This window comes from Pedobacter psychroterrae, assembly GCF_004331695.1.
Taxonomy (GTDB): Bacteria; Bacteroidota; Bacteroidia; order Sphingobacteriales; family Sphingobacteriaceae; genus Pedobacter; species Pedobacter psychroterrae.
The window spans coordinates 1,324,834-1,382,504 of the sequence record NZ_SJSL01000001.1 but is presented as its reverse complement, the minus strand read 5'-3'; the positions used below and the strand labels follow the sequence as shown (position 1 = coordinate 1,382,504).

51 protein-coding genes (2 of these 51 only partly in view) are annotated in these 57,671 nt (G+C 43.2%); 27 read left to right on the top strand and 24 right to left on the bottom strand.

Annotation, left to right across the window (positions count from 1 at the left end; all coding sequences use genetic code 11):
- Positions 1-231, top strand: the end of a protein-coding gene (gene uvrC / locus EZ437_RS06050) for an excinuclease ABC subunit UvrC (protein ID WP_131594233.1). 1,572 nt of this gene lie to the left of the window's left edge; the window shows 231 of its 1,803 coding nt (coding positions 1,573-1,803); the start codon falls outside the window, past its left edge; its stop codon occupies positions 229-231.
- Positions 232-307: 76 nt separating this feature from the next.
- Here the strand turns inward: uvrC and porN are convergent, their stop codons facing one another.
- The 6 genes from porN to EZ437_RS06020 form a co-directional block, all read right to left on the bottom strand.
- On the bottom strand, positions 308-1,189 hold the full coding sequence (porN, locus tag EZ437_RS06045; RefSeq protein WP_131594231.1) for a type IX secretion system ring subunit PorN/GldN: 882 nt from the start codon (positions 1,187-1,189) through the stop codon (positions 308-310).
- Positions 1,190-1,195: 6 nt separating this feature from the next.
- Complete coding sequence (gene porM / locus EZ437_RS06040) at positions 1,196-2,734, bottom strand: type IX secretion system motor protein PorM/GldM (protein ID WP_131594229.1); 1,539 nt, start codon at positions 2,732-2,734, stop codon at positions 1,196-1,198.
- 12 nt (positions 2,735-2,746) lie between these two features.
- Positions 2,747-3,556: a type IX secretion system motor protein PorL/GldL gene (porL, locus tag EZ437_RS06035; protein WP_131594227.1), complete on the bottom strand. Its 810-nt coding sequence runs from the start codon at positions 3,554-3,556 to the stop codon at positions 2,747-2,749.
- A 34-nt stretch (positions 3,557-3,590) separates the two neighbouring features.
- On the bottom strand, positions 3,591-4,958 hold the full coding sequence (porK, locus tag EZ437_RS06030; RefSeq protein WP_131594225.1) for a T9SS ring complex lipoprotein PorK/GldK: 1,368 nt from the start codon (positions 4,956-4,958) through the stop codon (positions 3,591-3,593).
- A gap of 103 nt (positions 4,959-5,061) precedes the next feature.
- Complete coding sequence (locus EZ437_RS06025) at positions 5,062-5,832, bottom strand: uroporphyrinogen-III synthase (protein ID WP_131594223.1); 771 nt, start codon at positions 5,830-5,832, stop codon at positions 5,062-5,064.
- A 26-nt stretch (positions 5,833-5,858) separates the two neighbouring features.
- Positions 5,859-6,842 (bottom strand): DUF4271 domain-containing protein, encoded by a 984-nt coding sequence (locus EZ437_RS06020; RefSeq protein ID WP_131594220.1) that lies wholly within the window; start codon positions 6,840-6,842, stop codon positions 5,859-5,861.
- A gap of 129 nt (positions 6,843-6,971) precedes the next feature.
- Here EZ437_RS06020 and efp point away from each other — a divergent pair, with 129 nt between their 5' ends.
- Positions 6,972-7,532: an elongation factor P gene (efp, locus tag EZ437_RS06015; RefSeq protein WP_131594218.1), complete on the top strand. Its 561-nt coding sequence runs from the start codon at positions 6,972-6,974 to the stop codon at positions 7,530-7,532.
- Positions 7,533-7,547: 15 nt separating this feature from the next.
- On the opposite strand, the gene EZ437_RS06010 is transcribed toward efp, so the two are convergent.
- Complete coding sequence (locus EZ437_RS06010) at positions 7,548-8,774, bottom strand: hypothetical protein (protein WP_205942652.1); 1,227 nt, start codon at positions 8,772-8,774, stop codon at positions 7,548-7,550.
- Between the two features lie 194 nt (positions 8,775-8,968).
- Here EZ437_RS06010 and EZ437_RS06005 point away from each other — a divergent pair, with 194 nt between their 5' ends.
- The 10 genes from EZ437_RS06005 (at position 8,969) to EZ437_RS05960 (ending at position 22,291) form a co-directional block, all read left to right on the top strand.
- The gene (locus tag EZ437_RS06005) at positions 8,969-9,328 is read left to right on the top strand and encodes a DUF1801 domain-containing protein (protein WP_131594216.1); all 360 of its coding nucleotides are present in this window, start codon (positions 8,969-8,971) and stop codon (positions 9,326-9,328) included.
- Between the two features lie 123 nt (positions 9,329-9,451).
- Complete coding sequence (locus EZ437_RS06000) at positions 9,452-10,738, top strand: glycoside hydrolase family 2 TIM barrel-domain containing protein (RefSeq protein ID WP_131594214.1); 1,287 nt, start codon at positions 9,452-9,454, stop codon at positions 10,736-10,738.
- Between the two features lie 93 nt (positions 10,739-10,831).
- Positions 10,832-11,416: an RNA polymerase sigma factor gene (locus EZ437_RS05995; RefSeq protein ID WP_225869508.1), complete on the top strand. Its 585-nt coding sequence runs from the start codon at positions 10,832-10,834 to the stop codon at positions 11,414-11,416.
- Positions 11,417-11,493: 77 nt separating this feature from the next.
- Positions 11,494-12,636 (top strand): FecR family protein, encoded by a 1,143-nt coding sequence (locus EZ437_RS05990; protein ID WP_131594211.1) that lies wholly within the window; start codon positions 11,494-11,496, stop codon positions 12,634-12,636.
- Between the two features lie 154 nt (positions 12,637-12,790).
- The gene (locus tag EZ437_RS05985) at positions 12,791-16,159 is read left to right on the top strand and encodes a SusC/RagA family TonB-linked outer membrane protein (protein WP_131594209.1); all 3,369 of its coding nucleotides are present in this window, start codon (positions 12,791-12,793) and stop codon (positions 16,157-16,159) included.
- An 11-nt stretch (positions 16,160-16,170) separates the two neighbouring features.
- Entirely contained in the window at positions 16,171-17,592 is a 1,422-nt protein-coding gene (locus EZ437_RS05980; RefSeq protein ID WP_131594207.1) for a RagB/SusD family nutrient uptake outer membrane protein, read from the top strand.
- Positions 17,593-17,605: 13 nt separating this feature from the next.
- Positions 17,606-18,379, top strand: coding sequence for a DUF4843 domain-containing protein (locus tag EZ437_RS05975; protein WP_131594205.1), 774 nt, complete (start codon positions 17,606-17,608; stop codon positions 18,377-18,379).
- Between the two features lie 16 nt (positions 18,380-18,395).
- Positions 18,396-19,913: a PKD-like family lipoprotein gene (locus tag EZ437_RS05970; protein WP_131594203.1), complete on the top strand. Its 1,518-nt coding sequence runs from the start codon at positions 18,396-18,398 to the stop codon at positions 19,911-19,913.
- A gap of 26 nt (positions 19,914-19,939) precedes the next feature.
- On the top strand, positions 19,940-21,331 hold the full coding sequence (locus EZ437_RS05965; protein WP_131594201.1) for a TlpA family protein disulfide reductase: 1,392 nt from the start codon (positions 19,940-19,942) through the stop codon (positions 21,329-21,331).
- A gap of 63 nt (positions 21,332-21,394) precedes the next feature.
- On the top strand, positions 21,395-22,291 hold the full coding sequence (locus EZ437_RS05960) for a retropepsin-like aspartic protease (RefSeq protein ID WP_225869507.1): 897 nt from the start codon (positions 21,395-21,397) through the stop codon (positions 22,289-22,291).
- A gap of 5 nt (positions 22,292-22,296) precedes the next feature.
- Here the strand turns inward: EZ437_RS05960 and EZ437_RS05955 are convergent, their stop codons facing one another.
- Entirely contained in the window at positions 22,297-23,244 is a 948-nt protein-coding gene (locus EZ437_RS05955) for an SPFH domain-containing protein (RefSeq protein WP_131594197.1), read from the bottom strand.
- Position 23,245: 1 nt separating this feature from the next.
- Positions 23,246-23,692, bottom strand: coding sequence for an NfeD family protein (locus EZ437_RS05950; protein ID WP_131594195.1), 447 nt, complete (start codon positions 23,690-23,692; stop codon positions 23,246-23,248).
- Between the two features lie 141 nt (positions 23,693-23,833).
- On the opposite strand from EZ437_RS05950, the gene EZ437_RS05945 reads away from it, so the two are divergent.
- The 3 genes from EZ437_RS05945 to EZ437_RS05935 are packed head-to-tail and all read left to right on the top strand — an operon-like array spanning position 23,834 to position 29,811.
- Positions 23,834-26,254, top strand: coding sequence for a DUF1549 domain-containing protein (locus tag EZ437_RS05945; RefSeq protein WP_131594193.1), 2,421 nt, complete (start codon positions 23,834-23,836; stop codon positions 26,252-26,254).
- Positions 26,255-26,290: 36 nt separating this feature from the next.
- A complete protein-coding gene (locus EZ437_RS05940; protein ID WP_131594191.1) occupies positions 26,291-27,709 on the top strand; it encodes a DUF1501 domain-containing protein in 1,419 nt (472 codons plus the stop codon).
- Between the two features lie 17 nt (positions 27,710-27,726).
- Positions 27,727-29,811: a GDSL-type esterase/lipase family protein gene (locus EZ437_RS05935; RefSeq protein ID WP_131594189.1), complete on the top strand. Its 2,085-nt coding sequence runs from the start codon at positions 27,727-27,729 to the stop codon at positions 29,809-29,811.
- Here the strand turns inward: EZ437_RS05935 and EZ437_RS05930 are convergent.
- The gene (locus tag EZ437_RS05930) at positions 29,788-30,222 is read right to left on the bottom strand and encodes a DUF6526 family protein (protein WP_131594187.1); all 435 of its coding nucleotides are present in this window, start codon (positions 30,220-30,222) and stop codon (positions 29,788-29,790) included. The two genes, EZ437_RS05935 and EZ437_RS05930, sit on opposite strands and share 24 nt — an antisense overlap.
- A 75-nt stretch (positions 30,223-30,297) precedes the next feature.
- Between EZ437_RS05930 and EZ437_RS05925 the strand changes: the two genes are divergently transcribed.
- A complete protein-coding gene (locus EZ437_RS05925; protein WP_131594185.1) occupies positions 30,298-31,251 on the top strand; it encodes a hypothetical protein in 954 nt (317 codons plus the stop codon).
- Between the two features lie 11 nt (positions 31,252-31,262).
- Here EZ437_RS05925 and EZ437_RS05920 read toward each other — a convergent pair whose 3' ends face one another.
- A complete protein-coding gene (locus EZ437_RS05920; RefSeq protein ID WP_205942651.1) occupies positions 31,263-32,621 on the bottom strand; it encodes a glycoside hydrolase family 140 protein in 1,359 nt (452 codons plus the stop codon).
- An 18-nt stretch (positions 32,622-32,639) separates the two neighbouring features.
- Positions 32,640-33,134 (bottom strand): DinB family protein, encoded by a 495-nt coding sequence (locus EZ437_RS05915; RefSeq protein ID WP_131594183.1) that lies wholly within the window; start codon positions 33,132-33,134, stop codon positions 32,640-32,642.
- 175 nt (positions 33,135-33,309) lie between these two features.
- Here EZ437_RS05915 and EZ437_RS05910 point away from each other — a divergent pair, with 175 nt between their 5' ends.
- Positions 33,310-34,185 carry a redoxin domain-containing protein gene (locus tag EZ437_RS05910; RefSeq protein ID WP_131594181.1) on the top strand — a complete coding sequence of 292 codons (876 nt, stop codon included), beginning with the start codon at positions 33,310-33,312 and terminating at the stop codon, positions 34,183-34,185.
- On the opposite strand, the gene EZ437_RS05905 is transcribed toward EZ437_RS05910, so the two are convergent.
- Positions 34,165-34,716: a DNA-3-methyladenine glycosylase I gene (locus EZ437_RS05905; RefSeq protein ID WP_131594179.1), complete on the bottom strand. Its 552-nt coding sequence runs from the start codon at positions 34,714-34,716 to the stop codon at positions 34,165-34,167. The two genes, EZ437_RS05910 and EZ437_RS05905, sit on opposite strands and share 21 nt — an antisense overlap.
- 165 nt (positions 34,717-34,881) lie before the next feature.
- Here EZ437_RS05905 and EZ437_RS21525 point away from each other — a divergent pair, with 165 nt between their 5' ends.
- The gene (locus EZ437_RS21525; RefSeq protein WP_165500351.1) at positions 34,882-35,040 is read left to right on the top strand and encodes a hypothetical protein; all 159 of its coding nucleotides are present in this window, start codon (positions 34,882-34,884) and stop codon (positions 35,038-35,040) included.
- Between the two features lie 368 nt (positions 35,041-35,408).
- On the opposite strand, the gene EZ437_RS05900 is transcribed toward EZ437_RS21525, so the two are convergent.
- Positions 35,409-36,689, bottom strand: a complete 1,281-nt coding sequence (locus EZ437_RS05900; RefSeq protein ID WP_131594177.1) for a type II toxin-antitoxin system HipA family toxin — start codon at positions 36,687-36,689, stop codon at positions 35,409-35,411.
- Positions 36,683-37,027 (bottom strand): helix-turn-helix domain-containing protein, encoded by a 345-nt coding sequence (locus tag EZ437_RS05895; RefSeq protein ID WP_131594175.1) that lies wholly within the window; start codon positions 37,025-37,027, stop codon positions 36,683-36,685. The genes EZ437_RS05900 and EZ437_RS05895 overlap by 7 nt, the downstream gene beginning before the upstream one ends.
- 287 nt (positions 37,028-37,314) lie before the next feature.
- Between EZ437_RS05895 and EZ437_RS05890 the strand changes: the two genes are divergently transcribed.
- Both EZ437_RS05890 and EZ437_RS05885 read left to right on the top strand, forming a co-directional pair.
- Positions 37,315-37,593, top strand: a complete 279-nt coding sequence (locus EZ437_RS05890; RefSeq protein WP_131594173.1) for a putative periplasmic lipoprotein — start codon at positions 37,315-37,317, stop codon at positions 37,591-37,593.
- Between the two features lie 95 nt (positions 37,594-37,688).
- On the top strand, positions 37,689-38,306 hold the full coding sequence (locus tag EZ437_RS05885) for a hypothetical protein (protein WP_225869506.1): 618 nt from the start codon (positions 37,689-37,691) through the stop codon (positions 38,304-38,306).
- A gap of 305 nt (positions 38,307-38,611) precedes the next feature.
- Here EZ437_RS05885 and EZ437_RS05880 read toward each other — a convergent pair whose 3' ends face one another.
- Positions 38,612-39,145 carry a DUF1963 domain-containing protein gene (locus EZ437_RS05880; protein ID WP_131594169.1) on the bottom strand — a complete coding sequence of 178 codons (534 nt, stop codon included), beginning with the start codon at positions 39,143-39,145 and terminating at the stop codon, positions 38,612-38,614.
- A gap of 336 nt (positions 39,146-39,481) precedes the next feature.
- Between EZ437_RS05880 and EZ437_RS05875 the strand changes: the two genes are divergently transcribed.
- A complete protein-coding gene (locus EZ437_RS05875) occupies positions 39,482-39,772 on the top strand; it encodes a DUF6266 family protein (protein ID WP_131594167.1) in 291 nt (96 codons plus the stop codon).
- Positions 39,773-40,570: 798 nt separating this feature from the next.
- On the opposite strand, the gene EZ437_RS05870 is transcribed toward EZ437_RS05875, so the two are convergent.
- Complete coding sequence (locus EZ437_RS05870; protein ID WP_205942650.1) at positions 40,571-44,050, bottom strand: PVC-type heme-binding CxxCH protein; 3,480 nt, start codon at positions 44,048-44,050, stop codon at positions 40,571-40,573.
- 1 nt (position 44,051) lies between these two features.
- Positions 44,052-45,278: a GDSL-type esterase/lipase family protein gene (locus EZ437_RS05865; RefSeq protein ID WP_205942649.1), complete on the bottom strand. Its 1,227-nt coding sequence runs from the start codon at positions 45,276-45,278 to the stop codon at positions 44,052-44,054.
- A gap of 594 nt (positions 45,279-45,872) precedes the next feature.
- Between EZ437_RS05865 and EZ437_RS05860 the strand changes: the two genes are divergently transcribed.
- Positions 45,873-46,598, top strand: a complete 726-nt coding sequence (locus EZ437_RS05860) for a virulence RhuM family protein (protein ID WP_205942648.1) — start codon at positions 45,873-45,875, stop codon at positions 46,596-46,598.
- Complete coding sequence (locus EZ437_RS21705) at positions 46,534-46,866, top strand: type II toxin-antitoxin system death-on-curing family toxin (protein WP_205942647.1); 333 nt, start codon at positions 46,534-46,536, stop codon at positions 46,864-46,866. Before EZ437_RS05860 ends, EZ437_RS21705 begins: the two co-directional genes overlap by 65 nt.
- Positions 46,867-47,232: 366 nt before the next feature.
- Here EZ437_RS21705 and EZ437_RS05855 read toward each other — a convergent pair whose 3' ends face one another.
- The 4 genes from EZ437_RS05855 to EZ437_RS05840 form a co-directional block, all read right to left on the bottom strand.
- On the bottom strand, positions 47,233-47,709 hold the full coding sequence (locus tag EZ437_RS05855; protein WP_131594165.1) for a DUF4625 domain-containing protein: 477 nt from the start codon (positions 47,707-47,709) through the stop codon (positions 47,233-47,235).
- A gap of 23 nt (positions 47,710-47,732) precedes the next feature.
- The gene (locus tag EZ437_RS05850) at positions 47,733-48,143 is read right to left on the bottom strand and encodes a DUF4625 domain-containing protein (RefSeq protein ID WP_165500350.1); all 411 of its coding nucleotides are present in this window, start codon (positions 48,141-48,143) and stop codon (positions 47,733-47,735) included.
- A gap of 94 nt (positions 48,144-48,237) precedes the next feature.
- Positions 48,238-50,457: a TonB-dependent receptor gene (locus EZ437_RS05845; RefSeq protein ID WP_131594162.1), complete on the bottom strand. Its 2,220-nt coding sequence runs from the start codon at positions 50,455-50,457 to the stop codon at positions 48,238-48,240.
- Between the two features lie 94 nt (positions 50,458-50,551).
- Positions 50,552-50,863 (bottom strand): hypothetical protein, encoded by a 312-nt coding sequence (locus EZ437_RS05840; protein WP_165500349.1) that lies wholly within the window; start codon positions 50,861-50,863, stop codon positions 50,552-50,554.
- A 147-nt stretch (positions 50,864-51,010) separates the two neighbouring features.
- On the opposite strand from EZ437_RS05840, the gene EZ437_RS05835 reads away from it, so the two are divergent.
- Positions 51,011-51,424 (top strand): Fur family transcriptional regulator, encoded by a 414-nt coding sequence (locus tag EZ437_RS05835; protein ID WP_131594158.1) that lies wholly within the window; start codon positions 51,011-51,013, stop codon positions 51,422-51,424.
- Here the strand turns inward: EZ437_RS05835 and EZ437_RS05830 are convergent.
- Positions 51,421-51,783 carry a winged helix-turn-helix transcriptional regulator gene (locus EZ437_RS05830; protein WP_131594157.1) on the bottom strand — a complete coding sequence of 121 codons (363 nt, stop codon included), beginning with the start codon at positions 51,781-51,783 and terminating at the stop codon, positions 51,421-51,423. The two genes, EZ437_RS05835 and EZ437_RS05830, sit on opposite strands and share 4 nt — an antisense overlap.
- 86 nt (positions 51,784-51,869) lie before the next feature.
- On the opposite strand from EZ437_RS05830, the gene EZ437_RS05825 reads away from it, so the two are divergent.
- Positions 51,870-52,748: an NAD(P)H-binding protein gene (locus EZ437_RS05825; protein WP_131594156.1), complete on the top strand. Its 879-nt coding sequence runs from the start codon at positions 51,870-51,872 to the stop codon at positions 52,746-52,748.
- Between the two features lie 12 nt (positions 52,749-52,760).
- On the opposite strand, the gene EZ437_RS05820 is transcribed toward EZ437_RS05825, so the two are convergent.
- Positions 52,761-55,520: a substrate-binding domain-containing protein gene (locus EZ437_RS05820; protein ID WP_225869505.1), complete on the bottom strand. Its 2,760-nt coding sequence runs from the start codon at positions 55,518-55,520 to the stop codon at positions 52,761-52,763.
- Between the two features lie 281 nt (positions 55,521-55,801).
- On the opposite strand from EZ437_RS05820, the gene EZ437_RS05815 reads away from it, so the two are divergent.
- Positions 55,802-57,133, top strand: coding sequence for a sugar porter family MFS transporter (locus EZ437_RS05815; protein ID WP_131594154.1), 1,332 nt, complete (start codon positions 55,802-55,804; stop codon positions 57,131-57,133).
- Between the two features lie 12 nt (positions 57,134-57,145).
- Positions 57,146-57,671, top strand: the 5' portion of a protein-coding gene (locus tag EZ437_RS05810) for a carbohydrate kinase family protein (protein WP_131594152.1). It continues 371 nt past the right edge of the window; 526 of the gene's 897 nt are visible here — the first part of the coding sequence; it begins with the start codon at positions 57,146-57,148; the stop codon falls past the right edge of the window.

The following is a 57,671-nucleotide window of genomic DNA, read 5'->3' as shown; positions in this document are numbered from 1 at the left end:
GATGAAGCCCACCGGTTCGGCATTACGTTTCATAGAAAAAAGAGAGACCAGGGAACATTGAAAACCGAACTGGCCCAAATTCCGGGAATTGGCAGGACTACGTCAGACAAACTGCTGGTACACTTTAAATCTGTTAAGAAGATCAAAGAAGCAACGGAAGCTGAACTGGCTGCTGTATTGAATAAAAAACAATTGCAAACGCTGATCAGTTACTTCAACAATCAGGTGTAAAGATTATTATGGGCTTCGTCATCCTAAAATAAATTCAGAATTACGACGCTTTAAATGCTCACTGTTGTATTGAAAACTAATACTCCCAAAGGCTTTGCTCAAAGTCAGAAATTGATTTCTTTATTCTCTCAGATTCATATAGCTTTTTTGGGTCTTTAGCATCCGTCAGACCGAGTATGTCATTAATATTCTGATTAGACGGATTGGTTTCCTTCACTATATAGCTTGAAAATAACCTTCTTACAAAAAAATCATCAAAAGTTATGGTAGAGGCATCATTTGCAGGATTTATCAGTTTTTTCTTACTTAATAGTTCTCTTGCATCTTCAAAATACACCCAAAATACAGGTTGCCAGTTTCCTTCTACCTGTTTCATCGGCGCTATGCCAACTATCCTGGGTTCAAAAACCGATCTTTTTGAATCCAGAATCCAATCCTCTTTAATCCTATATTTCACAAACTCGTCAGACCTCAGTCTTCGCAAGGTTGGATCAGCGATCTTACCTGTTGCCGAATCTGCGACACCTTCACTTATCCCCTGTGCACTTGATAACGCTTCCTGAGCTGTCAATGCTATCCTAAATGAATCATTATCATCCAGCAGCTTTCCGGCCGTGGTATCCTTATTAGAATATACAGTAAGCTCCTCATTTCTAACAGCTTCAAGTAATACATCTATCAGTTTTGAACCCTCAGCTTTCAGCACTGAGTTAATCGTATCCCTAAGGTCTATCTCCCGCCAGATTCTCTTTGCATAAAACACATCCTCTTCGCGCACATCAGGATAAGGGACCATGATATTGCTATCAATATCTGCCCTTACAGCAAACCCATCTTTAGGTGGAGTCTTTATTCTTGCTTTTTTAAGAGAGTCCGCACGCCCCCTATTCACTTGATTTTGTGCAAAAGAACCTGTTCCTAATAATAACAATACTACAATAACCAAGATATTTTTCATAATAGTCTATTTTGCTATAAACGTAATTCCATCCAAAACCTTTTGTCTGCCATCCGGCCCCTCACATACGATATCCTTAAATATCACAGTTGCACCCGGCTTTAATGAGTTTAGTGCTCCTTTTACTTGTCCGTTAAACCCTGCACCATTACAAGTAATGGTTACTGCATCTGCCTTTGGATTAATAAAAGTAACTGCAAAACGAATCACTGTAAATTTAACATCAAATACGAAATCTTCAAGCTGGGTTTCAATTGCGCCAGAGCTTTCAATCCATTCCAAAGGAACATTTCCTCCAGACTTACCCTTTACATATGCCCGCGGTGTAGGCAAAGCCTTAACCCTGAATGATTGCGACCCTAAATTTAAGGTCTTACCTTCATTGGCCGCAGACACATTGATGCTTAGTGTCTTACCAACCTGATTACCCCCAACATTCACGGTATATTTACCATTACTGCCAGAAATCGAACCACCCTCCATTGATGCATTAACACTTTCCAGCGGAAAGCCTGCAGCTGAAACAGAAAAGGGATTCGGTATACCAGCATAGATCACATTCATTTTATCTGGAGATACGGTTGCAGAAGGTTTAGCTACCTGGTACATCTGTTCAGGGGTCCTGTACTCCTTCACCTGCCCATCAGTCTGTTTAACCCTTATCGTTCCTATCCACTTAAACACCCCGACATTTCCTGTCCCTCCGGTATAAACGCCTTTGCCCTCTTTCATAGACAGACGACTGCCACCTACCGAGATCTCAGGGCTCGATTTAGAATCACTTGCCGTCAGAAAAACCTGTGCAGTATAAGGCTGGCCCTGTATTACATACGAAGTTGGTGCCACCGCTACCGCAGCAAACTGATCTAGGTTCACCAAAGATTTGTCCATATTTCCAAACAGCTTCTTCACTACTTCAGCTTCTGCATTTTTTACGTCAGACTGGATTTTACTCAAAATAGTGTTGGCCGCCGTAAGCGGTGTTCCCTCACCAAAATTGATATCTTCCCATTTTTTGTTCCCGTTAATAGACTTTACAGCATCCTTAGCCTCCATGGTAAAAGTTACACCTGCACGATCCTGGGCATCCAATAGATTAATCAGTTTCTCACGGGTTTCATTGATCTTTACCTTCAGCTTCTGGCCTTCTTTCTGGTTGATCATGATCCCCTGGGCAATGTCAAGGTTAGCCCTTTCTACCAGGTCACCAGTCTCCTCATCAATACCATTCCCTGCTTTGTTAAACCTGTCTTTAAGCTGTTGTACATAGCTACTCAGTTCATCAGCATATGCTCTGGCCTTATTTGCTTTCTCCCAAATTGGTTGGGCCCTCTCAGGTTCATCTTTTAATTTTGTATTCTGAAATGATGTAAAAAGCTGTTCTATACTGGTATTAACATTGGTTTTTGAACTTACCAAACTATCATTAATATTTTTAAACGCATTCAATATTGTATCCGATACATTTAAGGCGAGCATAGCAAGCAATACCAAATACATGATATTGATCATCTTCTGCCTTGTTGTCTCTCTTCCTCCTGCCATAATAAATTAAGTCTAAACTCTTGGTTGGTTCATAGCAGACAACATATTACCATAAATGGCATTCAACGACGATAAGTTTTTAGCAAGTTTTCCTACCTCATCTTTAAACTGCTTAGAATCTTCCATAGACTCGTTAAAGTTATTCATTGTCAGAGATAAGTTTTGATAAAATTTATTCATCGACTTAAGATGTGCACTTGAATCCTGCAATTCCAGTTCATATACCGCATTCAAAGCAGAAAGATTTTTAGCCAGTGCATTCACCTGATCATGATAAGCTGCAGCAGCAATATTGCTTTCACCCAATTCAGATAATTGGGCAGTAGCCTTGGAAAATGCATTATTTAACCCGTCAAAACTTGCAGAAGCATTTTTTAACTTACCTGTAAATTCAGTGGTAGCGGCAGAAGCATCAGCAACATTAGCAATGGAAGAAACCTTGTCACCAAAAGTACGCAGCCCCGCTCCCAGGCTTTCAATTAGCTCCGGACCAATTTTGGCATCAACCAGCATCTTATCCAGGGCTGCAGTAGAAGAAAAGCCCGAAGCATTTCCGGTCGGCCTGGCAGTACTCTTAGGCAGCTCACCAGCAAATTCAGGACTCAGTTCAGGGTAAACGTTCTCCCATGGTAATTCTTGTTCCGGTTGTCTGAGTCCGGTCAAAAAGAAAAGAATGGCTTCCACACCCAGTCCTATACCAATGGCATAGTTACCGAATACTCCGCCAATATGTAAAATTTTAAATAATGCTCCTAAAATTACGATGCTGGCCCCCCACGATATTGCCACGTGTAACCAATCAAATTTTCTTTTTGCCGCCATTTTTTCTTAAGGTAAAGGTTCTAGGTATATGTTATTAATTTCTATATGTGATGTCAGTACCCGGATATGCTGAAACGCATCTGAAACCAATGTATGATCTTGGTTGATCCTGATACTCATAAGTGCCTACTGAATTCTGAAGGAAAAACCCGATATCTTTCCATGATCCGCCCCTTACCACCTTACGCTTTTTATACTTGCTGTCCTGAGTTTTGGCTTCGTAAGTATAATTAGGGTTAAAGTCAAGAAGCATAGGTGCAGCAGACTGATTATATGAGGTTATCGTCCATTCGGCCACATTTCCAGCCATGTTATAAAGTCCGTAATCGTTCGGGAAATAAGACTTAACATTTACAGTATACAATCCGCCGTCATCTGAATAATTCCCCCGTCCCACTTTAAAATTCGCCTGCATACAACCCTTGGTATTCCTGATATAAGGCCCACCCCATGGATATTTAGTTTTTACATTTCCTCCTCTTGCAGCATATTCAAACTGTGCATCACTCGGCAACTGATATTCAGGTCTGGCATTTAATGGTTGTTTTCTGGCTACTGCTACAGACTCATAAAATCTGGTTCGCCATACACAAAATGCAGCAGCTTGTTCCCATGTCACACCTACTACAGGATAGTTATCATACGAAGGATGGTTAAAATATGTTTTTACCATCGGATCATTCTGCGAATAAGTATAATCTACTTTCCATACCAATGTATCCGGATAAACCGGTATAGATGGATGATGATTTGGATTAGTTGGGTCAGGCAGGTCGGTATAGGTAACAATAAAGTCCTGGCGCTTTTTTGAAGGATCTTTCCTTCCTTCCACCGCAAGGTCAGAATTTACATAGCTATAGGCATACCTTAATTTCCGGATATCAATTTCATTTCTTCCCGGAATGGCATCTGCACCGCTGTAATACATATCTGTCAGCTTAGCCCCCATCCCATTCGTCTTGTTGCTCCACAAAAGTGACCCATTTCCTACTTTCTTCCAGTCTATATTCTGCGTCCCTGCTATAGGGGCAGCACCTGCAGCACCCTGAGGCAAGGGTTTAAAGAAGTTTGGAGCACCGCTGGGTCCTAAAAGTGTCACAGCTATTGAATCCCTTACCCAATTTACAAACTGCCTGTATTCAGCATTTGAAATCTCAGTCTGGTCCATAAAAAATGCACTAAATGAAGTCATGCTGCTAGGGGAACTTTGAGAATTGTTTATATCCTCATCAGAAATACCAATCAGGGTTCGCCCTGGTGGTATATATACCATCCCCAATGGAACCCTGTTGTTCTTGAATTTCCTGTTATATACCCCTACAAGCTCACCCTGACCACCTTTCCCGCAACTTGAAAGTAGTATTGTAACAATAAGAAATACAAATATGTAAGCGTTTTTCATAGTATCGTCAAGCAATTTTATAACAATTTTATCGAAAATGATTGAGATATACAATTAATAAAACCAAAAATATGCCAGTACACCAGAAAAAACAAGAGAGAAGCTATTTATTAGACTTCTTAATATAGTTCTCTATCGCCATAATCATAGAAGGGGCTTCAGGTGAAGGTGCCGCAATATCTACTATCAGCCCGACATCTTCCACCGCCTTAAAGGTGTTTACTCCAAATGTTGCAATCCTAGTATTATTTTGTTTAAAATCAGGGAAATTTATGTAAAGAGACTGTATGCTGGAAGGACTAAAGAATCCTAAAACATCATAAAACACCTCCGCAAGATCTGAAAGATCACTCACCACTGTCTTAAACAAGACAGCCGGCGTTACATTGTATCCATTCTTCTGCAAAAAGTTCATGGTAGCTTCCGTCGCCACATCAGAACAAGGGTACAAGAATTTCTCTTCAGAATGCTTTTTCATTACTTCGGCAAGGTCGGCAGCAGTTTGCTTTCCAAAAAAGATCTTACGTTTCCTGTACTGGATATACTTTTGAAGATATAGCGCTGTAGATTCAGAAATGCAAAAATATTTTAGATCGGCGGGTACATCATGCCTCATCTCCTCGCTGATCCTGAAAAAATGATCCACGGCATTCCTACTGGTGAAGACCACTGCTGTAAAATCCGCCAGGTTTACCTTCTCCTTCCGGAAATCACGTGCAGGCACGCCGTCCACATGAATAAACGACCTAAAATCAATTTTAAGGTTGTATTTCTTAGCCAAATCAAAATAAGGAGACTTCTCTGTTTCAGGCTTTGGCAAAGTGATCAGTATACTTTTCACTTTACGCAGCCTATCTTCTGTCTTTTCTTGCATTTTTTCTTATTACCACTTGTTTATCCTTACAATCCTATTGCCTTGATTAATATCAAAATAGGGCAAATTTCGAGGGCACAAAAGTACAAAAACAAATACACTTTTGGAAATCGATTATGAGATAAAATATTCAGCCCTGCCCTGATGAATTGAAACACAAATATCACGCCCAATAAAATAAAAGAGATCACAATATAATAAATGGCGTATTTCAGCGGTGACAATGCAAAAGCTACCACCAACGGAATAAACAATAAAGACAAGTTAAAATAACTTAAATATAATATTACAACGTATTCGTTAACCGGTTTTTGTATGTTAAAAAGATGTCCAAGCAATCTTAGGAGCAGTATCTTAAAAATATACAAAACAAGAATGATCACAGAAATCCCCAGATAAAACTGAAATCCGCTACCGGGAAATGAGATGTGATAATACTGCGAAACCAGGTAGAAAAACATCCCTACCGTAAACCCAAACTGTACGAACAACAATAAAAATGGCCAGGAGGAGAATAGATTGTCCTCCTTATTTAAATTATTCAGCACCCTGTTGCTAAAAAAAGATTGAACAATTGTTTGCAGCTGCTTGGCAAACGAGATCTTCAAAACTGCAAAAAGCAGTACCAGTAGCCCAACTACAACCGGCACCCAGATATTCCCTTTTGGAACAGGTTCTCCTGTCCTGTATTTACCTTTCTTTATATGACTGTAGTCTTTATACCTGTTGATCAGGTTAGAACGTCCGTAAACATTTGCCTTGATGATACTATCCATGATCATGTGCTTATTGATCATCGAGTCTGGAAAAAGCCAGGTATGCGAAATGATAGAATCTGTTACAAATTTTTGCCTGGCCCTATATGCAGAATCCCTTACTATTCTGGTATTTCTGTACGTTTTTTGGTTTGCGGCCGTATCAGGCAATTGCGCCGCAACCTGGGCCATTCCCGTATCCCCGCCCAGAATAAAAATCAAGATTGTGATAAGAAAAACATTCCTCCATTTCATTGCTGCAAACTTAGGTAAAATATGCTATTTACTGATCAGCATTTATGCGACTGAAACTATATTAGTCTGATTACGCCAGGTAAATGCGAAAAGCATATATATTTGCGCTCAAATTTTACAATTATATATATGGCAAAGACATCTGAAGCTAAAGTAGGGAATATTTTACGGTACAATGGTGAACTGGTGACAGTTACAGAACTCATACACCGTACACCAGGTAAAGGCGGGGCTTTCTATCTGGGTAAATTTCGTAATATTAAAACCGGAAGAATCGTAGAGGCCCGCTTAGGGACAGACGAGCAGATTGAGATTTGCCGTGTGGAAACCAATGATTTCCAATACTTATATGAAGAGGGTGATTATTTCGTGGTCATGGACAATGTCACTTTTGATCAGTTCAATATTCCTAAATCACTATTCGGGCCAGCTGCAAAATTCTTAAAAGAAGGAATGGATGTAATCGTTTCCTTCGAAAGTGAAGAACCCATTATGGCCCAGGCACCCAACTTTGTAGAACTGGAAATTACCTATGCTGAGCCTGCCGTTAAAGGCGATACTTCTTCAGGTGCCCTGAAATATGCTACAACAGAAAATGGTGTGGAGATAAAAGTTCCGTTATTTGTCAACCAAGGTGATAAAATTAAATTAGACACCCGTACAGGAGAGTATGTAGAGCGCGTTAAATAGCATTTACAACGCTATCTATTCTCTCCAAAGCGCCTTTACCGTTTTTTCCACGTTGATTCCCACAGGGCAATCTGCAGACCGCGTATTGCCCCTGTTGCGGGTTCCATGTATCCCATTTCCCAGCGTTACAATCCTGGAAATGGGCATTTGAAGCCATCCGGTACGGTCATTTTCCGCAACCCAATGATATGCATAGCGCAACCAATCATTCCTTTTCTTTTCAGGCAGCAGATAAAACCAGCTGATCTCATCATAGCCCCAGATAAAATGTGACGCCGTGTCTGCCACACCTGGTTTCTGACTAATACCAAAATTATCAAATTCTACCAGGTAAGGCAGTGCAGCACACTTCCAGCCACTTGGTGTAATACAGCCCATACTTCGCTGAAAAATAGCATCCAGGTACCCCACTTCCAATACACCTTCCATAGGCTTCGCAGGAATTTCTTTTATCCGGAGCGGAAACGAATTGAAGTCTAGCATACTTTTACCATCCACCACCATTCCTCCCTGTGGCGTATGGGCATCCAGCAATACCCAATTTCGCGGCGTATGGAGCCTTGCATAATCCCTAACCTTGTGGATAAATGTATTCCATACACGCAGTCCCGGATCATTCATTCCCATCAGTCCTATTTGTCCCAGGTGCAGCGCCTCACATCCCAGGTTCATATATACCCCGCAAAGATACATCAGCCAAAGCTGCGCCTCGGGACGGGTAATATCAGGCACACTACTTCCCTTACCCCATTGGTTTACAAATTTACCATTGATATCCAGCATATCTTCATAGCGAAAATTCCTTGTTTCTGCCTGCCTTCCTAGAGCAGCAAAGGCCCATGCAGGCACAGGCAGCTGATTTACCTGTCCGCTCACAGCTTCAAAAACAGCGGCCTGAAAGATCACCTCCGGATCTTTGCTGTGTACCTCCCTGATCAGATCACGGGCTTTGTTCAGAAATTCAGGTTTTGCCAGTGTAGCTTCATTGCCCCATCGATAGATGGCACGGCCAATAAATTTGGCGCCAATATTATGGATCAGTCTTACATCATCTTTTTTATAAGGATATGGACCGTCATTACCATATGGATCTACCGTTAAAAACTCAGCCATCGTTACTGCACGCTTCAAATAGAATTTCAGTCTTTCTCTGGATATACCTGTACTGTCAAACTCCTGTGCCATTCCATTAAAAGACAAGAAGAGCAAAAAGAGCATTATGATTTTATTCGTCCGTACCATGTTTGTGTAAGCGGGTTAATTTTCAAATACTAAGCTAACAATTTATACCGCTATTCAGACAGTCTCTCGAAACTCGGAACGAATCTCCTATCCATCAACCCAGCCGCAATCCCCCCATCAATTTGTCATTTCCACCCCTCCCTTACCAAAAAAAAGATCTTCATATTTGTTCACAACAACAAACACCAAAACACATGAACAACACAAAGAAAGTAGACGATTTTATGTCTAAACTTGAACACCCGCTAAAAGCAGAAATGGATGCAGTCAGGTCAATCATTGTCAATGCCCATCCCAAAATGGAAGAAGACGTAAAATGGGGAGGTCCCAGCTTTTTTTACAAAGAAGACCTCGCCACCTTCAATCCCCGGATCAAGAACTATGTTGCACTTATCTTTCACAAAGGAGAGCTGCTCAATATCAAATCTGATTTTTTAGAAGAAGCCACAAAGGGAAAGGTGTACGCAAAGTTTTATTCCATGGAAGATGTAACAACAAATAAAGAACTGATTGAAAAAATGGTCAATACCTGGATTGAACTGATGGATAAATGATCTGTTTTATTTTAAGCGATTATAAAAGATTGCCTTAGCAAACACCGCATAGCGAAAAAGATCATTCAAAAGCACCCAGAGACCGCAATAAATCTTATTTTAGCGTTATCAATCACTCAGTTAATGATACAAATCTTCAGATTTTGCTTGCCGGCTATTATTTTGATTACCAATTATGTGGCTACAGATGCTCAGCAAACTGGCAAAGCCATCAAAGTTGAAATAAAAAAGACCAGCTCAGGCTATACCTTTACAAGAAATGGTAAGCCGTATTTTGTCAATGGGGCCGGAGGATCTGCCCGTTTGGAAGAATTAAAAGCCGCTGGAGGAAATTCTATAAGAACATGGAGTACAGGAAACGCCGAAACAGTTTTAGACAATGCAGATAAGCTCGGTCTGACGGTTACGATGGGCCTGGATGTTTCCCGCGAACGTCATGGCTTTAATTATGATGATGCTACTGCTGTAAAAAATCAGCTGGAAAAGCTTCGCAAGCAGGTGCAAAAATACAAAGATCACCCTGCCTTACTAGCCTGGGGCATCGGCAACGAACTTAATCTGGATTACAAAAACACAAAAGTATGGGATGCTGTAAATGACATAGCCAAAATGATCCATAAGGAAGACCCCAACCACCCTGCCACTACCATGCTGGCCGGCATCAACCAAAAGGAAATTGACCATATCAAAGCAAAGTGCCCCGCACTTGACCTCATATCTGTGCAGGTATACGGAGGACTGGCAAAAGTGCCTCAGCAATTGCAGACTACTGGATGGAACGGCCCATATCTGGTAACGGAATGGGGTCCAACAGGGCATTGGGAATGCCCGAAAACATCCTGGGGTGCCCCAATAGAAGAAACCAGCACTGAAAAAGCTGAAGTTTATAAAACACGATATGAGGCCTCAATAGTGAAAGATAAAAATTGTCTTGGTTCCTATGTATTTCTCTGGGGACAAAAACAGGAAAGGACACCTACCTGGTATGGGCTGTTTACAGAGGCAGGAGAAACCTCAGAAGTAGTAGACATCATGCATTACCTGTGGAGCAACAAATGGCCTCAGAATCGGGCACCCGGCATCACTTCCCTTAAGATAGACGGCAAAAGTGCACGCAGCTCTATCCACCTCAACCCTCAGGAAAAATATTTGATCGCATTATCAGCTTCAGACCCCGACAATGACAAATTAACGGTGAGATGGGAATTATTACCCGAAGCTACAGATTTAGGTCAGGGTGGAGACAGAGAAAGCAGACCAGTTGCCATACCTGATATGGTTGTGGCCACTTCTTTAACCAATGCAATGCTTTCTGTTCCAACAAAACTAGGAGCCTACAGGTTGTTTGTTTATGTAAGTGACGGGCACAACCATGTCGCTACCGCAAACATCCCGTTCTTTGTTCACTAATACTCCGTTATATTACTTTTTTATTTTCTGATATGAGTTACCATTGAATATTTGCTGATTTAAATTACTTTTGATCATAGGGTCTATTCATAAATGAACAAAGAGTTTGAAATGCTGGATTATGGATCGCTTTCTGATTTTGAATTAACAGATCTGTTAAAAGAAGGTGACGCAGCCGCCTATACAGTTATTTATAACCGCTACTTTGGAGAACTTTTTATCCACGCATCCAATCGTTTAAATGACAAGGAAGAGGCACAAGATGTAATACACGAGCTTTTTGTGACCATCTGGAATAAGAAACAGGACCTGCTTGTTAAATCTGACCTGGCAGCATACCTTTATACTTCAGTACGGAACAGGATTCTGGATATAATAGCCCATAGACAAGTTGAATCTAAATATATTAATTCATTGCAGGGATTTCTTGATCAGGGGTATTGTATCACCGATCATTTAGTGCGGGAACGCCAGTTGGCGGAGCTAATACAAAAGGGGGTTTCTGAACTGCCGCTTAAAATGCGGGAAGTATTCGAGCTAAGCAGAAAACATTGCATGAGCCATAAAGAAATTGCCGTTCAGCTGAACATTTCTGAACAAACGGTAAGGAAACAGGTGAACAATGCGCTAAAAATACTGCGTGGAAAGCTCGGAATAATGGTTTTTATCTGTATTTAAAAATTTCTTTAATTTCTCTACCCCATACCCTGGTGCTTTCCCGTCTATTATTTAAAGGGCGAAATCTCTTTTAGACTATGAAACAACTACAAGCAAAAGAACTACTGAATAGATATAAGAACGGCTCTTGCACTGAAGAGGAAATTGCCTTGCTGGAAAGTTGGTATCTTGAAGCTAAAGATAAAGGCATTGGTTTAACAGAATCTGATTTAACAGAAGCAAAAAATAAGGTCTGGTCTACGCTTCCTGTGCATGAAATGTATGGGAGAAAAACCGTTAACCTTTGGAAAAATATTGCTGCGGCTGCCTCAATTGTAATTGCTGTAGCAGCTGGAATGTTCTTCTACTATCCATATAAAAATACCGGAAAAGAAGGCAAGATGGACAATGTTGCCGAAATAGTTCCCGGCAGCAATAAAGCAATACTGACACTGGCTAACGGATCTAAAATTTCCCTTACTGATGCTGTTAATGGAAAACTTGCCAGTCAATCTGGGGTGGTTATTTCAAAGACAAAAGACGGACAATTGATTTACCATGTAATTCCATCACCTGTATCCCATGGTACTGATAATCAGAAGGTGATTGAATACAACACAATCAGCACCCCAAGAGGGGGCCAGTACAGGGTCATTTTGCCCGACGGAACAGCAATTGTATTAAACTCGGCATCTTCTTTAAAGTACCCTACCTCGTTCTCCGGCGCCAGACGTACGGTCGAACTCACTGGGGAAGCGTATTTTGAAGTAGCCCATAAACCTGATATGCCATTTATCGTGTATTCAAATCTGCAGAGTGTAGAAGTACTTGGTACACATTTCAACATCAGTGCCTATCCCGACGAAGCGGATATTAAAACTACCTTACTGGAAGGTAAGGTACGCATAAATGTGGGTAGTAAGACCCCTGTGATACTAAGCCCAGGTGAACAAGCAACAGTAATACAAAATTCTATATCGGTCTCAGATGTTTACCCCGAAGATGTCATAGCCTGGACGAAGAATGTTTTTGTGTTTAATAACGAGGAACTGGGGAGTATCATGCGTAAAATATCTAGATGGTATGATGTAGAGGTGATTTGTCCGGATGAAATTGCCAGAATAAAGTTTGCCGGTTCTGTATCCAGGGGAAAGAACATTAGAGAAGTACTTAAAATAATGGAACTAACTGAATCAATTCACTTTAAGTTTGAGGAAAGGAGGATTACTGTGATGCCATAACTTTTACTTAATAAGCAGTAATCCGGAACAAAAAAATTCAGGAGCGGTTGCAACGCCCCTGAATTTAGATTTACTCTATGAGTAACTGTCCGGGAAGGCTGTTCTAATAATTCGACTTACTAAACATTGGACCCTAACCCAAACAATCAAATGTATGAATTTTTACATGACATTTAAGCGTCGCTTTGAAGGCAATGCTTATGCCAATATTATATTAAAATTGAAACTCACCTTAATCGTATGGATGACTGTAATTCTGCAGGTAAGCGCCACCAGCTATGCCCAGATTACACTGAATGAGAAATCAGCGCGCCTTGAAAATGTTCTTCAAAAAATCAAAAGGCAAACTGGGTATGATTTCTTTTATAATTCAGATATGCTAAATAAAGCCAGGCCTATCACCATTGTGGTAAATGATGTATCCGTAGAGGAAGCACTTGACCTGTGTTTCAAAAATCAGCCATTGTCATATCGGATTGAGCAGAAAACAATCGTCGTAAGGTACCAGACGGAACGGACTTTAGCCCCACGGGATATCAATATCACCGGGACAATAGTTGATGAATCGGGCAAACCTATCCCAGGTGCCACGATCAGAATCAAAGACAGCAGTCAGCAGACGCTGTCCAGGTTGATTGTCAGCAACAGCGATGGCAAGTTTAGCATCACTGTAAATTCAGAAAATGATATACTACTGGTTTCTTATGTGGGCTACAAGACTCAGGAAGTAAAGCTTAAATCCATCCAAGGTCCACTTATTGTAAGAATGGAGATGTCTGAAACAGCTATGAAAGATGTGGTTATTACCGGTACGGGTATAACACGGAACAAGAATAGCTTTACAGGTGCGACAGCTTCCTATACTGGCGAACAACTAAAAGCTGTCGGAAACCAGAATCTCATCCAGGGACTACGTGCATTAGATCCCTCTTTTCTTCAATTAGAAAACAATCGTTTGGGTTCTAATCCAAACGAATTGCCAAACATAGAAATACGTGGTAAAACCAGTATATCTTCTACATTACAGGATCAGTTTGCTTCTGATCCCAATCAACCTTTGTTTATCCTTGATGGATTTGAAACCTCATTGCGTACCATTGTTGATTTAAACATAAACAGAATCGGTTCGGTTACGATTCTTAAGGATGCCGCTTCTACTGCGATGTACGGCTCAAAGGCTTCTAACGGCGTAGTGGTTATTGAAACGGTTAAACCGAAACCGGGACAGATGCGTTTGAATTACAGCAGTGACTTTAACGTAGAAGCACCAGATCTGAGTGGGTACAATATGATGAATGCCGAAGAGAAACTGGAATTTGAGAGGCTATCTGGCAGATACACTTATTTTCTTGGGGCAAATTCATATCCCCAGGGTCAGATTTACCTGGATTCGATTTACAATGTACGCTTGGCTGAAGTACGCAGAGGTGTAAACACTTATTGGTTAAATGAGCCTGTTCAGACCGGGTTTTCACAAAGGCATTCCATTTATGCCGATGGTGGTGATCAGTCCTTGCGTTACGGTGTAGGAGCTACCTACAAAAAAACTTCAGGAACAATGAAGGGTTCCGGAAGAGAAGATTGGGCAGGAAACGTTGACCTCACTTACAGAAGGGGTAGATTTAATATATCCAACCAGCTATATGTCAATGGATATAAGGGTGACGAATCGCCTTATGGATCTTTTGCCAATTTTGTAAATGCAAATCCTTATTACAGAAAAGACAATCCAGATGCCCGTTATCTTGAAGAAAGCAGGGACAATACATTCATCAATCTTTACAAAGTAACCAATCCTTTGTATAATGCTGCATTGAACAGCATAAACAGCACAAAAAATTTTGCTATCCAGAACAACCTCCAGATCATCGTTGATCTTAGCCAGGATTTACGCTTGCAGGGTGCTGTACAGTTGCAGAAAGGTGTTACTACAGGACTTAAGTTTCTGTCCCCCCTTCATACTTCATTTGACAATGCCAGCATATTTGAAAAGGGCTCTTACAATAATAGCAAAACTGATAATTTCAGTTATAACGCGAATGCAATGTTAACTTATGGTAAGGTATTAAACGAAGTACACTCGTTAACTGCAAACCTTAGGACAGATATCAGGCACAGCAACAACCAAAACATAGCTTTTTCTGTAGTCGGTTTTCCTGCGTCCAGTAATGGTAACCCAAGTTTTGCCTACAGCTATCAACCAGATTCACGTCCGGCGACGGCTCTTAGTACAGCCCGGACTAATTCTATCCTGGCCTCTGCAAACTATGCATATGATGGAAGATACCTGGCTGATTTTTCATTCCGATATGATGGGTCGACAGCCTTTGGTTCCAACAAAAAATACTCCCCCTACTTAAGTGGTGGCATAGGATGGAACGTACATCGTGAAGATTTTATGGAAAGTGTAGACTGGATAGGTACTTTCAGACTGGTGGCCAACATCGGTAAAACGGGTAATCAGAACTTCGCTTCAGTCTCTTCCATTTCAACTTATGGGTATGACGCTTACATTAATATATATGGCCAAGGCGTCACATTGAATTCATTGGGCAATCCAAATCTTAAATGGCAAAATTCAGTACAGACCAATCTTGGTACTGATCTGGTTATGTTCGGGGATAAGCTGGCTTTAAACGTTAACATCTATTCTAAGAAAACCGATCCTTTGGTGGTGGCGGTCGACCTGCCTTCTTCAACAGGAATTAAAGCATATCCGATGAATGCGGGCTACCTGGATACTAAAGGTTTTGAAGCTACAGTTAAATATTCGCTGCTATACAGACCTGAAGATAGGGTAATTTGGACACTGGGTTTAACAGGCACAGCATATAAAAGTACCTATGGGGGCTTTAACAACAGGCTGGCCTCTTTAAATACGGCTCAACAAAACAGCAAAGGATTAATTCGTTACAAAGACGGGTATGGTCCGCAAGATATCTGGGCTGTTCTGTCTAAAGGAATTGATCCTTCAACAGGGCAGGAAATATTTTTGAGAAGTGACGGTCAATACACCTTTACCTATAATACAGACGATATTGTAAAGGTAGGCAGTGAACAACCTCAGCTAGAAGGTGTTTTTAGCAATACGCTGGTTTATAAAGGATTTAATATGGGCGTTAACCTCAGGTATATCCTTGGCCGAGACGTTTTTAATTCTGCTCTTTATAATAAAGTAGAAAATATCGATGTGCAGGGGCTGGAAGATAACCAGGATAAACGGGCACTTTATGACCGTTGGAAAAGACCGGGTGATATCTCTCAATTCAAAGCCATCTCCCTGACCACTGAAACCCCGATATCTTCACGTTTTGTACAAACGGAGAACATGCTGAGTGGTGAGTCGATCAGTTTTGGCTATACTTTCCAGAGTAATGGCTGGTTAAAAAAACTAGGACTTTCTTCATTGCGAATGAATGGCTATGCCAATGATATCTTCCGATTTTCAACGGTACGCAGAGAACGTGGTATAGAATATCCATTTGCCCGTTCTGTATCATTTAGTTTAAACGCAGGCTTTTAATATTATCAGTTATGAAAAAAATATCTAAGAATACCATCATAATCACCGCTCTGGTAGCATTACTTCCGTTTGTGTCATGCAAAAAATGGCTCGATGTTCAGCCGGAGGATAAATTTACAGAAAAACAGATTTTTTCAACCCGGCAAGGTATTGCCGATGCATTAAACGGAATTTACCTGGAAATGGGGAAAGAAAGGTTGTATGGAGCGAACCTAACCAGTACAGTATTGGATATCTTTGCCCAGCGCTACAATGTTAACTCACTCCACGATTTTAGCAAATACCAGACATACACATTTGATGATAAGAATGTTAAGGCAAGGTTAGATGGGATGTGGACGCAGACGTACATAAATGTAGTCAATGCCAATAAATTTATCCAAAACCTGGATGCCTATCCTGGCGTACTGGATAAGCAAACAGATTCTTTGTTCAGAGGAGAGGCATACGCACTCAGGGCCTTCCTTCAGTTCGATATGCTTAGGTTGTTTGGCCCGGTATATCGTACCGCCGACTCTACTAAAACAGCAATCCCTTATTACACAACCGCAGGTACGGATGTTAGTGAAATTTTGCCTGCAAACCAGATCATGCAAAAGGTTATAGCTGATCTTAATACTGCAGAAATACTGTTGAACGGGGATCCAATTAAAAAAGTTGGCGTAATTAAATCGGCAAATTACAATTACCTGACCTACCGAAATTATCGTTTGAATTATTATGCGGTAAAGGGATTGCAGGCAAGAGTTTATTTATATCGCGGAGATAAGGTCTCCGCTCTGGCAGCGGCTAAATCGGTGATCGATAACGCAACTAAATTCCCCTGGATCACCACAGGACAGGTCTTATCAGACAAGATAAACCCAAACCGGGTATTTACCGGCGAGATCCTTTTTGGATTGCAAACGCTTGATCTTTACGATGTACACAGGGACTACTTTGCTCCGGATTTACAGGACAAAAGTATATTGGCCCCATCGGATGCCCGTTTGAAAACAACATTTGAGAACAACGAAAATGACTACCGTTATAACCCCAACTGGATGCTTACCGGCATAGGTGGGAAATCTTATAAAACGTTTTTTAAATATGCCGATATCATCGACAAGAAATTGGACTACAGGTTAACGATATCATTGCTTAGGTTAAGTGAAATGTATTATATCGCTGCAGAGAGTGAGCAAAATGCCGGTTATTTAAATACAGTAAGGAACAATAGGGGCCTGCTAAATTTACCGCCCACTGCTAATCTTACTACGGAATTGTTAAAAGAATATCAAAAAGAATTTTTTGGTGAAGGACAGCTTTTTTATTATTACAAACGGATGAACAGCGCTACGATTCCAAATCCATTAGCGACAAGCGGCAGTATTACAATGAATGCTACCAAATATGTTGTTCCATTGCCTTTGTCTGAATTAACCCCTAGATAATAAGATCCAGATCATGAAGAAATATATATATATAATAGTTGCATTGCTGGCATTCTGTGCCGCATTTGTATCATGCAAAAAAAATCTGAATACCTATGATGGTGTAGACGGTATTTATTTCCTGCCTGCCATGGTTTCTATTAATCAGCTTCCGGTTAATGATAGCTCTATCGTATCATTTGGCTATGCAAAGCCAGAACTAAAAGATTCAGTGTTTTACCTACAAGTAAGGGCCGCCGGCCTTCCATCGAAAACAGACAGGGATTTTAAATTAACTATTGATCCATCGTCAACGGCTATAGAAGGTACGCATTATGAATTTGTTTCCAAAAATTTTGTTATCCCGGCCAATGAAACCGTTGGACGTATATTTTTAAAACTTAATCGTATTGCTGAACTGACCAGTAAGCCGGTCATACTGCGTCTGAATCTGGAAGAAAACGCCAATTTCAAAACGCCAATGGAAGACCGGATAGTGAATGTCACAACAGGGAAAAAGCTCAGTTATATCCAGCATAGTGTCTGGTTTGATGACATTCTAAAAAAACCTAAGTCCTGGCTGGATTTCTATATGGGCACATTCAGCAGAAAAAAGTTATTTCTCTTGGCAGAAGTTGCTGAAATTGAAAAAATCAGTGATCTCGACAATACTGCCCTTACGCCCATCCCAAAATCCCTCTATTACGCAACTTTCATGCAACGATATCTGAATGAAATGAAGGCAGCAGGAAAGACTATTTATGAGGAGGACTCCAGTGAAATGATTATGGGTCCGGGAGTTCAATAATTTAAAAAAGACAAATATGCTTAAAAATCAATATATAAAACATGCATTATGCGTTTTAATGCTGTTAACGGCTCTTTCCTGTAAAAAGGATCTCGGAAATTACAGTTATCAGGAAATCAATTCGGTAGACTTTTCGGGTATCAACCCTGACTATAATACCATTCTCGGTTCCAGATTTCAACTCAATCCCACACTGAAATTTAGCCAGGACAACTCCGGCAATGCAGATCGTTATGCCTATGAATGGTTTGCGATTAATCTGGCCGGTGGCCTGGCTGCTGATGTAAAGAAAGACCTGGCCAAAACACGTAACCTGGATATTGTTCTTCAAATTCCTCCGGGAACATACAGAGTTTATTATATGGTAACGGATAAGGAGAGTGGAGTTACTTACAGAACCACTTTTAAACTGAGAGTAGAAACCTCTATCTATGAAGGATGGATGCTGATGAGTGAGGTGAGCGGAAATGCGCGGGTTGACATGATTTCAAAGATTAATGACCAGTACACCACAATTATTGATGTCCTGGGCACAACAGGCTCAGAGCTGACATTAAAAGGCAAGCCACTGAGTGTCAATTGTTTTAATTACACTCCCGCTATCTTTGGAATTTATTTATCAACTGACCAGGCAACGAACAGAATAGATCCTGAAACGTTCAAATGGAAAAACACTTACAACCTCTCTTATGAGGTGGTGGCAAATGTACCTGCGGGTTTCCATGCTGATTTTTTTGCTCCAATTAAATTGGAAGCAGGAAATTCTTATATGTATTCAGGAGGAAATGTCTATTACTACATGTATTCCTATCAGATAAACTATGGTACGCCAATAAACCTGGTAAAAGGGGAGTCAGTTGGATTCCGCGCCGCACCTTTTGTGGTTGCAGTAAGGCACCCCACAACTTTGGAGGCCATAGCTGTACTTTTTGATACCGATAAGAAGCGATTTTTAAAGCATGGCAACGACGAATCAAATGTATCCACTTTTTCAGCCAATTCTCTTTTTGACTTTAATAATGTTGGAATGGATCTGGTTCATATGGAATATTCTCCATTTAATGGGGGAGATGTATTTGCTGTACTGAAAAACACTGCAGGTAAGATTTTCCTGGCACGGTTTAACGCGACAACCGGCATACAAACCTATTTCCAAGAGATCCAGGCAACGGAAATCGGCCTTGCAAATAAGTTTGCTGTAAGCCCTGTATATGGCTATTTGTTTTATAGCACTGGCGATAAAGTTTATGAATATGATACCTCTTTAAAAACTAGCAAATTAATGATTGATAAGGGTGCTGAGGTGATCAGTATGCTAAAATTTCATGAATTTTCGAGAACCACAGCTTCCAGACCGTATTATCAAACCCGGAGAAATCAACTAATGGTGTGCAGCTACGATCCCGCGCTCACGGCAGATAAAAATGGAAAAATGGAATTATTTGAAGTTCCGTCACTTAATGGTGACTTGGTTAAAGGAGAAAGTTACACTGGCTTTGGTAAAATTGTAAGTGTAGACTATAGAGAGCGTTAATCTAAACACACACATCTAATCAAAATATGATACTAAAAAAAATATACAGTTCGGCAATGTTGTTACTAGCAACATTGCCGTTACTTGCCCAGTTGCCTGTCGAAATTAACGGTCAACTGAACAAGGAAAGAAAGAGTCCCTTAAAGCTATTTAAAATTGTCGAAGGAAAGCCCTTAGAAATTGCGGTATCAACACCGGGAGACAAGGGACGTTTTGGCTTCCTTTTCTACCCGGAGTATGAAGGCTTTTATTTAGTTGGAACCGGTGCCATTAACAATCCGGCTGATAGCTATAAATTCTATTTTAAGCCTGGCGATAAACTTTCTCTTTCCATATCCGATTCGAGTTATGTACTTAACGGGAATCGGAATTCCAAAGAGAATGTAGTGATGGCTCAGTGGCATGATTTAGTGTTTCCATTGGAGCAGAAGTCAATCAACTTTTTTAGAGTTAACAGCACCTTCATCGATTTTTTCCCCGAGTTGGAAGATATTGTTGCTAAATCTAAAATCTTTCTGAATGGAAAAAAAACCGGGAACGCGAAGTTCGATAAGGTAATGATAGAAAACATCAAGTGGGATATGGCCCACTATGCCGTCAGTTTTCTGAATACCCCACGCACTGCGCATCCGTCTGTTGAGGAATATAGCCCCTATTACACTACGCTAACAACACAGGGTTTTGCTAAAAATGCCTTGGAAGTTTACCAACAGCCATGGGGGGCGAGAATACTAGCCGGATTGGTCATGGTGAATATGAGATTGCAAAACGTGAAATTTACGCCTGGTTTGGAAGGGCTTAAAAACGCTCTTTCTTTTATACCAAATGATACCCTCAAGGGCGATGCAGTATTGGAAAATGCCATGCGGTATAAAAACTACACGGACTATAAAGAACTAATGGAAGTATATGGCAAGTATATCTTAACTGCAGCGCAGAAGAAGAGAAATCTGGATATTGCTACCCCCTTGCTTACCTTAAAACCTGGCGATGATGCCTATGCATTCGCTTATCCGGATAAGGAAGGTAAAACGGTCAGCATGGCGTCGTTAAGGGGTAAAGTTGTGCTGGTTGACGTTTGGGCAACCTGGTGTGGGCCCTGCAAAGCCGAAATTCCTCACCTAAAAAAACTCGAAAAGGAAATGGAAGGAAAGGATGTGGAAATTATCAGCTTATCAACTGATGCCCTGAAAGACAAGGAAAAATGGCTAAAGATGATTAAGGATGAAAACTTAGGCGGCACACAATTATTTGCCGGTGGCCCGGGAAATGAGTTTTCTCAATATTACAAAGTGAATTCCATTCCTCGTTTCCTGGTGTTCGACCAAAAAGGAAAGATAGTGTCCGTTGATTCACCAAGACCATCAAATCCTGCACTTAAGGCCCTGCTCGAAAAAACACTGACAGCAAAACAATAAAGCGAAGCCCGGTTTTGATGACCTCCTTACCGGGCTTTTTAACAAGATCAACATATGAATTTAATGAAGCAAGTTCTGACCTTATTGGCGGCCCTGTGTTTTTCAATATTGACGAATGCAAAGGAAGTTGCACGTATCCCCTTTGAAAGCCATAATGGCAATATCATCCTTACCGTAAAACTCAATGAGTTTCCCCGCCCCCTCAAACTGCTTTTTGATACAGGCGCTGATGGAATGGCTGTAGGACAAGGCTTAGCCGATTCCATAGGCTTAAAGATTGCCCGCACACAGAAAACCTCTGTAGTTGGTGGTTCTATAGACATTTCAGTTTCTACCGGAAATACGGTGCATTTGGGCAGCTTTGATTTTAAAAACCAGAGCATCGCTATTTTTAAAGAGCTGCACAAAGAAGGTACAGATGGCATTATTGGCAACACCCTGGCCCGGCATTATATTGTTAAGGTAGATTATGACCGCAAGGAATTATTGCTTTATAACTTTGGCGACTTTGAAGAAAAAGGAGGAACCGCAATTCCTTTCACTATTCCTGCCGGGTTATTTATCATCCCCGGCACTTTAAGCATCACAGTAGATCAGTCTAGTCCCGGGAACTTTGTTTTTGATACAGGGGCTGCTTATGGCCTGATCTGCTTCAGGCCATTTGTAAAACAACATAAGCTGCTGGTCAGCGGATTTAAGGCTGAAAGGCATGGCAGCACAACCAGCATGGGCATAAATACCCCAACTTTTTCGGGAAAAGCTGCTTACTTTTCTTTTTCAAATATGCCCCCCGTTAAAAACATGTCCGTTACCTTAATGGCGGGAGGCGGACAAAATGAAAACTGGAACCCCGGCTTTGACGGCTCTATTGGCGTTGAACTGATTAGCAACTATAATTTTACCATTAATATGCAAAAGAAAGAGATCTATCTCAAGCCCGTTAAAGGAAACCGGGATTAGCTACTCTAAGTCTTCGCTAAAAATGAAGGACTGTTGGGCTGAGTTTTGTTCAGAACAGAAGTAATACTTGCAATAACCCCTGCGATATCCGACAGGTCGGCAGGAACGATCATCGTATTGTTCGTTTTGGCCAGCTTGCCAAACTCGCCCAGATATTGCTCGGCGATGCGCAAGTTTACTGCATTCATTCCACCCTCTTCATTGATGGCTTTGGCAATCGCCATGATACCTTTTGCTGTAGCTATCGCTACCATTTCAATTTCAGATGCAGTACCGCTTGCCTCATTGATCATACGCATTTTCTCACCCTCTGATCTGGCTATCGCCTCCTGCTTATCACCCTCGGCCCTGTTGATCTTGGCTTGTTTATCACCTTCAGATTCAGCAATCAAAGCCCTCTTTTCACGTTCCGCACGCATCTGCTTCTCCATGGCGTCACGGATGCTCTGCGGAGGAGAAATATTCCTTACCTCGTAGCGGGATACTTTTATACCCCATGGCTCACTTGCCTTGTCCACTGCCTCTACAATACTGGCATTCACCGTATCCCGTTCTTCAAATGTTTTATCCAGTTCCATCTTTCCGATAATGCTTCTCATGGTCGTCTGTGCAATCTGAACTACCGCAAATTTATAATTGTCAATTCCGTAGGATGCTTTTTGAGGATCAATGACCTGAAGGTACAAAACCCCGTCTACTTCTACCGCAATATTATCCCGGGTGATACAGATCTGAGGGGCTACATCCAATGCCTGCTCCTTCAGGTTTTGCTTGTAGGCTATTTTGTCAATAAAAGGGATCAGGATATGAAAACCGGCATCCAATGTCCGGCTGTATTTACCCAGGCGCTCAACAATAAATTCTGAGCGCTGAGGCACAACCTTGAACGTCGACAAAAAAGCAATAAAGACAAATACGATTAAAATAATCAAAATAATAGAAGTAGCGTTCATGTTATATTTTTTTAAGTGTTACAGTTAATACAATGCTTTCATAGCCAATGATGGTCAGTTCATCACCCTCATTGATGGGCTCCTCAGCCTGGGCATCCCAGCTTGCCCCTTTGAAATATACTTTCCCTGTTCTACCGGGAAGAAAGCTTGTGCTGGCGACAGCGGTTTTACCGATAATCTCATCTTCCAGCAGGCCCGGACTCGCTGCCCGCATACCCAATTTAGCCTTTATCCAGTTTCTAAACAGGAGCACTGACAATAGTGAGGAGGCCAGGAAAACAATCAGTTGCACGTTGATAGAAACATCTGATACAAGCGTTAATCCGGCAACGATCCATGCTCCTATACCAAAAAAGAAGATAATGAATCCCGGCACAACGAATTCCAGCAGAAAGCATATAAATCCAATGATGAACCAGATAACAGTGATATTTAAGAGATCGTCCATTTCATAAACATATAGAAAAATTCTCAAATATCCTAGTGATAGCAGGACAGTACAGGTTGGTTATTCTAAAAAAAAAACGGATATTTAGCTATTGGGCGAGGGCATTGCCCCTATTTTTAAACACCAAATATAATTTCAACTATGCTACAGGTCAATGCATTTTGGCTTTGGGAATTTTTAGGCCATTTGCATCCACTCGCTGTTCATTTTCCGGTGGGTTTACTGCTATTTGCCGCAATACTGGAACTGTCTACAGTAAAAAATTTCCACTCCAGGTTTAGGCCGGGCATCAATGCCCTTGTTATTGCAGGATCGATTTCTGCACTGATCTCGGCCCTTTTTGGCTGGCTGCTGTTCCTGTATGGCGACTACAGTGGAAACACCATAGACCTCCATCAATGGACTGGTTACGCTACCGCAATTTTGAGTTTGTTCACCTTATCTTTCCTACTGCTGATCAGGAAAAATCATAAACCTGGGTATGTGATTGCTTACCGTTCACTCCTTTTTCTTACAGGTATTGGGGTAGCTGTTGCAGGTCATTTTGGTGCCACCCTCACACATGGTGATCTCTTCCCGAAATCCTCCAGCTCATCCAAAGATGGCGGAGGTATAGAAAAACCATCAGCCAATTTTAACCTGGAGGCGCTCCAGGCAGACACCGGAAAGCTCAGCGTAAAGCAGGTGACAGATCTTAATACAGAAGTAAGGGCCATCCTGGCACACAATTGTTATAAATGCCACGGCCCCGAAAAAATAAAAGGCGGACTCAGGCTCGACGGAAAGCACATGGTGCTGAAAGGGGGAGAAAATGGCCCTGTCATCGTTCCGGGAAATCCTGAAAAAAGCGAACTCTTCATTAGAATTAATCTTCCGGCAGACCATGAAGATGTCATGCCTTCTAAGGGGAAAAAACTAAAGAACAATGAAATTGAGATCATCAAACTCTGGATCGAAAAAGGTGCGCCATGGCCTGAAGATGGCAGCAAGGAAATTATCTATAAAGTGGCCGAACTCATGCCACGCAATCCCATACTTCCTGATGCGCCTGCTGGCCTGTCAGACGGAGCAAAAAGCGGGCTCAGCAATCCTGTAGACCGCTGGACCGATCAGTATTTCATCAAAAACAAGACCAAATGGCCTGCTGTGGTCAATGACGAGCTTTACCTCCGCAGGATTTACCTGGACGTTATTGGGATGTTGCCAAGTCCGGAAGAGATAGAAAAGTTTAGCAACGATGCGCGGCCAAATAAAAGAGCGCTCTGGGTACGTCAGCTCCTGAACCTCGAAGATGATTATGCATTGCACTGGCTTAGTTTCTGGAACGATGCCTTAAGGAATGACTATACGGGCACGGGATACATCACCGGGGGGCGTTTCAACATTACCGACTGGCTGTATAAATCATTAAAGAACAATAAGCCTTATAATCAGTTTGTCAAAGAATTGATCAGCCCGACTGCCGAATCAAAGGGTTTTATAGAAGGCATCAAATGGAGGGGTGTGGTCAATTCCAGTCAGCGGACAGAAATGCAGGCTGCACAAAATGTCTCACAGGTATTCCTCGGCCTTAACCTCAAATGCGCTTCCTGTCACAATAGTTTTATCAGCGACTGGAAGCTGGAGGATGCTTATGCCTTTGCCAATATATTTGCAGATACTACGCTGGAAATAAACCGCTGTGACAAGCCTACCGGAAAGTTTGTAGATGCCAGGATGCTGTGGAAAAAATTAGGGACAATCGACAATAAGGCTACGGTAGCAGTCAAACGGAAGCAATTGGCAGAGAACCTGATCAAACCTGAAAACGGCCGTTTATACCGTACCATCGTAAACCGCATCTGGGCTCAGATGATGGGCCGTGGGCTCATTGAACCGGTTGATGTCATGGACAATGAACCCTGGAACCAGGATTTGCTGGACTGGATGGCCTATGATTTCGTAGCAAAAAAGACCGACCTTAAGGAACTCATCTATCTGATCGCCACTTCCAATGCTTACCAGCTGCCATCGGTTGGGTACAAAGAGCCTGCTATTATCAGCAACCCTAAATATAAGTTTAAAGGAATGGTGCGCAGACGGATGTCGGCCGAACAGTTTACCGATGCGGTAAGTAACATCATCTCACCTGTTTTTGCAGACTCCAACCTCAAATACAACCCTTTTTTAAAAGCGGCATACAACGGGACCCCGGCAAAACCTTCGTTTGTAAGGGCTGCACTGGTTGCCAACAATAGCTTCCTGTCCGCATTGGGAAGGCCAAACAGAGAAACTGTCTCTACAGGAAGGGACTCACAGGCCAACCTGCTGCAGGCATTGGAACTGACCAATGGCGGGCGGTTTAACGCGGTGCTGAAGGAAGGGGCAGAACAGTGGATCAAAAAGTTTAATGACCCTGATCTCCTGATCAAGAATATTTACGAAAGAACACTGGGCAGGGAACCCCGGCAAAATGAACTGGCTATAGCACGTAAATCATTGGGCAAAGCACCTACAGCTGATGCAGTGCAGGATCTGTTCTGGGCAATGGTACTATTGCCGGAGTTTCAAATTATCTATTAACTGAATTATGCTTAAATTGACCCTAATTTTAAAAAGATGAACTGGAACAGAAGGGATTTTTTAAAAAATACAAGTGGAGCTGCAATTGCCGCAATGGCAGCGGGTATACCGGTTACCAAATGGCTAACCGATTCCAATGTCAGAAACAGCAAGGCTACCGCTGATACAGTGATCCTGCTCTGGATGGCCGGAGGCATGGCACATACAGATACCTTTGATCCAAAAAAATATACCCCTTTTAGTAAAGGGATGCAGGCAAACAGTGTGCTCAGCACCTTTAAATCAGTACCCACCATTTTAGACGGCATCAATTTTTCAGAGGGACTGGAATCCATCGGTAAAATCATGGACAAAGGCACCCTGATCCGTTCTTATGTAGCTGCCGACATGGGGCATATCCTGCATTCCAGACATCAGTACCACTGGCATACCTGTTACCAGCCGCCCCAGTCTGTTGCGGCCCCTCACCTTGGGTCATGGATCGCTAAAGAACTAGGCCCTTTAAATCCCGTTATCCCTGCTTTTATTGACATCGGACAGCGGTTTACGCTGGGTGAAGGAGAGGAACTGAAAGCATTCCATACAGCGGGTTTTCTCGGCAATGAATACGGCCCTTTCCTCATTCCCGACCCTTCTTCCGGACTCGACAGCGTAAGGCCTCCTGTAGGCATGTCGGCCAGCAGATTTGAAAAACGAAACCAGCTTTACCAGGACCTGATCAGTCAGAGCCCGGTAGGTGAATATGGAAGCGACTACCAGAAAGAATCGCTAAAAAGGTCTATGGAACAGGCTTATATCCTGCTAAACTCACCCGAAGCAAAAGCTTTTGACCTGAGCCAGGAACCCAAAGAAAGCTACGATATCTACAATACCGGTAAATTTGGATTGGGCTGTCTGATGGCAAAGCGGCTTACGGAACAAGGAGCCAGGTTTATCAGTGTTACCACTGAATATGAACCTTTCAAAGGCTGGGACACGCACGACAATGGTCACACCCGTCTGGCAGATATGAAAAAACAGATAGATGGCCCGGTAGCGCAACTGATCAAAGACCTGGAGCAAAGTGGCCGCCTGGACCGTACACTGGTAATTCTGGCCAGTGAATTTAGCAGGGACATGATGGTGGAAGGTCGCCCGGACCTGAAAGTCCAGGAGCAGGTAGCGCAGCCAGATATCATACAGGACATTAAAAACTATGGCATGCACCGTCATTTTACCGACGGCGGATCTATGCTCATGTTTGGCGGTGGAATCAAAAAAGGCAATGTTTACGGGAAAACTGCTGATGAGCGCCCATGCAAGACCATCGAAAAACCAATCATGATAGACCAGGTACACCAAAGTATTTACCATGCGCTGGGGATAGCGGAAGACACAAACTATTTGATCGAGAAACGCCCTTTTTACACGACTCCTGACGGACTTGGCAAACACGCCACAGGGTTGTTTGTGTAAAATTGCTATCTTTCAGCATGAAATATGCTTTCTTACTGTACTTTTTCTTCGGAATAGGGTTCGGCCCCCTTGTCTATGCACAAAAACCTGTTACTTACCTTTCTCTGGAAGGGAAGCCGCTGACCAAAGGAAATGCACTCAACGCCACAGGTAATGCCGTCAGTTTTAAAGCAGCCCTGCTGCGCCTGATACGCACAACTTCAAAACAACCAAAAGGTACGGTGCTGCTGCTGCCAGGCGGAGCATATAAATCACTGAAGACAAAATCTGAAGGGCTGGCAGAAGCCGCTCTGATAAACAAACAAGGCTTTGATGCCGCCATCCTAGATTACCATGTGGATGCCGTCAAAGACACAAGAGACCTGGCACTAAAAGATGTCATCCAGGCAGTAAAAACCTTGCGTGCCGAGCAAGCCAAAAAAAGCTTGTCTAACGGCTTGCTTGTTGTCAAGGGATTTGAAGCCGGCGCACACCTGGCTGCCAGGGCCTTACAGTATATGAATGAAAATGAGCAGCCAGACAGTGTACACCTGGTTGATCCGGCATACCTCAACGAGACGATAGCTGGTACTGTTTTTCCAAGAGTAATGCCTCCCCTTCATCCTAAAGCTAAACTCCATATTACTTTTTCAGCAAACCCCAATGAAGCCTGGAAGATCAGTGCCTCGGAATACCAGAAAACCTGGAAGGGATACGAGCCGCTTAAAGGCACAAATCCTGCTGCATCTGCTGTAGAAGGATACAGTACAGCGCGTCACAACGCCAAACTGGAAGCGACAGCAAAAGACCAATACGACCTGATCCTGTTAGGGAATTCCATTACCAACAACTTTGAAAAACAGGAGTATCAGCCCATATGGAATCAGTTCTTTGCGCCAAGAAAAGCCCTTAACCTTGGCTACAGCGGCTACCGTACCGAAAACCTCATCTGGAACATCGAACATGGCGCACTGGATGGACAGTCGCCTAAAGTCCTGATCCTGGAAATCGGGACTAACAATGTTGATGAAAAAAATTACCCTACCCGCCACACCGCCGCGCAACTTGCCGGAGGTATAGAAACCATTGTTAAGCTTGTCAGACAAAGACTGCCACTTACCAAAGTCGTCCTGCTCAGGTGTTTTCCCGGAGCTTATGGTGGCCCCAATCCAACCTCACACCGCGCCATTCTCGAACGTGCTTCAGACATCGTATCCAAACTGGCCGATGGAAAAAACATCTTTTACTGCGATGTAAACCATGTGTTCTTAAACTTTGACTGCGCTATTAATAAAGTATTGATGCCCGACTATCTGCATCCCAGTCCGGAAGGTGCCAGGCGCTGGGCCCAGGGCATGGAGCCTCTTCTATCTTCTTTGATGGGCGATCAATCCCTGGATACTCAGCTGCCTGCCAACACAGCAATTGTCCCGGTCTCCAAGCTCGAAAATGACAGCTACAACTGGTGGGACCGACATGCCGAGGTATTGCGCATTAAGGACGCGGTCAATCCGGAAATTGTACTGATCGGCAATTCCATTACTCATTTTTGGGGCGGAGTACCAAAACTTGTAAATGCCAATGGCGAGGCCAGGGTACCTAATGGCCCCAAATCATGGGAGTCTGTATTTAGCCAATACCGGGTGCTTAATCTGGGTTTCGGCTGGGACCGCACACAAAATGTACTATGGCGATTGGATCACGGTGAACTCGATGGACTCACACCACGTACAGTCGTCGTCAATATCGGCACCAACAACACCAGTGAGACAGCAAATGCCAGGATGAATACTGCTGAAGAAATCGCAGAAGGCATTCGTACCATTTGCCTCAGGATACGGTCTAAAGTACCCACCGCTCGAATTGTTCTGATGGCTGTTTTCCCCAGGGAAAAAGACCCGCAGCACCCCAGGCGTGTATTAATCAATGAAATCAACAAACTACTCGAGGCTTTTGCAAAGGAAAACAAGCTAAAGTACCTGGATATTGGGCCAAAACTCTTGGCTGCTGACGGTACTTTACTACCGGGAATGATGCCCGATAATACGCACCCCTCAGATCAGGGCTACCAGATATGGGCAGATGCACTCAAACCCAACCTAGACTCGCTTATTATCAGGTAACCAGTTTTTTATCGATCTTTTAATTTCGTCTGGAGAGAGGTTTTCTTTAAGCGTCCGCTCCATGAGTGCAGCAAGTTCTGCGTCGCTGGCGAATCGCAGAGCAGCAATCTGTCCGAAGCTCAGGCGGTCCTCCACCAGTTCCAGCCGTTCATGCGTCAGCACATAGTAGCGGAACCTCATTTCCAATACCACAGTACGGTTTTGCCCGGTCATGGCATAATGCTGCCTTAGCATGAAAGATAACCAGCCAATCACAAAAAAGGCAAGTGCCAGAAAGATCCAGAGCAGTGCAGCATGGTCTGCTCCTCTAAAAGCAAAGTAGACAGACAGCCCTGCCAATGCCAATATTACAGGGTAAAATACAAAGTGGTGAGCCGTATAAAAGCGGATGTGGTTTTTGTAGTTTTGCATAGGCGCAAGATAACATTAAAAAAAATTTATTACTTTGGCTATTAACCAAATACTCCTTTAGTGTACCACAAGGCAATGAAGACCATAACAGCAAAATTACTAAGCACCACGGCAATTACTTTATCGATCATTACCATTTCTCTGACCAGTCCTGGGCAAGTCCGCGCACAAACAAAAACCGCAAAATATAAATGGACAGGTACCTGGCATTTTACACGTACAAGTAACGGAGATGGCATAACTGCGCTGGACATTAAAATTGGCAACAACGTCCTACTGCCAAACAATCAGGCATATGGTCAGGCCATTTTTAATGCAACGAATAAATTTCCGGGATCAGCTCCCTGGTCTACCCTTGCGGTAGGTGAGCTTTCCAAACTCATCCCCACCGCAAAGAGCCTTTCAGAAAAAGATCAGGAAGCATATTTGAGTTACATGGATAAAATGGGAGTTCAGGTATTCATGGAACTTTTTCCTTTCAAACACCAGGACGTAATAAAGGACATCAGTCAATGGCTGGCTAAATATAAGCACCATAAATGTGTAGCTGGGCTGGGCATTGAACTCGAATATTTCGGTAAAGCGACGGACTCGCTTGCCCAAGCCTGGGATGAAAAAATTAAATCATATAATCCTGCTTACCGCATGTTCCTAAGGCATTACGACCCGTCATTTATGCCGCCTACCTACAGGGGCAGCGGCGACCTGATCTTTATAGATGATGCTTCAGAAGGTCTGCTCGAAGAGCTTAATAAAGGTTTTGCCGACTGGGCCAACCGCTTTTCGCCAACTGCAGTTGCCTTTCAGATCGGCTATCCTGCCGATGAAGATGGCATGAACGGAAGCAAGGAACTTGGCTGGTGGAAACTCAAAGATCCGATCAAAGAATGGGGCAGCGCCATACTGCCGTTGATAAAAAACCCAGATCAGGAATTGGGCCTGATATGGGTGACGGTCAAATCTGGCAAAACCTACCATAAAAGCTGGGACCTAACAAAAGGCGCAAAAATGCCTGCAATTAAAAAGTAATCGCTGATTCGCTAAACTCGCGGATCCGGATAATTTTTGTTCGCATCATCAATGATCAGCAACCAGTCACTCCCACGTCCGGCAGAACCGGGACGGAATTCTTTGACGCCATTGTTTTCAAAAGTTCCCAGTGAGATTGTTCTCCCATCCCTGGGATTAAACCACCATCCACGCAGTGATTTTCCCGTTAGCTTGCGTAGGTCTACTTTCGTGGCAGAACCATAGGGGATGTATACCATCATAAAATCTTTGTCCTGCGAAACAGATGCCAGCTTATACTCCACATTTTCAGGATTATCGCCAACTATCACTGCCTGGTCAGGCACCAGCCGCTGCCATGGCCTGCGCTCAAGTGCCTTACGCATCAAGCCTACCTGCATTGCGCCAGGATGCGAAAGCGCAGTCTTCCAGTGCGTCCTTGCACTAGAGATCGGCGCACGTCCTTCTGCATAAAACTGCCAGATATTATGGTTACCATACGTATGTCCGCATGCACCCGATAGCATACTGGAATAGGCCGTCTGCCGTGCATCAAAATCATCCATCCAGCCAAATTTTACGGGGTTAAATTCATTTGGATGATCTTCATAGCGTGGCTCTCCGTCCAGGTGCGGCCTCGTAGGCGTCAAAGCCCTGTTTTTTATATTGAACTTATAGTTCTGTGATTTTGAAGAATGTCCTGTCTGCGACATATGAAAGTCCATCCATTTATCATCATTCACGAATTCTGATGAACTACGCGCACCTGTTGGATGAAAAGTCATAAGATGCGCAGCTCCATCCACTTTCTTTATTCCCTCGGCCATCGCCCTGATAATTTCAAAGTCCTCGGCATTATCCAAATTTCGGTCTCCGCCCATCACCCAGATCAGCGGCTTGTCCTTATACCGCTTACCCATGTACTCGCCAAATACAGCCGCATTTGCGGGCGTAAAGATCTCTGGGCCTACTCCCCATGCCTTATTCCATTTGTCACCCCAGCTAGGCAACATGGCTATGATCAAGCCCAGTTTCGACGCCTTGTTTACGATGTAATCTACATGCTTAAAATATGCCTCATTAGGTTTCAGCGGGTCATTATTTATCAATGGCCTATGGCCGTAATAATTGGGCGTATCAAGTCCGGAAAGCTCTGCCAGTGCTACTGCCTGTATCACTGTAAAGCCCTTTGCAGCCCGGTCTGTAAGATAAAGATCAGCCTCTTCACGGCTCAGGCGGTGAAACAGTTCCCAGGCAGTATCACCCAGCCAGAAGAATGGTTTACCACTTTTAGTTTCCAGAAATCGATGGTCCGCACTTACTTTCAGTTGCCCGAAAGAATTCATCACCATCAAAACCATTATACCGGTCAAAAAATATTTCAGCTTCATAGAAGCAATATAATATTTTTAATCGTATTTCAGTGCAGGATATCCCAGCAAGCGCCGCCATAAGGCCAATTGCCCAATGATACTCGCCTCACGGTAAATCGTAAAAGTGATCAGGTCATAATAACTCATCTTCATGAAGCCCATGTCTATTTCGCTATCCAGTTTTTCATCATCAATGTCTACTATGGCCTGCCTGGCTGCCGGACTGATCTTCTCCCAGTCCTGAAGATATTCGCTGTTCTCCGGGTATTTTACGTCCTCCTGGATGCCTTTATTGTTTGCAAAAAGTTCCTCACCCGCCTGTGTCAGACCAGGACTGGTTTCCTTAGTCATCGACAGTCGCTGCTGAACCAGCGAGCCTGTAAGCCAGGCCATGTGATTAGCCTGCGTGTTCAGGCGATTGTGCATGTCGGCTTCAGATATACCTTCAATGGCTTTTGCAAAAAAGGTAGTTTGCATATCAAACAAGTCCAATATGCCCTGCATTCTCGTGCTGGCAGTTTTCTTTTCCATAATTTTAGTATTTAATCATTAAATATAAATGGCAGTAAAACAAACTTAACCAATATAACTGAACTTGTGCAGGGTCAAACATGACATTGTAAAGGGTGTATTACGACACAAGTGAACAGCAGACAATTAGGCGATGAAACTCTAAATTCGTATATTGCTGTACTAATCAAATAGTATGAAATTAACCCATCTCACCATCTTGGCATTATCAGGCATAATCTGTGCCTGCTCACAGCCTCAGAAATCGAACGTAGCAGCGCAGAAGCAAACGGATACTGTCAGCACTAAGCAAGATCAAATAGCACCCGTTACAGCCATGCTGAATAATGTACCCGATACGTCTAAATTAGGACTTCCGGTAATACCTGTGTCAGCCATTCTTAAAGATTTTATGAGTTTCTGGGCATATTACTCCGGACAAGTCGAACTGTATGAAGATTTTACGGCCTTAGACCCAAAGGGAGAGGTCATTACTAAAGAGCAATTTTTAAAACAGCTCAACACCGGGCGGTATTTTCCATTGGTGTTAACTTCAAAGCCAGCTGAGCTAAGATATAAACTATCTAAAATACCTGTCAGTGCAGATAAGAGCATTGCAGCTTACATGGAACAGTTTTCGGCACAGGAGTTGGCTTTTCTGAAGCTCGAAGGGAAGAAGATCCCTAAGTTTAATTTTAGGGATGTGGATGGAAAATTGTATACCTCAGAAAATACTAAAGGCAAAATTGTGCTGTTCAAGTGCTGGTTTATTGGCTGCGTTGCCTGTGTGAAGGAAATGCCAGCTTTAAATGAACTGGTTGAAAAGTACAAGGACAGGGATGACATTTTGTTTATCAGTCTGGCGATGGACGGGAAAAAGAAGCTGCAAAAGTTCCTGACCACTACAAAATTTGATTATGCAACCGTTCCTGATCAGACAAACTATATGGCAGATAAGTTGAAAGTATCCGTGTACCCAACCCATTTCCTGATCAATAAAGAAGGAATCTTAGTGCGTGTATTGCCCAATGATGTTCAAGTTGCAGAGTCCTTAGCCAAGCTTTTGCCATAAGGGATCGGTTTTGAGAATCTCGTGGTAGATCTTGCAGTCGGCGGTATGCGCACCCGGCAAAAAACCGATACTCATCAGAAATTCATTAACGATCTCACCACCGGTAAAGCGGAAGGTTTTCTTAAACAGTTTTACCCATTCCTCTTTCGTTTTTGGATGGTGCAGTTCCAGCCATTTCTCAAATGATCCGTGTTGTTTCTGCAGCTCCAGTATAGTTTTGGCATTTTCGATTGCCGCATTGATCTTAAGCTTATTGCGGATAATGCCCGGATCTGCCATCAGCCTTTCCCGGTCGGCCTCCGTATAAGCAGCTACTTTGATGAGGTCAAAATTATCATAAGCTTTCCTGAAAGTAGCTTCTTTTTTTAAGATAGTCTCCCAGCTTAAGCCGGCCTGATTGATCTCCAGGACAAGCCTGCAAAAGAGTTCATTGTCGTCATGGATTGGAAATCCGTAAAGATGATCATGATAAGCTTTGTGAAGGGCCTTTCTATCGCCGGTCATGGTTTCTATTGCGCTGCAGTATGACATGCTGCAATATCATTATTTTTACCAAAATAATTAGCAATTTGTGTCATAAAATTTTGATTAGCCCTTTAGTCTGCCATCCTTTTTTGCTAGCAAATTTTCATATTTAAAAGCAAATCTTTAAATTGGGTGATCAACAGTCGTGTTTCTGTTTATGTAAAAAAAGTAATGGAGCCTACAGAAAAACTCGCCTTTGCCTTGCAACAATTTTCCGGTCTTAGCAGTCAGGATTTTGAGATCTCAGAATCTTATATAGATCTTGTGGCTCCGCATCTTTCTGAGACTGTAGCTTTTCATACTTGTTCGGATCCTTCGCAGCTCCCTTAGGCTATTCCAATGGTCAGGCTATAGTACTCTCGCTTTAAATTCAGCTCATTTGATAACCCTCAAATAACAGAGGATTAACAAACCAGCTTTAGCTTTGCAGCGTAAATATTTGGTTAGTATTTATACGTTTAGGTTTAGTTGATAAATGGAAAGCTCAGATGGATGTCGGAGCTTTTTATGTTTCTTTGACTCTCCTAATATACAAACCCGGTTTTGAATTTATTGTGCCAGATCCAAAATGTTACTTAAATTTAATCTATTCTTAACATCTTACGCTGCACTAAACCATCTGAAAATCCTGACCTCAGAAGATGATGGCGAATAGAATTCAAAAGCCCCTTCGGGGGCTTTCATATCTGTGGAATATCCTATAAACTTTTAATCAATGTCTTGTCAATTGCTGCTGCCAGTTTTTCCTCTACTTTGTATTGAGCTGCATACTTAGGCCAGTTGTTGATTGAGGCTTGAACTTCATCGATTATCTGTTCGGGTTTACTGATTGAGTTTTGTTTAGCAATTTCCAGGAGATCTTCCTTAGTTATATTTGCCCGCTTCCCATTTATGCTCAGGTTGTGCTGGCTTACCCAATCACTATCTGGCCGGTAAGCGTAACAAATGTCATATGCCGGGGCCAAAGTCCATTTGCCGTCGGGGTGCATCAGGAAAGCAAAGTTTTTAGTATGATCGTCACAGTTTTTTGCCAGTACATTAAATACCATTCTACGGAACATCTGTTCGGCTTCTGCATATGTTAGTTTTAACTGACGCATCGTCTGAAACAATTGCTCATAACTATAGCTCAGTATCTGATTAAAGTCGTAGTGGGCTATAGCGCATAAAGTCTGTGTGTGCAATTTTTTGTTGCCGCCGATTCTGTCGAAGCGCTTTGTCATAAAGTGGGCACGACCTTCTTCTTCAATAAGCCTCGACTCCATCATATTCAGTCCGGCGGAGGTTGCCATTCCGTAATACGCCATCTCTACTCTTCCATAGCCATGACTTGCGCCAAATTGTGTGTCATTTACGCCGTCAAACTTCAGTAACCAGTGTTCAAAGCCTTTTGCCAATGTTTGCCCTGATCTTATTGCTCCGGTTTTTTCATTGTAGGCGATGATTGCTTTTGGTCGGGCCCCGCCAGCAGAAGTTCCCATTTTCAATACTTCCAGCAACACATCCCGCATTTCATCATCCGTATGTATTTGAAAAGCTTCCTTGTTGTTCAGCAGTCTTTGTGTAGTTTCTATTAAACTGGAGATTTCCAGTGTATGCAGTTTTGTTGTTGGTGCGATTGATGGCTCGAATTCTAAGGCGCCCATACCTCTTGCTCCAATGAAACACAGTAATTCTACCGGGTTCAATGATCCTTCAGGTCTTCCGTTCTGTGCTAACCAAATATTGATCAGGTCAGTTCCATATTTGTCGGGGAGTACATCGGCCAATAGCCCTGGTAAACCTTTGAAAGTCGGATTGCCCCTGAGATCCGGGAAAGAAAAGATCCTTTTCACTAATGGCATTTTAATCGGGGCAATTGCCAATTGAGATTGCAGGAACTTCGTGTCGTATTCGAAAGACGCTATTTGTTGCTTTTCATCCCAAGCAACTGCACCTACCAGTTCCCCCCATAACTTAATATATGCAGTTCTTACCATCCTAATTCTTCTTCCTCTGGGTTTTCTTTCGCCCTGAATGCCCGTTTACGTTTTTTATGTTCCTCTTTTGCCAGCAGCATAGGACTGATTTGCGGTTCTATTTTAAATCTGTCCAATACGTATAGTGCATCAAGCATCCGTAAAATTTTGATTAAATTGAGCAAAGAGATACTTTCACCCCGTTCTATCAGACTCAATGTAGATCGGCTGATGACTGCACCGCGGGCCAGTGAATCCTGGTTAATGTTTTGTTCAACTCTTTTTTCTTTGATAAACTCACCAATCTGTTTCAATATTGAAATGTCGCTATTGGCGTTCATGTATGAAATATCATTCATAATTAGTGTTTTTTATTAGTTTATGTATGAAATATCATTCAAATGTATGAAAAATTTATTTAATACAATAATGTATGAAAATTCATTCATTAATAGCATAATTAAGTATTATGAATGAATTTTCATACACAATTAACTAAAACATGAAGAGTATTGGTAGTCGTGGCACTTAAGGAACCTCAGTGCTAAATTTTATACATTTGCTTTTAAAACGCGATCACATGACAACAAGTTTCAACCTTCTATGTCCAAAAGCTTGTGGTCAAAACCAATAATCAGCAGATTCAATGAAATACCTCTTAACAGTTCTAGCCATCACCCTAACCCTCAACGCCTGCAAACCAGATCAGGGAAAAGGAATCGCTGTCAGCGTCGACAACAACAGCGAACAAACCATCTATAACCTTATAATAACCACATCAGAGCACCTGTCCTCTTTAAACTATCCCCTAATAAAAAACGGCCAAGAAATAGATGCATTCCTTGACATGAAAAAGAACCGGATAGATGGCCACGATATACAAAGCGATAACACCATCATCTCTTTAACCGGAATTCCCTATTAGATCCGATGCTCCCACACCTACCGCTGTATCTGCCCCTTACATTCATTTTCACAACCTTACTCGCCTTTGGGTGCATAGTCCTGCTGATCTACACGATGTCAAAACCGGTAGGCAAAAAAAATATGCAGCTAACCACCGTTATCATTGCAGTTTGGCTAGCGCTCCAGGCTCTTCTTAGCTACCTGGATGTTTACAACAATTCACCGGAAGCCATACCACCCCGAATTATTCTTTTCGGGGTTCTTCCGACCATCCTTGTAATTTTGCTACTCTTCATTACACGAAAAGGCAAGCTCTTCATTGATAGATTATCCATGCAAATGCTAACTTACGTTCACTTAATCAGAATCCCTGTAGAATTGTGTCTTTATGCCCTGTTCATCAATGGCGCCGTTCCTGAACTGATGACATTTGAAGGGCGTAACCTGGATATCCTTGCAGGACTTACTGCACCATTAGTGGGGTTTTTCGGGATTGCGCAAAATAAAATGGGAAAAACTTCCCTGTTACTTTGGAACATCATTTCTCTTGCACTGCTAGCAAATATTGTAGTTTCAGCGGTGTTATCCGCCCCATCACCATTTCAACAATTTGCTTTCGACCAACCGAACATAGCCATTCTCTATTTCCCATTCAGTTGGCTTCCTTCATTTATCGTTCCACTCGTATTGTTTGCACACCTCGCTGCAATCAGAAAACTAATTATCAAGTAAATCATAAAACCAAAGCTATCTACCGGATTGTCAAAGAAATGTTCTATTTCTACAACTTAAAATAAAAATCAATTATAAAAGATACTAAACCCTAAAACACTCCGTATATATATCCGAGAGCGTTAATTTAGATACGGGGGATGGACACGGAGTGGTCATCCCCCGTTTTTTAAACTTCGTCTCCACTTATTGCAACTGGAAGGAAACAAACTCATATTGAAGGCGTCCATGCCTTCCTTTATAATCACGATTACAGCAATTATCTTTTTCAGCTAGTAAGTATTGAACTATCTCCTGATAAGTATTTAGTAACACTGTAGAATACACCATGAATTCTCAAAGCGTTTTGCCGCTAAATCTTCTTCTTTGATCCAAAAATAGAGCCTGCCAACGTCTCCCCACATCATTTCGGTCTCCTCATTACTGTCTATCTGTAAGAGCAACCGCCAGTCTTTAGCATTGGGTCTGAGCTTTTCTGCCCTTGGATCATTGTAACCTGACGGATCACCGCAATAAAGGCCGTTAGTAACCAGTTCACATTCAAGCTCCATTTCATTCTGTATTACGTCTGGCTGCCCCAATAAAAAGTAGCCAATACCAGGCAAGAGAAATCCGCCTCTCCTGATCCAGCAGGGATACTCCTCTTGATGATAGAAATAGTAACCCCTGACCACACCTTTTTCGATAAAGTAAAGTACAGGTAAAGTATGATCAGGCACTGAAAGCAAAGTTCCCCGCCGGAATGTTACTGGCACAAACAGACCCGTCAGTTTCCTGACCAATTCTGGTGTTGCAGTACGAAGCCTGCTCAGCTGTTCGTATAATGAGGGGTTTTCCATTCGGGGTTATTGCATGATGAAACATTAAGATGCCTCATCCAGATTGACCGAATGTAAATACCTATAAATAAAAATCAAAGCATTTGCCCAGTTCTTTTCGCGACTGGTTGCGACTGGTCGTGACTGGTCGTGACTGAAATCCAGATGGCAAGAAACAGAAACAAGCAGATAAGCTTACCGACTGCTACCTTATTGGTAACGGTGCAGGAACGGTACAGCAACGGTGCAGGAACGGTACAGCAACGGTAGAAGGCATCTGCCAAACATTTTTGAAGCATAAATAGTAAAATTAACAGTAGTAATTAACAAGAACTCAGAAACAAAAAAAAAGAACATATGGCAATTTTAAAAGGCGGAATCCTTGGTGGCGGTTACATCCGATTTGGGAAATCTTACATTAAGATGAAATCCAAAAAGAAAAAAAAGAAGGCTTCGGACAAGCAGGTCGAGGCAAGAAAGAGAATGTCGGTAGCAGTCAAATTTATCAACACGACAAAAACGTTTGTGGCGATAGGTTTTGCCCAATCTGGCGCCAGGAAAAGGCGAACAGCCTATGCGGATGCAGTTTCCCACCAGATACTCTATGGGCTGAAGGGCGAATATCCCACAGTATGTATATTTCAATAAAGATGGCCGCTTCGTTTCGGGCCAAACTGGCCGCTTAAGGCTTGACCAGAGAAACTAAACCTGGTTGGATTTAATAGTTCAAAGGTAATCAATCCTCGTTACTACAATTTTCCGCTATCCAATCCCATTAAAACTCCATTTGAAGACTCAACAGTGACAAGCTTTTTCAGCCACTCAAAATAAGCCGTTTTAAAGCTCAAAAAATCATTAGCAGTATGAGTATTCATCTAAGGCTGAAAACTGAAGCCAGAACGGCTGAAATGCACCTAGACAGAAACAGGATTACTAGTCAATAAGTAGTAAGAATATCCCTTTAAGACTCAAAAACGCCACATTCAGGCGAAATTGACTGGCCAGTTTGAACCGAAAAGTGACGTCAGTTTAATTGCGGAACAGCTGCATCTTTTCGCTGAAATTCCCAGGCAAGGCGTAGGTCCTGGATCATATTATAATCTGTTATAATTCATCGGCCCATTATCGGTTCTTATTGGCTCATATCGGCTCAAGTAAGAAATGAAAAAGCCAGCAAAATACTTGCTGGCCTTGAAAATTTTGGTGACTAAAGCCCCGTTAAACCAGGAGGAAGTGGGTGAAATGGATCATCCTCCAACCAGCCGCATTAAGTAGGTCTTCTATAAAATAGTTCGAGTTCTGTATCGTCGAGACCACTTGGCGATACAACGCTTGAAAGTCAAGCGTTGTATCGCTTTTTAATCCTCTTCGTCCGAGGAAGTAATTGTGGTGTATATTATGATTCATATGTTTCTAGTTCAGGCCGTAGTTTCCTTCATTTTCTCTTTATTGTCCCATCACCAATCTGGTTTGAGCAGCATCATTCGCCGCATCTTGTAATTGAATAGCTAACACCCCATCCTTTATAGCAGAACGATCAATAGCTAAGGTTATTTGCTGAATGCCTTGAGCAAGACCGGTAACTATTCCATTCTCTGTAAACTTCAAAACAGTTTGACCAGCCCATGCCATTACGCCCGAAGTAGTGTTAAATGCCAATTTCACATTTCCTTTATTCAATACCTCCAAATCAAACTTTACAAAACTATATCGCTTACTATTTACATCAATAACAGGCAAGTCAGCAACTAACAATTCACCTGAAACTTTACTATAAAAAGGCACCACTGGCGCTTTAGTATCAGCTTTGGTGATGAAGTCCAAACCTTTTACACTAATTTTAGCACCTAACTCTTTATTTGCTGTTACGGCTCTCCATCTACGTACATAACGCTCATTTGGAACCCGGAATTTTCCTGTTTCACCAATTTTAGATAAGAAAGCTACTAAATTAGTAAACTCTTCTTTACTTAAATTGGTCGTCAATCCTGGCGGCATTAACGAACCTGGCACTTTTTCAATCACTTTGATTTGCGCTTTGGCTATGGCTACTTCCTTACCACTCATATCTCGTACAACTACATCTGCTGCACCATCACTAATCTGATATCCCAAAACTTCAGTTCCATCATTTTTAACAACTTTCTTCAGTTCAAAACCTTCTTTAATGGATTTGTTAGGATACAATATCGAACGGATAATAGTTTCAACAGGAGAGCTTGTTCCTAAACTGCTCAAATCTGGTCCGATACGGCCGCCTGCACCACCAATAGCGTGACAGGTCTGGCAACTTAATGTCGTTTTTCTGTATATGGCTTCTCCTAGATCAGGATTCCCCAAGCCTTTAACTTCATTGGCCAATTTAGCAATTTGCTCATCATTAGGCTGCTGTGGAGTTCGCTCTGGGGGTAAAACTCCGCCTGAAGCCTCCAATACCTTTTTCAGATTTTTCACATCTTGGTCATTGTTTCTATTTGCTACCAACTGACGTTGCATAGCCCCGCGCACTACTTTTGCAAAGCTTGCAGGGATTTTTTTGGCGCTAATTGCAGCAGAAAAGGCATTCACACTTTCTTTATTGGCCAATAGTGCCTGAAACAATTCTTCAACATCGGTTTGGACAGGTAGCGTTTTTAATAAAGTAACGGCCATATTACTGGCCTGAGTGGCATCAACACTCACCAATTGTGCCATAGCCAATATTCTTAAATCCGTAGGATTTTGTACAGTAGTTAGTTCCTGCAATGATTTTTTCGATTGGGCTGAACCTATTGTCACCAGAGAGCTAAGCGCAGCCTTCTTAATATTTTTATTCCCCTTTTTTGCAAGGATAGCTAACCTGGAGCTTAAGCTTTCCAGCTTCCACAAGCCTACTAAACGAATTGCACTTGTCCTTTCAGCTTCATCTTCATTCTCTAAAAATGATGTAATACGATTTAAATTTTGATCGGGCTTTAAATTCCGCTGACGAATAGCATCTTCTAATGTTCCCAACTGTGCCGCTACACTTTTATCACGTTTACCGTTTCCCTGAACAGCTAGATTGAAAAGAATATCCAAGTCTGCAGCCTTGCTATATTTGGCAATCGAGCTCAAAACATCTTTCTCATATTCATCTGGCACCTTACTTTGTTGATAAAGTTGAACCATTTGCGTTACCGCATCCGCATCACTTACCGATTTTAATGCATATACAGTTTTCTTTGCATCACCTAAAAAGGATGGATCAGCTTTAACTTTTTTTAACCATACCGGTTCCAATTCCCTCGTAGTTTGCCATAAGGCAAAATCAAGAAATTCGTCCATAGGCTGCTCTAAAGCCTTCAATGCAATACGTTCTGCTTCGGGCGTATTTAATTTACGCAGGGCAATCACGGCTTCTAATCGTACTTGAGGATGTTTATCTACTATTGCTTTTGACAATATGCCTTGCGCATCAGGAACCTTGTTAAACCAAAGCTGAAGCGCTCTTATGGCAGCGGCTCTGGCATTATGCGCATCCGCATTCAGCAAACTATTCAATAATTTTTGGTTAACCACATCTAAGGACTGATATACCCAAAGTGCTTCTAATTGTTGATGCTCATAGTCTGCATCTTTTTTATCCAGACGATCCACCCATTTTTCCAAAGCTGGAATAACTTCCTTAGCACTGCGATTTTTCAACACCTGCTTAGCCTGTGAACGTGTCCAATCCTCAGGCAATTTCAAAGCATCTAAGAGCTCCGTGATGTTGGCCTTACTCAATTTAGGAACTTTAACCAGAGGCCTGTTTTTAGCTACAATGCGCCAGATACGGCCATGTTGCTGATCACGACGAGGATCATAAAAATCGACCTCCCCATGCTGAATAATAGGATTATACCAATCCGCTACATAAATTGCACCATCTGGCCCTAGGGTAATATCTACCGGGCGAAATGCTACATTATCTGTCCACATCAAATCCTCAACCTGCTTTGATGAATAACCGCTCCCTTGTTCTTCCAGCTTAAAACGATTGATGCGATTGGCTCTAAAATCATTCGTAATAACGCTTCCTTGCCAGGACTCAGGCAAATGACGACCAGAGATTACATCCAGTCCACTGTGTTTAGGCTGCCCTGGATTCAACCCACGTATGGTTCTATCGGCACCGGGGGCACTAATAAAAGTTGCGCCCGGGAAAGAATAATTAATACCCTCTTCACCTGCGCCATCTGTCAGGAAAGACTGCCCCCATTTATCAAACCGCAATCCCCAGGGATTAACCAAGCCCCTGGCATAAACATCTAAATCCAAAGTCTGTGGGTTCAATTTCCAAACACCTCCACCTTCAAGCCTCTTTGTACCCAAAGGAGTTTCGACATGACTATTAATGTAAATAGACTGGTTAAAATAGAGTCTTCCTTCTGGTCCCCAACGGAAAGTATGAATCAAGTGATGGGTATCACCTGTTCCAAAGCCAGTTAGCACCTGACGTCTTAGGTCTGCCTTCCCATCGCCATCAGTGTCCCTCAAATACAGGATTTCTGTTGAATTGGCCACGTAAACACCACCATCACCAGGTAAAATACCCGTAGGCGTCATTAAACCTTCTGCAAAAATGGTAGACTTATCAGCCTTACCATCACCGTCGGTATCTTCTAAAACAAAGATCTTATCATTTGCCTGTTCTCCTGTTTTTAAATGCGGATAAGCTGTACTACTCACCACCCATAGGCGTCCATCTTCATCCCAATTCATTTGAATAGGTTTGGCCACCATCGGTTCTGAGGCAAACAAGGTGACTTCAAAACCATCAGCCAATTTAAAAGATTCCTGCTCTTTCTTAGGGTCCGGATCAGGTTTTTCTCTATCAAATTTGTAAACATAAGCAGTCGCTAAAACAGCCACTGAAATCATTATCATCCCCAAAAACACCTTGAGTGTACGTTCAATTTTCATCTTACTTTACTGTTACGATTTGATATACGATTGACTTTGGTGCACTGGTTAAATAAATTTGATTTTCCAGCCAAACCATAATACATCCTAAGTCAGCCAAACCCTCCTTATGTCTACCTTGCTCATAAGCTCTGAAACCAGTGATATAAATTTCATTCCAAGGACGGTATTGCTGAAAAAACAAGTCATTCTTTTTCTTAATCAAATCACGGACCTGCCCTGCTTGATCAAAAACACCACGCTGCCTAATTTCTACGCCGGCCTCCCAACTTTTTGCTGAAGCAGTAATTATGGGTGCACTATCTGCTGTTAAAGTATAAAAACCTTTCTTCAAGCCAGTAATTTTTATGGTTCGCTTCTGCGCTATTTCAGGCAATTCAGCAGCTGGTAGGGGCAATGGTAAATAAGACTCTTCTATCGTAAATTTCCTTTGTTGAGCTTCTCCAGGGAACATTTTCGCAGGTGCTACAACCTCAAGGCCTGATTTCACGACCTGGATATTTACTGCCTGAGCTAGCGAAGCCAGGCCTAATCCCTGCTCCAGTGCGGTAGCCAAAAGGTAGTATCCGGCTTCATTTAAATGAACGCCATCCTCGGAGATCTTTGTTTGCTTTTGAAAATTGGCCATAGGATTGTATATGTTAATAAACTGCTTTTCCCGAGCCTTAGCAACATCTGCAATAGCGTTGGTATAAAGCTGTAAGTCTTTATTTCTGGATTCCAAAACATCAGCCGGTATCCCAGAAAATACCGGAATAGGAGATAGCAAGATCGCTTTAGCGCCAAGTTCATCGGTTTTATCCAGCAACTTATTTAGACCTTCCTTAAACTTATCCCGCCCAGCTTCGCCATCTTGCGACTCTACGCCACCATAAGCTATAAATATTACCGTAGGCTTGGCAGCGATGATTTGCAGCATTAAGGTTTCGTATGCTGTTGGAGGATTGGTAAAATGGCTACGTGCTTGTCCAAATACATTATCACCTTCCCAACCAAGGTTGCGGAAAGTCACTCTTTTATCTGGCCAACGCGTAGTTAGCGCAAATTCCAGGTAACCATTTTTATCGCTCTCAAACAATGAATTGCCCAGAAAAACGACACGATCACCATCCTTCAATTCAAATCCCCCGTCCTTGCCGGCTTGGTTTTGCGCCAGGACAATAAAGGGCATCGTAAAGAACAGTAATAAGACATAACCAAACTTGGTCGACAGCGTTATCTTTTTCATGTATAGTTTTAAGTAATTTCCTCAGAAATCATTGTTAAAAATGCGGTTTATATAGGTCGCATAATTGTACAAAAAACTTTTCAGATTATCACCCTCTTCTGTAGTTTGCCGATTTTAACTAAAATCGGGAATGCTACTGAGTAACGGTTCGTCTCGGTAAATGAATGAGAAACCCCGCAAGACTTCCCTGTACAAATTTAAAAGAATATTGTGATAGGCAAAATTTGCCATTTCCTATCGATTAGTTAAAACTACTAGGGCTGTCTTAAATTTCGTTTGTATTTTTAATGTTAACTTTTTCTGTCCTAAAGTTTAAAAGAGTTTGAAATCCCTCTCGTCGAGATATTTAAAATCATTCCTCCTGACCAAGGATGTCAATATCATATGCACATAACTTTTTGAATCGTCCGCCGTTAAAAGCAAATATGTGTCACATAGCACATTTGAAAAACGTAACAATGTTCTGAACTAAAAATCATTATATTTCATTGATTTTCAAATATTTGCGTTCAATAAATTAGTTTTGGAAACGTGTTTTTATTAACTAAATCTACATAAGTTTGCCGCAACTAATTATTCATAAAAACCGGCAAAATGCAAACTGATCAAATTATCATTTACCAAACCACGGACGGACAAACAGCAATTGATGTAAAACTAGAAAACGAAACCATTTGGCTTACTCAAGCGCAGATTGTAAGTCTCTTTAAGTCAAGCAAAGCGAACATCAGCGAGCATTTGAAACACATCTACTCAACAGGTGAATTAGAGGAAACATCAACTGTTCGGAAATTCCGAACAGTTCAAAAGGAAGGAATCAGAGAGATAACTAGAGAATCAAATCATTACAATCTTGATGCAATTATTTCACTAGGCTACCGTGTGAACTCCAAACGAGGCACCCAATTCCGCATCTGGGCCAACAAAGTCCTCAAAGAGTATCTCATCAAAGGTTACTCCATTAACGAAAAGCGTTTAAAAGATCAGGCAGAACAACTGGCAGACTTGAAAAACACAGTTGCCCTCTTAAGTAACGTCATCGAAAACAAGGAACTAACCTCTGACGAGGCTACAGGCTTATTAAAAGTAGTTACAGACTACACTTATGCCCTGGACATCCTCGACAAGTATGATCATCAGCAATTAACCATAGAGGGAACGACTCCCAACGAATTATTCATTCTCAATTACATCGACGCCAAACATGCAATACACGACCTGAAAGACAAATTCGGCGGCAGTATGCTTTTTGGAAATGAAAAAGACGATTCATTTCAAGGATCTATTGGAGCTATTTATCAAACTTTTTGGCGGCGATGATCTTTACCCCAGTGTAGAAGAAAAAGCCGCAAACCTGCTATATTTTGTTGTAAAAAACCACTCATTTTCAGACGGCAATAAACGTATCGCTGCTTACCTCTTTGTGTGGTTCATGGACAAAAACGGAATACTTTACGCCATTGATGGCTCTAAACGTATTGCAGACAATGCCCTTGTTGCACTCACTTTGATGATCGCCGAAAGCAAAGCTGAAGAAAAAGACATCATGGTAAAAGTGATTGTGAACCTGATCAACTCGAATAATTAAAACAATATGCATTTTTTTGTGCAATAAAAACAACCGGATACAGATAGAAAGGTACCTCGTTAGCTTGAATCCAATTTGAAATATAAAATCCAATGAAAAATCAACAGATCACAGTAAAGGGAATCGAAATTACAATCATACTTGATTAAAATTTTCGCACAAAAGCTGTATGTGTTCGCTCTGCGTTCTCTATTGGGTAAGGGTAAACAGGGAGTATGCAGGGGCTTGGTTCGGCCACAAGGCTGTCAACCCCCTAAATAATCTGTGCGTAGCCTCAGGCAAGACCCTGGAAGAAGATACCGCAGAGCAAACACGGCATCATTAAGAGAGGCTCTCTTTTTCAGAAAGCCTCTTGTATAGATTTGATTATTCAATTTTAATGCTCAGTCCTTTGATGGTCTGCCATCCTTGCTTGTCAGTCAACCGGATCAGAAAATGATAATCCCCAGGATCTATATCTGCTGGAACACTAATCTCCGCATTGGTCTGGAAAGATTGCAGTCCTGCAGCAATTGGAAAACTTCTGATCAGTAAAAATGGCTTAACTGCGTGCTTTACCGGGCTCATAGTACAATCGCTGACTTCCGTACTATGCGAATGGTGGTCAAAGTTATGGTGTATATCAACACTCAGCGACCCGAGCTCAGCATTATCTGTGAGCAAGGCCCGGAAGGTAAAGCTCTGCCCACGCTTCAGCACACTGCACTGTTTGGGAAATGCATCCTGGATGCTTACATTGATCTCGGGATAGCTGGTGTCTATCGGTTCAGCCTTTTCCTTTTTGCAACTGCTAAGGGCTGACAGCAAGATCGGCAACAGACCAATCAGGGTTAACTTCTTCATAGATGTATCGTATTGTTAAGGATTTATTTGTTTTTTATTTCCAGCTGCGATTCCACTTCTGTAACGTTTCCCTGCTGATCTGTCACGCTCAGGTGGATGTGATACATTCCCAATGCGGCATCTGCCGGAATATCAATGTGCTTATGGAATTCTGCATTCTTCTGTCCTGCAAATCCTTCAGTATATTCCTGCTCATGCTCCCATCCTCCATCGGTCGCGGGATGGATTTCCAATGTTACCTTCGCAATGTTTGCTGCGGCAACGATGGCTGCCTCAATGTGGATATCTGTACCTGGGTAGGCAGTTTTGTTGTTTTCAGGTCCCACTTCCAACCCGGTGATGGTCGGGCCGGCAAGTTCTACCTTGTCCTTTTTACAGGCGGCAAATACGGAAACGAGCAGGAATAATGCGATAAAGATTTTGTTGTTTTTCATGTTGCTTTTGATTTTTGTGTGCGTGTTAGATTGTTTGTAGGTAATTGTTTTCATGTGTTTAAGTTGCTTAATATAAAAGGTGTCGTATTGGGATTTATTTAATTTTAAATGGGACTTGTAAGGACAATACGATGTTCCTGCCCTGTTCCGGCAGTTCAATCAGCCTGTAAAAACTGGTATGATTGAGGTATCTTGTGTCAAACAGGTTTTGTGCTTGCAGACTCAGCATCAGCACCTGCTGCCCAAGCTGTAGCCTGGTGCCCGCCTGCACGTTTACCAGTCCGTATCCGTCTGTCTTCTTCTCAGGCGGAACGATGTTTGACTGAGCGGCAACGAGCCGGTAGTCCACCGACAGATAGCTGTCTGCCAGCGTAGTGCCGGTCTTTGGCGACCAGGTCAGGTTGATCAGTCCGGAAGCGGGTGGAGAGAAGGGCAGTGTATAACCTTTTTTATCTCCCGAAAGCTGCCTTGCATACAGGTATTCCCCCAGAAACTCGGTACTGAAAGCATTCGAGATCTTGTATTTGACGGTCAGTTCTGCTCCGTACCGCATCACTTCGCTCTGCGCATATTGAAATACCTGATTGCCGGCCCCGTAATAATAATCATGCTCCGGCGTAGGGTTCAGATAGATATAATTGGAAAAGTAATTGTAAAAGGGGCTCAATTGCAGGGACCAGCGCGGGCTTGTCCAGCTCAGGCTCAGGTCTGCCTGGTAGGACTGTTCCGGTGATAAATCTGCATTGCCGCGCTCATAGCTGAAGTAGTGATAGTTTACCCCATTGGCACCCAATTCTTTAGCTATCGGCATCCGGAAACTCTTGCCGATATTGGCTTTTATGGCCAATTGTTCAAGGTTATAATTGAGGCCGGCAGACCAGACCAGGCTATTGAAGGTACGCTGCAAATCTGCTGCGCGCGTCAGTTTCTCTCCGTTGCCTGTTCCGCTTTCAGCGGAACCAGACACAAACCAGTCGGTATATTTGTACATACTGATCCGGGCATGGTCATATCTTAAGGCCCCGTGCAGCAATAGCCTGTCGGAGACACGGTACTTATCATAGGTAAACAGGCCGACAGCAGATTGCTTAAAGGCAGGCACTAGAAAGGTCCAGCCGCTAATGGAATTGTCCTGATAGTCTGCATTTACACCCACGCTGAGCGTATGATTGCCCAGTGTGATTTCATCGCGCAAATTCAGACTATATACTTTCTTATCAAACTGCCGCTCCAGATCAGATGCCATGTTTAGGCTATCGGGCAGTCTGGAGGGCATATATCCATGATTGACATATTGACTATACTCCTGCCTGAAATTGCGCTGAAAACCTGCTTCCAGGTCAAACTTATGGTGATTCCATTGAGAGGTATTACTGCTGATCAGCTTAAAATGACTTACTTGCTGATAAGGCGGTTGTATATCGCGACTGGAAGCATCATGAAATTCTTCGTCTACCCGTCGCGGCTCCAGCCCATGGGCATTAGCAAAAAAACCGCTTGTACTGTAAACATTGCTCAGGTAGACAATGGAACGAAACTGCTTTCCAATATACCCTGTATTTAAATGAAGCGCTTCTTCCCTGCCGGCAGTGTTGCGCAGCTGCTGTTTGTGCAGGTTCACCGCATAGTCATACACATACACCCGATCGGCAGGAACGCGGTAATCGCCATAATTCTGATACGTGAACCTTGTATCAAAAAACCAGTGTTTTTGACGGCCAAAGAGATTAGCAGAAGTGCCGTACAAATGGTTATTGGACTTACCGATCAAGTTTACAGAACCCTGCATTGAGTGCTCGGCCGGTACCATCAGGGGCTTCACATTGATGACGCCTGCAATGGCATCAGCGCCATAAATGAAAGAGGCAGCACCTTTAATCAGCTCCACATCGCCTGCGGCAAATTGGTCAAGCTCCAGACCATGATCAGCTCCCCATTGCTGCCCCTCATGCTTCAGGCCTTTTTCTACAACTACTATACGATTGAACCCCAGGCCACGGATCAGTGGCTTGGATTGTCCAGACCCTATACCTATGGTTTTAATACCTGGCAGCCGCTCCAGCGTTTTCATGAGGCTGCCACCAAGGTGACGCTGGATAAACCCGCTGTTTACCACTTCCAGGTTGAGGGATTCTTCCTGCTTTCTGAGGGACTTGGTATTGTCATGCACAATTACCTCTTTCAGTTGCCGCGCAGGAAGACCTTCCAATGTGCTTCTGGAAGTGTCAGTTTTAATCCGCTTGACCGACTCAGACTGGGCATACAGGGTAGCAGAAAGTAATAAACTTAAAAAAAGGATATAAAAGATCTTCATTAAAGACGCTGTCAATGATACATTCGTCCGGAAGGCAGTATGAAACCACCTCGTCCGAAATAATAAATGGATTAGTTATACAGCTGAATAGCTGCTAAGAAAAAGCGAAAATGGAAGGAGGGCCTTTATTGGTAAAGCCCGGCAGCGTAAATGTGTAGAAAGTAATAGTTCCCGGAACTTGCTTGGCAAGGGGAAAGGATAAAACCAGGTGCATCCGCTGCTGGCTTGGCTTTAGAAATTCCTTTTGCTGGTTTCGGGCAAGGAAGTCACAGATCTGGCATTTTTCAATAGCCTGGCTGAATGCGCTAGCATCAGTTTTGTTTAAGTGAACTTCCTCATGGTGAACATGAAATAGTGGAATGGCAGAAATGGACAGCACCAGGATCACCTGTAACAGTGATACCATTCGGTATAGGCGCGGCCATATGTGTAATTCTTTGTTCATTATAACGCATCAAAGTTGCATATAAAAACTCTTATACGCAAGGATATTTGCAATATTGTTGCAAAGAAGGTCTTTATTGATTAAATTTGAGCTAGGAATTATTATCTAATGGAAAACTCTACTGAGCAAGTCTTAAAGAAGCATGGATTAAAAAACACCAGGCAGCGCAATGTGGTGCTGGAAGAGTTTTTTAAAAGCAACAATGCGCTTTCACAGCCGGAACTGGAAAAACGCCTGAAAGGTGAGATGGACAGGGTAACGCTTTACAGGATCTTGAGTTCATTTGAAGAAAGCGGCATTTTGCACAGCATACTTGACCGGCAGGGAACGATGAACTATGCCAGCTGCAATGCTTCCTGCTCTGCGGCACACCATCATGATGAACACCTACATTTCAACTGCGACAACTGTCATAAGATCTTCTGTCTGGATGTGAAAATACCAGCGGTCAATCTGCCAGCGGGCTTTCAGGTAGCTCAGCTTTCTCTCACGGCCACGGGCTTGTGCGATACTTGCAGCTAATTATTGCCTTTGGCCATATCATCCAGGCCCCATAGCGCCATTGCATCCAGCACTGGCTGTAGCCTTGCCCCTGCAGGGGTAAGGGAATAAGTGACGAAAGGCGGCACAACAGGCTCTGCCGTCCGCAGCACCAAATTATCTTCCTGCAATTGTTTCAGATGCTGGATCAGCATTTTCTCTGTGATCTCCGGTATAGCCCGCCTCAATTCGCTGTAGCGCTTCTGCCCTGTGCTGAGATGGTACAAAATAATGGGCTTCCAATGCCCGCCTATCTTGTTCATCACATAGGTAACCGGACAGGAAATGGCCGATATCTGCTTGTTAAAATTGCGGGTAGAACTCTCTTTAATGGCTGTCATGATACATACTTTGGGGTAAGTACTTGTATAAAAGTAAGTACAAATATACCTTTGTTGTCGACAATTAAAAAATAAATCCTAAAAACATGAAAATTACACTAACAGGTTCTCTAGGGAACATAAGTAAACCACTTGCAGAAACATTGGTAGCTGCCGGCCATGAGGTAACTGTGATTACCAGCAATGAAGATAAGGTTGCGGCCATTGAAGCTTTCGGAGCAAAAGCAGCAGTAGGTTCCGTAGAAGATGTCGATTTCCTGACCGGGGCGTTTAGCGGTAAAGATGCGGTATATACCATGGTGCCGCCAAACTTTGGCGCGGCAGACATCAGGAAATTCATCGCTTCTGTGGGCGAAAAATATGCACAGGCCATTCAAGCTTCCGGGGTGAAACAAGTGCTAAATTTAAGCAGCATCGGCGCACATCTGGATGGCGGAACGGGTCCTATTGCAGGTTTATACGATGTAGAGCAGACTTATGCGAAATTAGAAGCCGTAGCCATCAAACATTTACGCCCCGCATATTTCTATGTGAACTTCTATGGCAGCATCGGCATGATCAAACACGCAGGCATTTTAGGTTCAAACTACGATGCGGAAACTCCGCTGGTACTCGTGCACCCGAATGATATTGCGGCTGCAGCGGCAGAAGAATTACAACATGGCTTTACAGGTCATAGCATCCGTTATGTAGTCAGTGACGAAAGCACTGCTGTTGAGGTGGCCAGCGTTCTTGGTGCTGCTATTGGCAAACCTGAATTGCCTTGGGTAGAATTTAACGATGAAGATACGCTGCAGGGAATGATTCAGGCAGGACTACCGGAAGTAATGGCAAAAAGCTATGTAGAAATGGGCGATGCGACACGGAGCCGCAAACTGTTTGGCCATTATTTCGATAACAGACCGGCAACATTGGGCAAGATAAAGTTGGAAGATTTCGCCAAAGAATTTGCACAGGCTTTTTAGCAAAGCGCTTGATCAACTGCTCTTCTTAAATTCTGTAGGTGTCATACCATATTTCGCCTTAAAAATGGTAGAAAAGTAGGTTGGTGAGGAAATACCCACTTTATAACTAATCTCGGCAACGGAATAATCTTCGTTGCTGAGATAATACTTGGCTTTCTTGAGCCTTCTGTTTAAAATATAATCGGTGACACTGCAATTGAGCAGGGCCTTGACTTTGCGGTAGAGCTGTACCCTGGATACACCTATCACCTTGCTGATCTCATCTACGCTGAAGTGCTCGTTGCCCAGGTTCTGCTCCACCAGTCCGGCAAAATCATTCAGAAACTTTTTATCGATGGTATTGGCAGTGGTCTTCCTGCTGCCGGGAACTGAGATGTCGCTGATATAATGTTCTTTGAGCATGGCCCTGTTCCTGATCAGGTTTTCAACATTGGCCTGCAGATACTCAAAATTGAAGGGCTTGGTAATGTAGATATCGGCATGGCTCTGTATACCGGTGATCTGCTGTTCCATACTGCCCTGTGCCGTGAGCAGGATTACGGGGATATGTGAGGTGCGAATGTCTGATTTGAGCTGGTTAGTAAATGCTTTGCCTGAGATACCGGGCATCACGATATCGGAAATGATGAGGTCCGGAACTTTTTCAAAAGCCAGGTTCAGCCCCTCATTTCCATCCGTAGCGGTAAAGATCTCATAGTCGCTTTCAAACTTGCGGCTCAGGTAGTCCAGCAATTCGACATTGTCTTCGATGATCAGTACAGACTGGTCCTTGATGAGGTCCAGGCCTGCCGAAACATTGCCGGCAGGCTCTTTTTCTACAGCCGTGGTATAGATCTTCATCTCATCATAGAGTCTTACGCCCTGGCTTTGCTGAGGGATCTTTTCCTGTGCACTGAGGTGCTCTTCGCCCAGTGGCAAGCGCAGGGTGAATACCGTGCCTTCCCCCTTTTTGCTGCTGGCGCTGATGGTACCTTTGTGCAGCATCATAAGTTCTTTGGATAAGCTAAGGCCCAGCCCCGAGCCCCTGCTGTAATTGGTGTCTGACTGGTAAAAGCGGTTAAAGATCTGCCCCAGTTCTTCTTCGGTCATACCCAGCCCATTGTCTGATACTTCAATGATGGCTTCCGTCTCGGTGCGGCCCAGGGCGATATAGATCCGGCCATAATCGGCCGTAAATTTCAGCGCATTGCTGAGCAGGTTGAAGATTACTTTATCGAGCATATTGACATCAAACCAGACCAGCTGCGGGTTTTCACGTACGATGAGCCGGAGATCAATGTGTCGTTTGCCTGCATTGTGCCTGAAACTGTCGATGATTTCTTTCAGGAAATCCAGCAAAGGATTGGCGCTGGCATGGAGCTTAAATTCTTTATGCTCGATCTTGCGGTAGTCCATCAGCTGGTTTACCAGCCTCAGCAGCCGGTATACATTCTTATGGATCAGGTTTAGCTCTCTGCCCGCCGCTGTACCTGGCTTTTCATTTTTGAGCAGGTCTTCCAGGGGCGACAGGATCAAAGTGAGCGGTGTGCGGAACTCATGCGAAATATTGGTAAAGAAGTTCAGCTTGGCCTCAGTAGCCGCTTCGGCCTTTTCAGACATCTCGATCAGCTGGTTTCGCTGCATTAGGATCTCCTGGTTCTTGTGCTCCAGGCTTCTGTTGATCTTGCGGTTTTCGAGCAGGGCATGAAAAGCAAGCCCGCCAAACACCACCGCCAGCACAAGGGTGATGACAATGAAATTGAGTACCAGGCGCTGGTTCTTGTAAATCTCAAACTGGTCGGCCAGTAGCACCTGCTGCCGTTCGATGTCATTTTGCTGACTATTGATGCGTGCCCACTGCAATTTCATCAGTTGCACATTGCTGCTGTCGATGATCAGACTTTGCAGGAGGTTTTCTTTCTGAAAACTCTGCCTGCCCAGAATCCTGAGTGCCACGCTGATTGCTTCCTTGCCTCCCGTAGGGTACAACACACTTGCTGTAAGCATACCTGAACCTACCATATCGAGCCCTCCGCCCTTCCCGGGCAGGGCATCTACACCGACGACTTTTATACCGCTGTCCAGGCCCAGCTGCCGCAGCACCTGCCTGGCACTCCGGGCCATCATATCATTATGGGCAAATATGGCACTGACATCCTTTAGCTTGTCCTTGTTCCGGAGCAGTTCACGGGCAGTATTCTCAGGAAGCCAGTCGCCATGCAACTGTGCTGAAACCTGCACACCAGGATGGTTCCTGATAGCTTCCATCAGTCCGCGGCCCCGCTCTATCGCCGGAGAAGAACCAGGCAGGCCCATAATTTCCAGAATATTGCCCTTGCCTTTTAATATGTTTACAAGGTATGATCCCGCCATCTTGCCAATCTGGTAGTTTTCGGCGCCTATATAGGCCGTATATAAAGAGGAAGAAGTCTTGCGGTCTATGACGACTACCGGGATCCCCTTTTTATAGGTTTCCTCCACAATTCCTGTCAGCGGCAGCGCCTCATTGGGAGAGATGATCAGGATGTCTACTCCCTGACTCAGCATATCCTGAACCTGTGTGATCTGCCTGCTGCTGCTGTTATTGGCATCGGCATAAATGAACTTGCTGTGCGGATGCAGTGACAGCTCCATTTTCATTTCTTCCAACATGGTTTGACGCCACAGGTCTGAGCCCACGCACTGCGAAAACCCGATGGTGTATTCGGCCTGCTTCGGCTTGTTGGAACAGCCGGCCAGCGTAATCAGCAAGGTGGAAAATAGGATCAGGAAAAAGATGCGGGACCTCATCATAGGAAAGAAATATTTGGCATATCGCTTTAAAGCTATAGAATATCTGCCTGATTTTAAAATGTCTGCTCACAGGTGGGCATATGGAATGTAACGAGCATGAAAGAATCATGTAACAGGATTTAAAGCCGGGAAATCTGCTCATCATTTACTCATCGCAAACGACTGTTTTTCAGTGATTTAATAAATGACCTATTTTTTAAAGAATTTGAAATGATATTCATAGCACCTGCTTTGGTTTTAGCGCCATATTGCCATCCTTAACCATTTATAAATCAATCTTCATGAAAAAGAATTCCGTACTTGCGTGGTCGGTAGTAGTAGCTTTAGGAGGCTTTTTGTTTGGCTTTGATACAGCAGTTATCTCAGGGGCAGAAAAATCAATTCAACAATACTGGAACCTCAGTGTGTTTGAACACGGGCTCACCATCTCTATTGCTTTAATAGGAACAGTGATCGGTTCCCTGCTGGGTTCGAGGCCCTCCGACCGTTTTGGCCGAAAAAACACTTTATACTTTGTAGCAATTGCCTACCTGCTTTCCTCGCTGGGTACGGCAATGGCCGACAACTGGTCTATATTTATGGTATTCCGGTTTCTGGGTGGTCTGGGTGTAGGTGCGTCATCGGTAACCGCCCCGATCTATATTTCAGAGATCTCCCCGGCCGACAGGCGCGGAAGGCTGGTAGGGCTCTTTCAGTTCAACGTGGTACTGGGTATCCTGATCTCTTACTTGTCCAACTACCTGATCAGTCAGGGAGGTGAAACGTCATGGCGCTGGATGCTGGGGGTGCAGGCGGTACCTTCACTGATCTTCCTGATCCTGATCCGCTTCATTCCTGAAAGTCCGCGCTGGCTGATCCTGAAAAAAGGTGCTTACGACAAAGCGCTGGAGATCCTGCGCATCATCAACCCGCTCAACTGTAACCAGGAGCTGGAGGCCATTAAGCAATCGGACAAACTGGGCGGCAGCACCAAAAACAGCGAAAGTTTGTTTTCGGGCCAGTACACTAAACCTGTGGTTTTGGCCGTGCTGTTTGCCTTCTTCAACCAGGTATCGGGGATTAATGCCATCATCTATTATGCCCCGAGGATTTTTGAAATGGCCGGACTGGGCGCGCACTCCTCTCTGTTATCTACCGTAGGCATCGGATTGATCAATTTTGCTTTTACGCTGCTGGCCCTGAATTTCATCGACAAGGTGGGCCGCAGGGCATTGATGCTGATCGGATCGGTCGGACTCATCGTATCGCTCTTCCTGGTAGCCTTTACTTTTTATACGGAAACCTTCAGTGGCATGGCTATACCGATATACATCATGGTATTCATTGCTTTCTTTGCCTTTTCACAGGGTGCTGTCATCTGGGTGTTCATCTCAGAGATCTTCCCCAACCAGGTGCGGGCCAAAGGCCAGACGCTGGGCAGTTCTACCCACTGGGTAATGGCTGCGCTGATCGCCTTCTGCTTTCCCTATCTGGCCGAAACACTGGGCGGTGCAGTTACCTTTTGTTTCTTCGGCACCATGATGGTGCTCCAGCTGGTGTTTGCATGGCGCTTTATGCCCGAGACAAAAGGAAGGTCGCTGGAGAACATGGAAAACAACATCATCTTACACTAAATACAGGAGATCATGAAATCAGGAGCACATACCGCAATTTGTTACGGAGAGATCTTATGGGACGTATTACCGGATGGCCCGCAACCGGGCGGAGCACCGCTCAACGTGGCCTATCACCTCAATAAAATGGGCATAGACACCAGCCTGATCAGCAGGATTGGTAACGACAGCAACGGACGCAAGCTATTAGCACTGATGGACCTCTGGGGCATTGACAAAAACCTGGTACAAACAGATGAACAGCATGAAACCAGCCAGGTGCTGGCCCGGATGGGCAATGGCAACGAGGTAAGCTATGAGATCGTGTACCCGGTGGCCTGGGATTTCATCGGCAAAGCCGAAGAACTAAACGAGCTGAACAACTATTTCGTTTACGGCAGCCTTGCTTCGAGAAACGATACCTCCAGGGATACGTTGTTTACACTCTTGGATACCCCGGCGATCAAAGTATTTGACATCAACCTGCGCCCGCCCTTCATCAACCGGTCGCTGCTGGAAGTATTGCTTGGCAAGGCAGACATCGTAAAGTTCAATGAGG

Excerpts from the sequence above, each read along its gene's own strand:
- porN (WP_131594231.1), bottom strand. The coding sequence starts at position 1,189 with ATGAAAAATATCTTGGTTATTGTAGTATTGTTATTATTAGGAACAGGT.
- EZ437_RS05870 (WP_205942650.1), bottom strand. The coding sequence starts at position 44,050 with ATGAAAATTGAACGTACACTCAAGGTGTTTTTGGGGATGATAATGATT.
- EZ437_RS05845 (WP_131594162.1), bottom strand. The coding sequence starts at position 50,457 with ATGAAGATCTTTTATATCCTTTTTTTAAGTTTATTACTTTCTGCTACC.
- EZ437_RS21705 (WP_205942647.1), top strand. The coding sequence starts at position 46,534 with ATGAAAAAGACGATTCATTTCAAGGATCTATTGGAGCTATTTATCAAA.
- EZ437_RS05915 (WP_131594183.1), bottom strand. The coding sequence starts at position 33,134 with ATGGAAAAGAAAACTGCCAGCACGAGAATGCAGGGCATATTGGACTTG.
- EZ437_RS06020 (WP_131594220.1), bottom strand. The coding sequence starts at position 6,842 with ATGAAATGGAGGAATGTTTTTCTTATCACAATCTTGATTTTTATTCTG.
- EZ437_RS05905 (WP_131594179.1), bottom strand. The coding sequence starts at position 34,716 with ATGTCATACTGCAGCGCAATAGAAACCATGACCGGCGATAGAAAGGCC.
- EZ437_RS05950 (WP_131594195.1), bottom strand. The coding sequence starts at position 23,692 with ATGGACGATCTCTTAAATATCACTGTTATCTGGTTCATCATTGGATTT.
- EZ437_RS05945 (WP_131594193.1), top strand. The coding sequence starts at position 23,834 with ATGCTACAGGTCAATGCATTTTGGCTTTGGGAATTTTTAGGCCATTTG.
- EZ437_RS05865 (WP_205942649.1), bottom strand. The coding sequence starts at position 45,278 with ATGAAAAAGATAACGCTGTCGACCAAGTTTGGTTATGTCTTATTACTG.
- EZ437_RS05925 (WP_131594185.1), top strand. The coding sequence starts at position 30,298 with ATGAAGACCATAACAGCAAAATTACTAAGCACCACGGCAATTACTTTA.
- EZ437_RS05970 (WP_131594203.1), top strand. The coding sequence starts at position 18,396 with ATGCTTAAAAATCAATATATAAAACATGCATTATGCGTTTTAATGCTG.
- EZ437_RS05930 (WP_131594187.1), bottom strand. The coding sequence starts at position 30,222 with ATGCAAAACTACAAAAACCACATCCGCTTTTATACGGCTCACCACTTT.
- EZ437_RS05850 (WP_165500350.1), bottom strand. The coding sequence starts at position 48,143 with ATGAAAAACAACAAAATCTTTATCGCATTATTCCTGCTCGTTTCCGTA.
- EZ437_RS05825 (WP_131594156.1), top strand. The coding sequence starts at position 51,870 with ATGAAAATTACACTAACAGGTTCTCTAGGGAACATAAGTAAACCACTT.
- EZ437_RS05895 (WP_131594175.1), bottom strand. The coding sequence starts at position 37,027 with ATGAATGATATTTCATACATGAACGCCAATAGCGACATTTCAATATTG.
- EZ437_RS05980 (WP_131594207.1), top strand. The coding sequence starts at position 16,171 with ATGAAAAAAATATCTAAGAATACCATCATAATCACCGCTCTGGTAGCA.
- EZ437_RS05835 (WP_131594158.1), top strand. The coding sequence starts at position 51,011 with ATGGAAAACTCTACTGAGCAAGTCTTAAAGAAGCATGGATTAAAAAAC.
- porM (WP_131594229.1), bottom strand. The coding sequence starts at position 2,734 with ATGGCAGGAGGAAGAGAGACAACAAGGCAGAAGATGATCAATATCATG.
- EZ437_RS05990 (WP_131594211.1), top strand. The coding sequence starts at position 11,494 with ATGAAACAACTACAAGCAAAAGAACTACTGAATAGATATAAGAACGGC.
- EZ437_RS05875 (WP_131594167.1), top strand. The coding sequence starts at position 39,482 with ATGGCAATTTTAAAAGGCGGAATCCTTGGTGGCGGTTACATCCGATTT.
- EZ437_RS05855 (WP_131594165.1), bottom strand. The coding sequence starts at position 47,709 with ATGAAGAAGTTAACCCTGATTGGTCTGTTGCCGATCTTGCTGTCAGCC.
- EZ437_RS05940 (WP_131594191.1), top strand. The coding sequence starts at position 26,291 with ATGAACTGGAACAGAAGGGATTTTTTAAAAAATACAAGTGGAGCTGCA.
- porK (WP_131594225.1), bottom strand. The coding sequence starts at position 4,958 with ATGAAAAACGCTTACATATTTGTATTTCTTATTGTTACAATACTACTT.
- EZ437_RS21525 (WP_165500351.1), top strand. The coding sequence starts at position 34,882 with ATGGAGCCTACAGAAAAACTCGCCTTTGCCTTGCAACAATTTTCCGGT.
- EZ437_RS05910 (WP_131594181.1), top strand. The coding sequence starts at position 33,310 with ATGAAATTAACCCATCTCACCATCTTGGCATTATCAGGCATAATCTGT.
- EZ437_RS05860 (WP_205942648.1), top strand. The coding sequence starts at position 45,873 with ATGCAAACTGATCAAATTATCATTTACCAAACCACGGACGGACAAACA.
- EZ437_RS05830 (WP_131594157.1), bottom strand. The coding sequence starts at position 51,783 with ATGACAGCCATTAAAGAGAGTTCTACCCGCAATTTTAACAAGCAGATA.
- efp (WP_131594218.1), top strand. The coding sequence starts at position 6,972 with ATGGCAAAGACATCTGAAGCTAAAGTAGGGAATATTTTACGGTACAAT.
- EZ437_RS05840 (WP_165500349.1), bottom strand. The coding sequence starts at position 50,863 with ATGGTATCACTGTTACAGGTGATCCTGGTGCTGTCCATTTCTGCCATT.
- EZ437_RS05955 (WP_131594197.1), bottom strand. The coding sequence starts at position 23,244 with ATGAACGCTACTTCTATTATTTTGATTATTTTAATCGTATTTGTCTTT.
- EZ437_RS05960 (WP_225869507.1), top strand. The coding sequence starts at position 21,395 with ATGAAGCAAGTTCTGACCTTATTGGCGGCCCTGTGTTTTTCAATATTG.
- EZ437_RS05985 (WP_131594209.1), top strand. The coding sequence starts at position 12,791 with ATGAATTTTTACATGACATTTAAGCGTCGCTTTGAAGGCAATGCTTAT.
- EZ437_RS05965 (WP_131594201.1), top strand. The coding sequence starts at position 19,940 with ATGATACTAAAAAAAATATACAGTTCGGCAATGTTGTTACTAGCAACA.
- EZ437_RS06025 (WP_131594223.1), bottom strand. The coding sequence starts at position 5,832 with ATGCAAGAAAAGACAGAAGATAGGCTGCGTAAAGTGAAAAGTATACTG.
- EZ437_RS05920 (WP_205942651.1), bottom strand. The coding sequence starts at position 32,621 with ATGAAGCTGAAATATTTTTTGACCGGTATAATGGTTTTGATGGTGATG.
- porL (WP_131594227.1), bottom strand. The coding sequence starts at position 3,556 with ATGGCGGCAAAAAGAAAATTTGATTGGTTACACGTGGCAATATCGTGG.
- EZ437_RS05880 (WP_131594169.1), bottom strand. The coding sequence starts at position 39,145 with ATGGAAAACCCCTCATTATACGAACAGCTGAGCAGGCTTCGTACTGCA.
- EZ437_RS05890 (WP_131594173.1), top strand. The coding sequence starts at position 37,315 with ATGAAATACCTCTTAACAGTTCTAGCCATCACCCTAACCCTCAACGCC.
- EZ437_RS05995 (WP_225869508.1), top strand. The coding sequence starts at position 10,832 with ATGAACAAAGAGTTTGAAATGCTGGATTATGGATCGCTTTCTGATTTT.
- EZ437_RS05935 (WP_131594189.1), top strand. The coding sequence starts at position 27,727 with ATGAAATATGCTTTCTTACTGTACTTTTTCTTCGGAATAGGGTTCGGC.
- EZ437_RS05975 (WP_131594205.1), top strand. The coding sequence starts at position 17,606 with ATGAAGAAATATATATATATAATAGTTGCATTGCTGGCATTCTGTGCC.
- EZ437_RS05885 (WP_225869506.1), top strand. The coding sequence starts at position 37,689 with ATGTCAAAACCGGTAGGCAAAAAAAATATGCAGCTAACCACCGTTATC.
- EZ437_RS06010 (WP_205942652.1), bottom strand. The coding sequence starts at position 8,774 with ATGGTACGGACGAATAAAATCATAATGCTCTTTTTGCTCTTCTTGTCT.
- EZ437_RS05900 (WP_131594177.1), bottom strand. The coding sequence starts at position 36,689 with ATGGTAAGAACTGCATATATTAAGTTATGGGGGGAACTGGTAGGTGCA.
- EZ437_RS06005 (WP_131594216.1), top strand. The coding sequence starts at position 8,969 with ATGAACAACACAAAGAAAGTAGACGATTTTATGTCTAAACTTGAACAC.
- EZ437_RS05815 (WP_131594154.1), top strand. The coding sequence starts at position 55,802 with ATGAAAAAGAATTCCGTACTTGCGTGGTCGGTAGTAGTAGCTTTAGGA.
- EZ437_RS05820 (WP_225869505.1), bottom strand. The coding sequence starts at position 55,520 with ATGATGAGGTCCCGCATCTTTTTCCTGATCCTATTTTCCACCTTGCTG.
- EZ437_RS06000 (WP_131594214.1), top strand. The coding sequence starts at position 9,452 with ATGATACAAATCTTCAGATTTTGCTTGCCGGCTATTATTTTGATTACC.